This is a genomic window from Streptomyces sp. CA-179760 (genome assembly GCF_050937045.1).
In the GTDB taxonomy this organism is placed as follows: Bacteria; Actinomycetota; Actinomycetes; order Streptomycetales; family Streptomycetaceae; genus Streptomyces.
The window spans coordinates 1,596,813-1,653,002 of the sequence record NZ_JBNJLZ010000001.1 but is presented as its reverse complement, the minus strand read 5'-3'; the positions used below and the strand labels follow the sequence as shown (position 1 = coordinate 1,653,002).

Sequence of the window (56,190 nt, the reverse complement as noted above, 5' to 3'; positions counted from 1 at the left end):
GTCGCGGCAGTCCAGGTCTTGTCGGGCGTGAGCGGGTCCGGCCCATGGCACGATCGCGGCGATGGCGAACAGTGTGCCCAGGGCGCTGGTGCGACGGCGCATGGAGCGCCTCCCTTCCGGCCACGAGTGGCTCGGGCTTCGACGCTAGGGTCCGAGGGCCGCGGCGGCGCGGGGCGGTAGGCCGATCGGGTGTTCGGAGGCGTGCCGTCGGCGCGAGCGGAGCGGGTAATGGATCACACACACGCCGTGGCCGTTGACACCGCGTGCCAGGGCTTCTAGCGTCACACCCACTGAAGGTACTAAGCGGTCGCTCACCTGAGGAGAAGCAGTCATGTCCACCACTGAGCAGCGGGTCGCCGTAGTCACCGGCGCCGCGCGCGGTATCGGTGCCGCCACCGCCGTACGGCTGGCCGCCGAGGGTCGCGCGGTCGCCGTGATCGACCTCGACGAGGCCGCCTGCAAGGACACCGTCGAGAAGATCACCGCGGCGGGCGGCAAGGCCATCGCGGTCGGCGCCGACGTCTCCGACGAGGCGCAGGTCGAGGCCGCGATCGCCCGGGTCGCCGAGGAGCTCGGCGCGCCGACGATCCTGGTCAACAACGCGGGCGTGCTGCGCGACAACCTGCTGTTCAAGATGAGCGTCTCCGAGTGGGACACCGTCATGAACGTGCACCTGCGCGGCGCCTTCCTGATGTCCAAGGCTTGTCAGAAGCACATGGTGGACGCGGGGTTCGGCCGGATCGTCAACCTCTCGTCGTCCTCGGCGCTGGGCAACCGCGGCCAGGTGAACTACTCCGCGGCCAAGGCGGGTCTGCAGGGCTTCACCAAGACCCTCGCCAAGGAGCTCGGCAAGTTCGGTGTGACCGCCAACGCCGTCGCCCCCGGCTTCATCGCGACCGAGATGACCAAGGCCACCGCCGACCGCGTCGGCATGGGCTTCGAGGACTTCAAGGCCGCCGCCGCCACCCAGATCCCGGTCGCCCGGGTGGGTGAGCCGGAGGACATCGCCAACGCCATCGCCTTCTTCACGGGCGAGGCGGCCGGATTCGTATCCGGCCAGGTGCTGTACGTGGCCGGCGGACCGCTCGACTAGAGGACGACAGACATGACTTCCGTGGAAATCTCCGGCAAGGTCGCCCTCGTCACGGGCGGCAGCCGCGGCATCGGCTACGGCGTCGCCGAGGCGCTCGTCGCGCGCGGCGACCGTGTGTGCGTCACCGGCCGCAACGAGGACTCCCTCAAGGAGGCCGTCGAGCAGCTCGGCGCCGACCGCGCGATCTACGTCGCGGGCAAGGCGCACGACGAGGCCCACCAGGCCGTCGCCGTCGAGCGCACGATGGAGGCCTTCGGCCGCGTCGACTTCCTGGTCAACAACGCCGGTACGAACCCGGTGTTCGGGCCGATCGCCGACCTCGACCTGAACGTGGCGCGCAAGGTCTTCGAGACCAACGTGGTCTCCGCGCTCGGCTTCGCCCAGAAGACCTGGCACGCCTGGCAGAAGGACAACGGCGGCGCCATCGTCAACATCGCCTCGGTCGCCGGCCTCTCGCCCTCGCCGTTCATCGGCGCGTACGGCATCAGCAAGGCGGCGATGATCAACCTGACGGTGCAGCTCGCGCACGAGTACGCGCCCAAGGTGCGGGTCAACGCGATCGCCCCGGCCGTCGTGAAGACCAAGTTCGCCCAGGCCCTGTACGAGGGCCGGGAGGAGGAGGCCGCCGCGGCCTACCCGCTCGGCAGGCTCGGCGTGCCCTCCGACATCGGCGGCGCGGCCGCGTTCCTCACCTCCGGGCAGTCCGACTGGGTCACCGGCCAGACGCTCGTCGTGGACGGCGGCATCTTCCTCAACGCCGGCACGGGCTGACGCACGCGCGTACGCGGCTCGGCACGGGCGCTCCTGGATGATCAGGGGCGCCCGTTCCGACGTAAAGCCCTTGCAAAGGGCGATGACAACGTCGTCAAAGGTTTATCGATCAAGGAGTCATGTACCGGGGAGGGTCAGCCGGCCGGGCACTGCGGTATGGTCTGCCGACCCTTGGTATGGCAGATCGAGGAGCGTGCGCGTGTTCAACCGGAACCGATGCCTGCGGCAGGTGGCGGCCATCGCGTCCATATCGTCCCTTCTCGCCGGGTGTGGCGTGTTGTCGTCCGACACCCCGGAGGACGAGGGGCCGATCGTCGTGGGCACCACCAGCGCGCCCAGCACGCTCGATCCCGCGGCGTCGTGGGACAGCTCCTGGGAGCTGTTCCGCAACATCTACCAGACGCTGCTGAGCTACCCGACGGGCGCCAGCGAGCCCCAGCCGGACGCCGCCGAGCAGTGCGGCTTCAGCGATTCCTCGAACCAGGTGTACCGCTGCGAACTGCGCGAGGGCCTGAAGTTCTCCAACGGCGACGCGCTCGACGCGCAGGCGGTCAAGTACTCCTTCGACCGGATCCGCAAGATCAACGTCAACGGCGGCCCCGCCGGTCTGCTGGGCAGCCTCGAGCGGGTCCAGGCGCCGAACGAGCGTGAGGTGATCTTCCACCTCAACAAGCCCGACGCCACCTTCCCGTTCGTGCTCGCCACCCCCGCCATGTCGATCGTCTCCCCGCAGGCCTACCCGGAGAGCTCCCTGCGCGAGGAGAACGACGCCGTCGGATCCGGGCCGTACACGCTCGACTCCTACGACGACGGCAAGGAAGCCGTCCTCGTCCGCAACGACGGCTACAAGGGCTACGCGGAGCGCCGGAACGACGCGGTGACCATCCGCTACTTCCAGGACTCCGGCGCCATGGTCAAGGCCCTGCGAGGCGAGCAGATCGACGTGACCTACCGCGGTCTGGCCGCCGGCGACGTCGTCGACCTCCAGAGCAAGTCCTCCAATGAGGAGGAGATCCAGCTCGTCGAGGGCACCGGCACGGACATCAACTACCTGGTGTTCAACCCGAAGGACTCCTGGGCCAAGCGCAAGCCCGTGCGCCAGGCCATCGCGCAGGTCATCGACCGGGCGGCGATCGCCCACAAGGTCTACAAGGACACCGTCGACCCGCTGTACTCCATGGTCCCCAAGGGGCTCACGGGCCACACCACCGGCTTCTTCGACGACTACGGCGACCCCGACGTCGACAAGGCCCGCGAGATCCTCGGCGACGCGGGCATCAAGCAGCGGGTCCCGCTCACCCTCTGGTACACGAGCGACCGCTACGGCTCCGAGACCGCCGAGGAGTTCAAGGAGCTGAAGCGCCAGCTCGAGGACTCCGGCCTCTTCACGATCAATCTGAAGAGCCGCCCCTGGAAGACGTACGTCGAGGGCTACCAGAAGGGCGAGTACCCGGTGTTCGGGCGTGGCTGGTTCCCCGACTTCCCGGACGCCGAGAACTTCATCGCGCCGTTCGTCGGCGAGCAGAACGCCCTCGGCACGCCCTACCCGGCCCCCGAGATCACCGGCGACCTGCTGCCCCGCTCGCGCCGCGAGAGCGACCGCGCGAACGTGGAGAAGGAGTTCGAGGAGGCCCAGCGGATCCTGGTGGACGACGCGCGACTGCTGCCGCTGTGGCAGGGCAGGCAGTACGTGGCCGCCAGCCGGGACGTCTCGGGCGCGGAGCGGGCCCTTGATCCGTCGACGATCATGATGCTGTGGGAGCTGCACCGTAAGACCGCCTGGTAGGCGGGTCGGCACCGGGCTTCCCGGGCACGTTGTCAGTGGTCGCCTGTAGGTTCTGCGCCTGGAAGTGACCGCACATCGTGAGGACGTTGACGTGACCGACACCGCCATGCTGCCCCAGTCCTGGCGCGGGGTTCTGGGCGACGAACTGCAGCAGCCCTACTTCAAGGAGCTGACGGAGTTCGTCGAGGAGGAGCGGGCGAAGGGTCCCGTGCATCCGCCGCGCGAGGAGGTCTTCGCCGCGCTGGACGCCACGCCGTACGAGAAGGTGAAGGTCCTGATCCTCGGTCAGGACCCGTACCACGGCGAGGGCCAGGGGCACGGGCTGTGCTTCTCGGTCCGGCCCGGTGTGCGGATCCCGCCGTCCCTGCGGAACATCTACAAGGAGATGCACGAGGAGCTGGGCGCGCCGATCCCGGACAACGGCTATCTGATGCCGTGGGCCGAGCAGGGCGTCCTGCTGCTCAACGCGGTGCTCACGGTCCGGGGCGGCGAAGCCAACTCGCACAAGGGCCGGGGCTGGGAGAGGTTCACCGACGCCGTGATCCGCGCGGTCGCCGGGCGGCCCGACCCGGCGGTGTTCGTGCTGTGGGGGAACTACGCGCAGAAGAAGCTCCCGCTGATCGACGAGTCGCGGCATGTGGTGGTCAAGGGCGCGCACCCGTCGCCGCTGTCCGCGAAGAAGTTCTTCGGGTCGCGTCCGTTCACGCAGATCGACGCGGCGGTGGCGGCGCAGGGGCACGAGCCGATCGACTGGACGATTCCGAACCTGGGCTGAGGACGGGCGGCCGACGGCGGAGTCTTCCCTTCCGGAAGGCTCCGCGCGTACGGAGCGGCCTGAGCCGGATCGCCTCCCTCTCCGGTTAGCGTCGGACGATCAGCCGGCGAGTGCGCGGAGGGCGTGGCGATGGACCGACAGGAGCAGACGGCGCCGGACACCGTGCTGACGCGGATCGGGCAGCTCGTCATGCTGCACCACGCGGGAGACCGCGAGGAGGCCCGGCACCGGTTCCTGGACCTCTGGGCCCAGATCGGGGAGCACGGCGACCCCCTGCACCGCTGCACTCTCGCCCACTACCTGGCCGACACACAGGACGACCCCGGGGACGAACTGGCCTGGGACCTGCGCGCGTTGACGGCGGCGGAGGAGACCGACGGGGACGGGCTCCCCTCGGGCGCGGCGGTGCGTGCGTTCTACCCCTCCCTGCACCTGAATCTGGCCGACGACTACCTCAGGCTCGGCCGGCACGACGCTGCCCGCGCGCATCTGCACCGGGCCAGGGGAACGGCCGCCGCCCTTGCCGACGACAGCTACGGAGACGGCGTGTGGGCCGCCATCGAGCGGCTGGAGTCCCGACTGGGAGAAGGCGGCGGAGGCACGTGGACGCCGCCGCGCCAGCGGCCCTGAGGGAGTCGGTCAACGCCGGTACGTGTCGCGGCAGATCGTCGCCTCGGGGCTGTCCGGCCGCCACCCTCCGTAGCGCGTGCCCAGCGCGCACACGTCCGCGTTCTTCGGGACGTTCTTGTGGACGTCCTGCCGTACCGACTCCGAGATGTCGGGCAGGCCGCCCGGTGGCCGCTGTGGGCGGCCGCGCGGGGCCGGTGCCTGGCGTTCCGGGCGGGCGGGATGCGGGCGGGCGTCGCGTGTGCCGGACGGCGGCTGCCCCTGCTCCGGTGTGGCCGCCGGACGTGTGGCCGGCCGGGACGTGGACGCGGCCGGCGTCGGGCGGCGGGACCCTTCGATGAGTTCCAGGGCCTCCCGGGCCGGTGCCTGCACGACCTGCTCCTCCGGCCGGGGCGCAGATGGCCGGGACGGTGTCGCCGGCGGCCCGGGAACGGGAGGATCCTGGACCTTCACACAGCCGGAGAGGGCCGAGACCGCCACGGTCACCAGGAGCGTCGCTGTGGTCGTCGTTCGATGCACCCGCGTAACTCTGGTGCGTCCGGCGCCCGGTGGGACAGCGGACGGGCGGAGGATGCCCCGCACGGGTGATGTCCCGCCCCGTACGGAGGGCGCCGGTGGGTCGTGGGTGACGTCAGTCGCCGGTCGAGCCGTCGAGGCGCTCGCGGATCAGGTCGGCGTGGCCGTTGTGGCGCGCGTACTCCTCGATCATGTGGGTGTAGAGCCAGCGCAGATTGAACTGCTCGCCGGTGCGGCGGTGTTTGCCCTCGGAGAGGTCGTCCAGGGCGAAGCGGGCTGCGTTGCGCCGGGCGGTCTCGATCTCGGCCTGCCAGGTGGCATACGCCTCCTGGTACGTGTCCGCATCCGTCAGATGGAACTCGCCGTCCCGGTCCTCGTCGCTGAAGTAGATCGGCGGCGCGTCCTCGTTCGTCAGTACCTCGCGGAACCAGCCCCGCTCCACCTCCGCCATGTGCCGCACCAGCCCCATCAGGGACAGTTCGGAGGGCTCCACCGAGGCTGTCCTGAGCTGCTCGTCGCTCAGGCCCTCGCATTTCCAGGCGAGGGTCTGCCGGTGGTAGTCGAGCCAGCCTTCCAGCATGGTGCGTTCGGCGGCGTCGGTGGCGGGTTCGGTGCGCTCGGTGGTCATGTCCGCATCCTTTCCCAACTCGCCCGGACTGCCCAGGGGTTTTCAGCCGCCGAGCATCCCCGCGAGCAGCTCGCGCAGCCCAGCCCGCACCTCCTCCAGACTCGGCGTCCCAGAACCGAACGACCCCGCGACGCAGCTGAACATCAGCCCGTCCGCCCAGGCGATCAGTGACAGCGTGTGCCGGGCCGGGTCCGTCGAACCCATACCCGTGACCAGGGCGGTGAGCTGGTCCCTGAAGCGGGCGCCCGTCGCGTCGAAGTACGCCCGCAGCTCGGGGCGGCGGGTCGCCTCCAGGGCCAGTTCGTAGCGGGCGAGCGTGAGGGCCCGGTTGCTCGTCAGGGCGCGGTGCGTCGCCAGGGCCAGGGCGTTCGCCAGGGAGTCGGCCCCGGAGCGCGGGTCCGGCATCTCGTGCAGGACCAGCACCCGGGCCTCGCGGTCGGCCAGGCGCCGCACCGCCAGTTCGAGCAGGGCCTGCCGGCTCCGCGCGAGATTCGACGTGGAGCCCTGGGGGAGTCCGGCCGCCTCGTCGACCGCCCGGTGCGTGAGGCCCCGCATCCCGCGCTCGGCGAGCAGGACGAGGGCGGTGTCGGCGACGAGGTCGGCGCGGGAGGGGCCGGCGGTGCGTACGGACATGGGGCTCACGCTACCCGTTTCACTACAGCCGTAGTAAGGTCGAACGCGAACTACAGGTGTAGTTGACGCGGTTTCGAGGAGGAGCCATGGCACAGTCGAGACGGGCGGTCGTGATCGGCGGCGGTATCGGAGGTCTGACCGCGGCGGCCGCCCTGCACCGGCGCGGCTGGCGTGTCACGGTGCTGGAGCGCGCCCGCTCGCTGGAGCCGGTCGGCGCCGCCATCTCCCTCGCTCCCAACTCCCTGCGCGCCCTTGACGTCATCGGCCTCGGTGACGAGATCCGCGGCCTCGCCGCCTGGGCGGGGGACGGCGGAGTGCGCACACCGTCCGGGCGGTGGCTCTCGCGCTCCTCCGCCGACGCCGCCGCCGAGCGCTTCGGCGGCCCGCTCGTGCTGCTGCACCGCGCCACCCTCGTCGAGCGACTGGCAGCACAGCTCCCGCCGGACGCCGTGCGCACGGACGCCGCCGCGACCCTCGCCGACAGCGGCGACACCGACCGGCCCGCCCGGGTCACCACCGCTGACGGCGAGCTGGAGGCCGACCTGGTGGTGGGCGCCGACGGAGTCCGGTCCGCCGTACGCCGGGCGCTCTTTCCCGGCCACCCGGGGACCGTGTACTCGGGGTTCACCACCTGGCGGGTCGTGATCTCCCTCCCCGGTGCCGAGTTCGCCTCGCACGAGACATGGGGGAGGGGCCGCATCTGGGGCACGCACCCACTCAAGGACGGGCGCGTCTACGCCTACGCCGCCGCCGTGACACCCGCCGGCGGACACGCGGCCGACGACGAGAGGACCGAGCTGCTGCGCCGCTTCGGCGACTGGCACGACCCGATCCCCGCCGTGCTCGCCGCCGCCCGCCCCGAGGACGTCCTGCGCCACGACGTCCACCACATCGCCGAACCCCTGCCCGCCTACCATCACGGCCGGGTCGCCCTCGTCGGCGACGCCGCGCACGCCATGCCCCCGACGCTCGGCCAGGGCGGCAATCAGGCCATCGAGGACGCGGTCGTCCTCGCCCACCACTGCGACGGCCTCCCCGCCTACACCGCGGCCCGGCTGCCCCGTACGACCGCCGTCGCACGGAAGGCCGTGAAGGTGGCCCGTCTCAACCTCATGACCAGCCGCGCCGGGACCGCCGTACGCGACACGGCCGTGGCCGCGCTGTCGAAGGCCGGGCCCGCCCTGTTCCTGCGCGGCTTCGACGGCATCGCCGACTGGCGGCCCCCACAGCCGCCGTATGCTTCCGAGCAGGCCCCGGCAGGCAACCGTTAGAGGAGAACCCCCGTGAAGGTCGGCTGCATCGGACTCGGCGACATCGCGCAGAAGGCCTACCTCCCGGTCCTCGCTTTCCGGCCCGGGGTCGAACTGCACCTGCAGACCCGTACGCCCGCCACGCTCGACCGGGTCGCCGAGGGTCTCCACGTCCCGCGGGAGCGGCGGCACACCACCCTCGACTCCTTCCTGGACCAAGGCCTCGACGCCGCCTTCGTGCACGCCCCGACGCTCGTGCACCCGGAGATCGTGACGCGGCTGCTGGAAGCGGGCGTACCGACGTACGTCGACAAGCCGCTCGCCTACGAACTCGACGACTCCGCGCGGCTGGTGGCGCTCGCCGAGGAGCGGGACGTGAGCCTCGCCGTCGGCTTCAACCGGCGCTACGCCCCCGGCTACGCGCAGTGCGCCGACCATCCGCGCGAGCTGATCGTGATGCAGAAGAACCGGATCGGGCTGCCGGAGGAGCCGCGCGCGATGATCCTCGACGACTTCATCCACGTCGTCGACACCCTGCGGTTCCTGGCGCCCGGCGAGGTCGACGACGTGACCGTGCGAGCCCGCGTCCGGGACGGTCTGCTGCACCACCTGGTGCTCCAGCTCGCCGGGGACGGCTTCACGGCGCTGGGCGTGATGAACCGGCTCAGCGGTTCGGCCGAGGAGATCCTCGAGGTGTCCGGGCAGGACACCAAGCGGCAGGTGATCAACCTCGCCGAGGTGGTCGACCACAAGGGGCAGCCGACCGTCCGGCGGCGCGGGGACTGGGTGCCGGTGGCCCGGCAACGCGGGATCGAGCAGGCGGTGCTGGCGTTCCTGGACGCGGTCCGTGCGGGGAAGGTGCTCAGCGCCCGGGACGCGCTGGAGACTCATGAGCTGTGCGAGCGGGTCGTACGCGCGGTTCAGGAGCGGACCGCCTGAGTCGCAGGGCCCGTGCTCCCTCGCCGGCGGCCCAGGCCGCGAGGATCAGCATCGCCGCGTGCACCGTCCAGTCGCCGAGGCGGACGTAGGGCGTCGTGCCGTGGGCGAGGGGGCCTGGTAGACCCGCGCCGCGGAGGCGTCCGTCCCCAGCCACGGTCCGATCCGCTGTCCGCTTGGGCCGTAGACGGCCGAAACACCCGTCAGCGTCGCGTGGATCATCGGACGGCCGGTCTCGGCGGCCCGCAGCGCGGCCAGTGAGGCGTGCTGTTCGGGCGCCCAGCTCTGCTGGAACGTGGACGTCGACGACTGGCCGACCAGCACGTCGGCGCCTTCCCGGGTGAGATGGCGGGTCATGTCGGGGAAGGCGGTCTCGAAGCACACCATCGGGCCGGCGCGCAGTCCGTTCCCCACGTTCATCACGACCGGCTGGGAGCCGCGCCTGCGGTCCTCGCCCGCCGCCTTGCCGACGGAGGTGGCCCAGCCGAGCAGGGAGCGGGCCGGGACGTACTCGCCGAACGGCACGAGCCGCATCTTGTCGTAGCGCTCACCGGTCAGGCCGTCCGGACCGACCAGGATCGAGCTCTTGTAGATGCCGGGCTTGTCGGAGCGCTGGGCGTCCACGTTGACCAGGATGCCGGCGTCCGTCGCGCGGGACAGCGCCGCGAGCCGCCGGGCGAGGTCGGGCCGGTCCCCGAGGTCGAAGCCGACGCTGCTCTCGCCCCAGACGATGAGGTCGAGGTCCTGCCCGGCGAGCCGGCGGGTGAGCTGTTCCTCCCGGTCGAAGCGGTGGTCCGCGCTCTTGCCGCCGTCGATGACACCCGGCTGGACCACGGCGATCCTGACCTGGCCGTCGACGTCCGGGCGGGGCGAGAATGCCCAGGCCGCGGAGGTGGCGGCGGCCGTCGCGACGAGACCGGCCACGGCGGGCACCCGGGCCCGGCGCACCGCCAGCAGGACGGCGACGGCGACGTTGACGGCGACGACCAGGAAGCTCAGCAGCCATACGCCGCCGACCGAGGCGAGCCGCAGCGCCGGTTCGACCTGCCACTGGCTGGAGCCGAGCATGCCCCAGGGGCCGCCGAGGCCCTGCCAGGAGCGGATCAGCTCGATGGCGAGCCAGCCGGACGGCAGGACGAGGAGCGCGGCCGCGATCCGCCGCCGCGAGGTGGCGCCTGCCAGCAGCCGGTGCACCAGCCAGCCCCACAGGGCCCACAGGGCGCCGAGCAGCGCGGCGAGGACGAACGTGAAGACGTGCAGGAAGGGCAGCAGCCAGTGGTGCATGGCCAGCATGAGGCCGAAGCCGCCGCACCAGCCGTCGTACGCCGCACGCTTGCCGGTGGGCGCGGTGCGCAGCAGCAGGAGCCAGGGGACGAGGGCGACGTAAGCGCACCACCACAGGGACGGGGCGGGGTAGGCGAGTACGGGAAGGGCGCCCGCGATCACGGCGGCGGCCGAGCGCCACCAGGGGCGGGCGAGCCAGTGGCCGAGCGTCTTCATAGGCGCCTCCTACCCCGCGGGTGCCTCCAGTGTGCGCCCTGCGGACGATCTAGGACAGCGGACGCCGCGTCAGTTGATCACAGGTGTCTTCTGCCGCTCGGGAAGGCGCCGCCACTTCTCCTGGACGACCACCGCGCTCAGCCTCCAGCCGTCGTCCGTGCGCAGCAGTGCGAAGGCGTACCGGCCGCCGCACACGAAGTCGGGTGCCGGGCCCCCGGTGGCCATGGGGTTGACGTAGTCGGCCTGGACCTGGGCCGTGTCGCCGGTGTCCTGTTCCCAGATTCCGAAGCGCACCCGCCGGTTGACGATCAGGTGCTGCCGCATGGTGAACAGCCGCGTGCTCTCGGCGAGCCAGGATGCGACCGCCGCGGCCTCTCCCTCGATGCCGCCGGCCGAGCGGTAGTCCGCCCGCCCGTCCGGGGCGAACAGGCCCCGGTACGCATTCCAGTCGCCGTCGTCGACCGCCACCGCGTAGTCGGTGATCAGTTCGTCGACGGCCAGCCGGTCCCTCACGGTAGCGAGCTCCACGCGCTGCGTCATCGGCTCAGTGTTGGGCATGCCGGGTGTGGAGCCAAGGGGTGCGACGAAAAAGGGCAGTTGACTGGGGGGGCCGGGGGTGCTCAGGCCGCCTCGACGACCTCGCCGCGGATCGCGGCCGCCCACTCGACGACCAGGAACTCGTACTCCGCGCGCTCCTCGGCGGACAGCTTGCCGCCCGTGCGCCGCCACAGCGCACGGATCTCCTCGTTGACCTCGGCGGCGGACCGCACGGAACCAGGGGTCGAGAAATCGGGGGACATGCGGACAAGCCTAGGGGCACCCACTGACAGCCCGCTACCGGACGGCTACGGGATCCCTATGCGGTTGGTCACGAGACGCGGCTCACAGGCCGTCGGGTCAGCCCGCCGACTCGGCCGCGTGCGGGCTCAGCTCACCCATCGACACCAGGACGATGATGAGGATGCCGAGGGCGATGCGGTAGTAGACGAACGGCATGAAGCTCTTGGTGGTGATGAACTTCATGAACCAGGCGATCACCGCGTATCCGACCACGAAGGCGATGATCGTCGCGAAGATCGTCGGCCCCCACGACACATGGCCGCCCTCCGTCGCGTCCTTGAGCTCGAACACACCCGAGGCGAGCACCGCGGGGATGGCGAGCAGGAAGGAGTAGCGGGCCGCGGCCTCGCGTGTGTAGCCCATGAACAGGCCGCCGCTGATGGTGGCGCCGGAGCGGGAGACGCCCGGGATCAGTGCCATGGCCTGGCAGGCGCCGTAGATCAGTCCGTCCCGGACTCCCAGGTCCTCCAGGGCCTTGCGCTGCTTGGGCGCGCGGTGGCGGCCGCTCTTCTCGTCCCGGGCGGCGAGCCGGTCGGCGACGCCCAGGACGATGCCCATGCCGATCAGCATCGTCGCGGTGAGCCGCAGATCGCGGAACGGGCCCTCGATCTGGTCCTTCAGTGTCACGCCGAGCAGGCCGATCGGGATCGAGCCGACGATGACGAGCCAGCCCATCCGGGCATCGGGGTCACTGCGCAGCGCCTTGTCGGTCAGTGAGCGCGTCCACGCGGACAGGATCCGCCCGATGTCCTTGCGGAAGTAGATCAGCACGGCGGCCTCGGTACCGATCTGGGTGATCGCCGTGAAGGCCGCACCCGGGTCCTTCCAGCCCGAGAAGGCCGCCGTCAGTCGCAGATGCGCGCTGGAGGAGACGGGGAGGAACTCGGTCAGCCCCTGGACGAGTCCGAGGATGAGTGATTCGAACCAAGACATGAGGTAGCGGAATCCAAGTGCCGGTGTGGGACGGACGACGGGCACGGCGGGTCGCCGTATGAAATGACCGTGGGATCAAGTGTGCCGAGGGGGAAGCGTAGCGTCCCCGGATGAACCCCTGGGCCACAGGGGTTTGGAAGGCGGCCCCGAGTGGTCCTGAGCGGGCCGGATCAGGCCGCCGTCGGGCCGGTCACCGTCCAGCCGGGCGCCTGGGGGCGGGCCGTGAGGTCCTCGTGGCGCACCTCGTCCCCGCAGGCCCGGCAGGTGACGGCCGGGGCGAGGGCCCGGCCGCAGGAGTGCTCGAGGACCATCGGGCGGTCGCCGTCCGTCCGTAGATGGCGGTCGCCCCACGCCATGAGGGTCATCAGCACCGGCTCCAGCTCCAGTCCCGCCTGCGAGGGCCGGTACTCGAAGCGCTGCGGGCGCTCGCTGTAGGGCTGCTTGGTCAGGATCCCGGCGTCGACGAGCCGGCGCAGCCGCGTGGCGAGGATGTCGCGCGGTGCTCCGATGTTGCGCACCAGCTGATCGAAGCGGCCGTTGCCGAGGCACACCTCCCGCAGCACGAGCAGGGAGTACTTCTCGCCCACGAGCGCGAGGGTGTCGGCGATGGAACAGGGGCGCGGGTCTTTGCTGGCGGCCATGGACCTCAGTCTAGGAGAGGGTTGGATTTTCCAACTCACCAGGCTACGGTGAGTTCGGATTTCCTACTCACCGGTAGTACCTGGTTGTTCCCGGCAGTCCCTGGCAGTCATGGAGGCCCGCCATGCGTGACGCAGTCATCGTCGAAGCCGTACGCACCCCGATCGGCAAGGGCAAGGAGAACGGCGCCCTCGCGCACGTCCACCCCGTGGAACTGCTCGCCCACACCCTGCGCAGCCTCGTCGAGCGGTCCGGCGTCGACCCGGCGCTGATCGACGACGTCATCGGCGGCACCGTCGACCAGGTCGGCGAGCAGGCCATGAACACCACCCGCTACGCCGTCCTCTCGGCGGGCTTCCCGGAGTCGGTGCCCGCGACCACCGTGGACCGCCAGTGCGGCTCCTCGCAGCAGGCCGTGCACTTCGCGGCGCAGGGCGTGCTCTCGGGCGCGTACGACCTCGTCGTGGCCTGCGGGGTCGAGTCGATGAGCCGGGTGCCGATGTGGTCGAACGTGCCCGCGGGCAAGGATCCCTTCGGCCCCGGTGTCGCCGAGCGCTACCCCGAGGGGCTCGTCCCGCAGGGCATCAGCGCCGAGCTGATCGCCGCCAAGTGGTCGATCAGCCGCGAGCAGATGGACACCTTCGCGGTCTCCTCGCACCGGAGGGCCGCCGCGGCCCGGGAATGCGGGCTCTTCGAGGCCGAGATCGCGCCGCTGGAGGGTGTCAGGCACGACGAGTGCGTACGGCCCGGCAGCACCACCGAGATCCTCGCCGGCCTCAAGCCCGCCTACTACGACCCGGGTTTCGCCGCGCGCTTCCCGCAGATCGAGTGGAACGTCACGGCGGGCAACGCCAGCCCGGTCAACGACGGCGCCTCGGCGGCGCTCATCACGTCGAGCGAGACGGCGGCCCGGCTCGGCCTGCGCCCGCTCGCCCGGCTGCACAGCCTCGCCGTCACCGGCTCCGACCCTTTGCTGATGCTGACCGGTGTCGTACCGGCGACCGAGAAGGTGCTGCGCAAAGCGTCACTGACCCTCGACGACATCGACCTGTTCGAGGTCAACGAGGCGTTCTCCAGTGTCGTACTGGCCTGGCAGCAGGAGACCGGCGCCGACCTCGCCCGGGTCAATGTGCACGGTGGCGCCATCGCTCTCGGCCATCCCCTCGGCGCGAGCGGGACCCGGCTGACGACGACGCTCGTGCACGCGATGCGGGAACGGGGCGCCCGGTACGCGCTCCAGACGATGTGCGAGGCGGGCGGGCTCGCCAACGCCATGGTGCTCGAACGGGTGTGACCGGACCGGGGCCGTGCCCCGGTCAGGCGTAACGGTTCGTCAGAGGCGGCGCAGCTGGTGCCGCTTGCGCCACGCCAGCACCACGCCCACCAGCGCGGGCACGGCGATGCACGCCAGGGCGATCAGGAAGGCGGGGGACGTCGGAGTGGAGGCACGGGCACCGGCGACGGCGTAGGCCGCGGTGTTCGGGATCGAGCCGAGACCCGTCGCCAGCAGGAACGGCAGCAGGCCCATACGGGAGAAGGAGGCGCAGTAGTTCGCGGCCCAGAACGGCACACCGGGGAACAGTCGCAGCGCCAGCATCGAGCGGAAGCCGTGCCGGCTGAGCTGGCCGTCCACGGCCTTCAGCCAGCGCCCGCGCAGCAACGGCCGCAGGGCGTCCTGGCCCAGCGCCCGGCCCAGGCAGAAGGCGATGCCGGCACCCAGCACCGTGCCCGCCAGAGCCGTGCCGGTGCCCAGCTGCGAACCGAACAGCGCGCCCGCCGCGAGGTTCAGCAGCGGCCTCGGCACGAACGCGACGGTGCACACGCCGTACGCCACCGCGAACACCACCGCCGCCGCGGCTCCGCCGAGCTGCGGCGGCCAGCCCTCCGTCAGCAGCCGCTGCGGCTCGAACAGCAGCACCGCGCAGGCGCCCCCGGCGAGCAGGGTGACGAGCAGGGACAGCCGTGACCACGGGGAGAGCAGCACTCTCGTGCAGCGAGCGGCGAAACGGGTCGGTGCGACGGGCGAGGCGGTCGTTGCCGGGGAAGCGGCGACGGCGAGCTCCGCGGTGCTGGCCCGGGGAGAGGCCGTGGCGGTGCCCCCAGAGCGGGTGGTGGCATCGAGCATCCGGCGACACTAACCGACATATGTGTGTGATCGCCGTATGGTTCGTCTCACCAGCGTCACGGGCAGTTGAACGCCTCCTTGCGCGCGGCCCCCGAAAACCATTCGACGTGCGGTTAAGGGTCGGCAATGATCGGCGTCATGTTCCGGCAGGCCTTCACCCTCGCAGCATCCGTGGTCACGGATGCCCCGAAGGCTGCCGTCGTAGCTCTCACAGCCGTTGCAGACGGCGCCCGAAGCTGACCCTCTCCGGTTCGTCCGGTCGGACCCCGCAAGGGGAGGGTCGGGCAGGTCCTCGGGGTCCCACTTCATGACTAGACGCTTCGAGGTACAGCCATGCCCAAGACGGCCTACGTCCGTACGAAACCACATCTCAACATCGGCACGATGGGTCATGTCGACCACGGCAAGACCACCCTGACCGCCGCCATCACCAAGGTCCTCGCCGACCGCGGCAGCGGCGCGTTCGTGCCGTTCGACCGGATCGACCGGGCGCCCGAGGAGGCGGCGCGCGGCATCACCATCAACATCGCGCACGTGGAGTACGAGACCGACACACGGCACTACGCGCACGTGGACATGCCGGGCCATGCCGACTACGTCAAGAACATGGTCACCGGCGCCGCGCAGCTGGACGGGGCGATCCTCGTCGTCTCCGCGCTCGACGGGATCATGCCGCAGACCGCCGAACACGTGCTGCTCGCCCGGCAGGTGGGCGTCGACCACATCGTCGTCGCCCTCAACAAGGCCGACGCGGGCGACGAGGAGCTGACCGACCTGGTCGAGCTCGAGGTACGCGACCTGCTCACCGCGCACGGCTACGGCGGTGACTCCGTACCCGTCGTACGGGTCTCGGGCCTGAAGGCGCTGCAGGGGGACCCGCGCTGGACGGCGTCCGTCGAGGCGCTGCTCGACGCGGTCGACACGTATGTGCCGATGCCGGAGCGGTATCTGGACGCGCCGTTCCTGCTGTCCGTGGAGAACGTGCTGACCATCACCGGGCGGGGGACCGTCGTGACCGGTGCGGTGGAGCGGGGCACGGTGCGGGTCGGGGACCGGGTCGAGGTGCTCGGGGCCTCCGTCGAGACGGTGGTCACGGGTCTTGAGACCTTCGGCAGGCCGATGGAGGAGGCGCAGGCCGGGGACAGCGTGGCGTTGCTGCTGCGGGGGGTGGCGCGGGATGTCGTCCGGCGGGGGCATGTGGTCGCCGCGCCGGGGAGTGTCGTGCCCAGTCGTCGGTTCACCGCGCAGGTGTATGTGCTGTCCGCGCGTGAGGGGGGTCGTACGACAGCGGTGTCGACCGGGTACCGGCCGCAGTTCTACATCCGTACGGCGGATGTGGTGGGGGATGTGGACCTCGGTGAGGTCGGCGTGGCCCGGCCCGGGGAGACGGTCGTCATGACGGTGGAGCTGGGGCGGGACGTGCCGTTGGAGCCCGGGCTCGGGTTTGCCATTCGTGAGGGTGGCAGGACTGTCGGGGCGGGGACCGTGACCGTGGTGGGTTGAGGTGGTGGGGGACTGCGGGGCCGGTTGTGGCTGGTCGCGCCCACGCGGCGGAGCCGCATATCAAGACAGCCCCGCGCCCCTGAAGGGCCGGTTGCCCAACGGCACAATGGAGGGGTGAACGAAGCCATCGCCGTCGCCCGGTCCGTCGATCACGGATTCGCCAAGCTCATGCCCGACGTCGATCGGGAAAGGGCCTGGTTGCTGACCGTCGACGGGGCGCCTCAGTCGTATGTCGATCTGGACGATCCGGCGCATCTGGAGTTCGAGTACACGCGGCGGCTCGGGCATGTGCTGGATGTCGTGGCGGAGCCGGGGCGGGTGCTGGACGTGGTGCATCTCGGAGGTGGGGCGCTCACGCTGCCCCGGTATGTGGCCGCGACCCGGCCGGGATCACGGCAGGACGTCGTCGAGGCGGACAGCGGGCTGCTGGACCTGGTGGCCGAGCAGCTGCCGTTGCCGGAGGGCGCCCGGGTCGCGTCGCACGCGGCGGACGCGCGGGAGTGGCTGGAGAAGGCCGCTGCGGACTCGGCCGATGTGATCGTCGCCGATGTGTTCGGCGGTTCGCGGGTGCCGGCGCACCTCACGTCCGTTCCCTATGTCCGCGAGGCCGCGCGGGTGCTGCGGGACGGCGGGGTCTATCTCGCCAATCTTCCCGACGCGGCGCCGTTCGCCTTTCTGCGGTCCCAGCTCGCGACCTTGGCGACGGCGTTCGGGGAACTCGTGCTGATCGCCGAGCCGGGGGTGCTGCGGGGGCGGCGGTTCGGGAACGCGGTGCTCGTGGCGGGACTCCACGAGATCGACCTGACCGCTCTGGCGAGGCGTACGGCCGCCGACGCCTTTCCGGCCCGGGTCGAACACGGCGCTTCTCTGCGGCGGTTCATCGGGGGCGCGCCGGCGGTGCGGGACGAGGATGCCGTGCCCTCACCCGAGCCCCCCGACGGGGCGTTCGGTATCGGCTGACGCGCGCTCCGTGCCGCTCTGGGCCACCGAGGTGGTCCGGCGTCGCAGGTCGCGTACGTCCGGTACGCACAGCGCGCCCGCCGTGACCAGGACGACCAGGCCCGCGCAGCCCCACAGCGCCGTCGAACGGCCGAACGCCTCCTCCGCCGGGCCCGCCCCGGCCGTGGCGAGCGGTGACAGCGCGACGGACCCGAACCAGTCGTACGCCGAGACGCGGGAGAGCTTGTCCTCGGGATCTCCTGGTGCAGGGCCGTCATCCAGGAGACGCCGAACACCTCCACGGTCGCGCCCGCGACGAACATCACCACGAACAGGACCCCGATGGGGACCGGGACGGCGAGTGCGGCCGCGGGCAGGGCCAGGGGAACACGCACAGGGTGCCCGCGAGGAGCAGGCGGCGGGGTTTCCAGCGGGTCATCAGCAGGGCGCCGGCGACCGTCCCCGCCCCGAACGCGGCCAGGGCGAGGCCCCAGGGGCCCGCGCCGCCGAGGTGGTCGCGGGCGACGAGCGGGCCGTACACCGCCTCGGCGGCGGCGACCACGGCGTTGGCGATCGAGAACTGGAGGACGATCGCCCACAGCCACGGCCGGCCGGCGAACTCCCGCCAGCCCTCCCGCAGATCGGCGAGCATCCCGCCGCCCGGCGCCCGCGGCGCGATGTGGCCGACGTCGAGGAAGGCGCGGAGCGCCCCGGCGAGCGCGAAGGCCGCCGCGTCCGCCGCGAGCACCCAGCCGGGCCCGATCGCGGCGACCATGGCCCCGCCGAGCGCGGCGCCGCCCAGGGCCGCGCCCTGCATCGCCATCCGGAACACCGCGAACGCGCGGCCCGCCTGCTCGCCGTCGACCGAGGACATCAGCATGCCCTCGGCGGCCGGACCGAAGAAGGCCTGGCCGGTCCCGCCCAGGGCGGCGAGCAGCATCATCTGCCAGAGCAGGGGCTCCCCGGCCAGCACGAGGGCGGCGAAGGCGGCCTGCGAAAGGCAGTTCAGGGCGTTGGCCGCGACCATCACATGGTGGCGGGGCAGCCGGTCCGCGACAGCGCCGCCGATCAGCAGGAACAGCACCAGCGGGAGCGTCCGCGCAGCCGCGACCAGGCCGACGTCACCGCTGTCACCGCCCGTTTCGAGAACGGCGAACGCCGCCGCGACCAGGGCGCCGTGGCTGCCCAGATTGGTGACGACCGCGGCGGCGGTCAGCAGGGAGTAGTTGCGGCCCGCCCAGGCGGGGCGACGCTCGGTGGTCAGCACCCCGTGACTATCGCCGGGGCCGGGCGCCTTGCCAAACGGATTATCGCGCCTCGCCGGTCACGCCCCCTGGGGGCCCTCCTTGGTGAGCCGCACGGTGCCGAGGATCTTCTGGACGGTCGCCTCGGACAGCTCGCCCTTGACGCCCTTGGCGCCGTACAGGTTCCAGGTGACGAAGTCGCCCGCGCCGTTCTTGAAGGCGAAGGTGATCGCCTTGCCGTCGCTGTCGCACTTGCCGTTCTGCGGGGTGTTCTCCGAGTGCGCCGTGGCGACGCTGCCCTTGATGCCCGACTTGGTGGTGTACGGCTTGGGCTTGGTGAACTTCACGCTCTTCTTGTCCGGCTGGGTGTAGCCGCCGAAGATCCACCACGGCACGCGGGTCTCGGCCGCCTCGTCCGTGGTCTTCGCGCCGTCCTCACCGCGGGTGCCGACGGTGGCCAGGGCGGTGTCGTCCTCGCGGCCGTCCTTGTCGTCGTCGCTCGTGCACCACTTGGACTTCAGATAGGCGGGGGCGGTGACGCTGGTGCGGTCCATCTCACCGTCCTTCTTCTCCCACTCGAAGCCCACGCTGGTACCAGGAGTCTCGATCTCCCAGTCGGCGGGGACGTCGAACTCGGTGCCGAAGCGCGTGTTGATGACGACCTTCCAGCCGGGGATGGTCGCCTTCTCCTCCTCGCCGCCGCGCGGGTTGCTCCCGGAAGCGGAGGCGCTCGGCTCGGTGGAGGACTCCTTGGAGGCGGCCGGGGTCGGCTTCTTGTCGGTCTTCCCGTCAGCCGTGTCGTCCTTGTCGCCGCCCAGCACCAGGAAGCCGGTGACGCCGGCCGCCACGACCACCGCCGTGGCCGCGATGATCGCGACCAGCTTCGTCCGGTTGCCGCCGCCGCCACCGCCCGGCGGCGGCTGGGGCGCGCCGGCCGGCGCCGGGGCGCCCCATTGCGGCTGCTGCCCGTAGGCGGCCGGCTGTTGCTGATAGCCAGGCTGCTGGTACGGATTCGGCTGCTGGTACCCCGGCTGCTGGTACGGGTTGTTCGCTTGCGGGTTCTGCTCGCCCCCGGGCGGCTGCTGTCCTGGCCACATGGGCAGTCACCCTAGCCGCGCTCCGGACACGATTCGGTCACCGCCTGTGGACGGAGCCGTAGCAACACGGTGACGACACGGCACGAACCGGCGCGTGGCGGACCGATGCGGCGGTCGTCACACGGCCTGGTCAGGGCCTGGCCAGGCGTCTCTACTCGTGAGTAACATGCGGGTATGAGCGCAGACCAGATGTCCATCGGCGAGATGCTCGCCGCCACGGTGCCCATGGCACGGACCCTGAACCTCGAGTTCCTCGAGACCACGTCGGAGCGGGCGGTGGTCTCCCTGCCGGACCAGAGCGACTACCACAACCACGTGGGCGGGCCGCACGCCGGCGCGATGTTCACGCTCGGCGAGTCCGCGAGCGGGGCGATCGTGCTGGCCGCGTTCGGGGACCAGCTCTCGCGTGCCGTGCCGCTCGCCGTCAGCGCCGAGATCGCCTACAAGAAGCTGGCGATGGGCGCGGTCACGGCGACCGCGACCCTCGGACGCCCGGCCGCCGAGGTCGTCGCCGAACTGGACGCGGGCGGGCGTCCCGAGTTTCCGGTGGCCATCGCCATCCAGCGGGCCGATGGTGCCGTGACCGGTGAGATGAAGGTCGTCTGGACGCTGCGTCCCAACGGCTGAGCGCACTGTCGCGCGACTGAGGCCCCGGCCGAGGGTGAACCCCGGGCTGGGGCCCTCGCGTTGCCTCAGGCCGCGATGTGCCGCCGCGCGGGGACGTCGGGTGCGCGCCGTCCAGCTCCGCGACGAACCCCTTGAGCCATGCCACGAACTCCGGCCCCAGGTCGGGCCGGTCGCAGGCCAGCCGGACCACCGTGCGCAGGTAGTCCGCCTTGTCCCCGGTGTCGTAGCGCAGGCCCTTGAACACGACTCCGTGCACCGTGCCGCCCGCGGCCAGCTCCTGGAGGGCGTCGGTCAGCTGGATCTCGCCGCCCCGGCCCGGCGGGGTGCGCTCCAGGGCGCCGAAGACGGCCGGGTCGAGGACGTAGCGCCCGATGACGGCATAGCGGCTCGGTGCGTCCTGCCGGGCCGGCTTCTCCACCAGGCCGGTGACACGGACGACGTCCTCCTCGCCGGTCGGTTCGACGGTGGCGCAGCCGTAGAGGTGGATCTGCTCCGGCGGAACCTCCAGCAGGGCGACCACGCTGCCGAGGCGGCGGTCGCGGACGTCGAGCATCCGGCTGAGCAGCGTCTCGCGCGGGTCGATCAGGTCGTCGCCGAGGAGAACCGCGAAGGGCTGGTCGCCGACATGGCGGCGGGCGCACAGTACGGCGTGGCCGAGGCCGAGCGGGTCGCCCTGCCGGATGTGGTGGATGCTCGCCAGCCGGCCCGGGTCGCGCACCGCGTCCAGCCGTACGGTGTCGCCCTTGGCGGCTAGGTGTGCTGTCCCGGGACGTTGGTGACAGGCGACACGCCTTGAGTGGTCCTTGAACGAGGCGAGGGCCTCCGGGTTCGGTGTGGATTGCGACATCAACAACCGGCTCCCAGGAGGCCCTCGTTGTTCCACCGTAATGCCCCACTGACCGCGACCGGCAGGCTGCGTCTGGCCCGGTGTGTCATCGACGACGGATGGCCGCTCCGGCGGGCCGCGGAACGCTTCCAGGTCAGCCACACCACCGCAGCGCGTTGGGCAGACCGCTACCGCAAGCACGGGCCCGCCGCGATGCAGGACCGCTCCAGCCGCCCGCACCACCAGCCCCGCCGCACCCCGGCCGCCATCGAGGAACGGGTGGTGCGCCTGCGGCGCGAGCATCGCATCGGACCGGTGCGGCTGGCCGCCCGATGCGGCACCGCCGCCTCCACCGCCCACCGCATCCTCGTCCGGCACGGCCTGCCCCCGCTCGCTGCCTGCGACCGGGCCACCGGCGAACCCGTCCGCCGCTATGAGCGCGCCCGGCCCGGCGAACTGGTCCACATCGACGTCAAGAAACTCGGCCGCATCCCCGACGGCGGCGGTCACAAGGTCCTGGGCCGCGCAGCCGGCCGGGCCAACCAGGACCGCCGCAACGGCACCGGATACGCCTGCCTGCACACCGCCCTGGACGACCACTCCCGCCTGGCCTACACCGAAGACCTGCCCGACGAGAAAGCCGCCACCTGCGCCGGCTTTCTGCGCCGGGCCACCGCCTGGTTCGCCGGCCAGGGCGTCGCCGTTGAACGCGTGCTGACCGACAACGCCTGGGCCTACACCAAGAACACCTGGCGCGACACCTGCCACGACCTGGGCATCGGCCCCCGCTGGACCCGCCCCTGGCGGCCCCAGACCAACGGCAAGGTCGAACGCTTCCACCGCACCCTGCTCGACGAGTGGGCCTATCAGCGGCCCTACACCTCAAACGCCGAACGACAGGCAGCGTTTCCTGACTGGCTGGACTGGTACAACTACCACCGACCCCACACCGGAATCAGCGGCCAAACCCCAGCCAGCCGCGTCACCAACCTCTCCGAACAGCACAGCTAGGGCCTGCTCCAGTTCGAAGGCGTGGTCGAAGTGGTCCTCGATGGCCCGCTTGTGCCGGCCGGTGACCATCAGGACGTCGTCGAGTCCCGCCGCTGCCGCCTCCTCGACGACGTACTGGATGGCCGGCTTGTCGACGACCGGCAGCATCTCCTTGGGCGTCGCCTTCGTGGCGGGCAGGAAGCGGGTGCCGAGGCCGGCGGCCGGGACCACTGCCTTGCGGACGGTGCGGGCGGTTCGGGCGGGGGTGACCGGGGTGGAAGCGTGGGGGTCGATCATGCGGCCCATGCTGTCCCGCGGAGATGAGAGCGCGCCGAGAGCCGCATGGGAGTGGGCTGTGGAGTTGGAGATTTCGTGGACCAATCACCTTTGCGTGCACACAACTTGAGGTCTTGGGTGGTGCGGATTTCGAATGCCGGTGCGGATACCGCCGGTAACATATCTGAATTCGCGGCGTTTTGAACTTGGGTCATCCGAACTCCTTGTTACCTGTGAGTCGCATGTGCGAAAGTGAGCCGCCTCACACCCAAGTCCGCAGCTCACGCGGCTAGGTATGCACCAATCACGCACCTGCTTTCCGACGGACGCCGCAATTCGCATGCCGTCCTGCGGCTGGAAGGAAATGGTTCAGTGCAATCCCCGTACCCCCCACGCCCGCCGTACCCGCCGCGACCCGGAGCGGGGCCCGCGGAGTCCGACCGCGATCTCCTCGCCCGGGTCGGCGAACCCGGTGAAGGCCCGCGCGCCGTCGCGCTGTTGCTCTCGCGGCACTGGCGGTCCGTGTACGAGTACGCCGTGATCTGTCTGGCTTCCTCGGCGGATTCGGCGTCCATGGCGGCCGCGGCCGCTTTCCGCCGGGAACTCGCCGGGCCGGGCGTCGGTGCGCTGCGCCCGCGCCTGCTCGCGGCCGTGCGGGACACGGTCGGGGAGTGGGCCGCCGACGACGGCATCTCCGTCGTGCTGCCGGAACTCCGCAAACCCGTCGGTGCCCGGGGTCTGCGCGCCGCCCGGTCCACGACAGCCGAAAGGCGGCGCCTCGCGGAACGCGCGTTCAGGACCCTTCCCGGGGCTTCCCAATGCCTGCTCTGGCACACGGAGGTCGAGGCCGAGCCCCTATCCGTACCGGCCGGTCTGCTGGGGGTGGACCCCCGTATCGCGTCGGCCGCTCTGGAACAGGCCCGCGAGCAATTCCGGGCGGGCTGCGTACGGGCGCACCGGGAACTCGCGCCGACGCGGGAATGCCGGTACTACAACCGCTTGCTGGACGTTCCGATGCGCCGCGGCGGGGCTCTGCTGCCGGATGTGCAACGCCATCTCATGGCCTGCCGCTACTGCCGGCACGCCGCCGAGCAACTCAGTCATTTCGAGGGCGGTCTGGAGGACCTGCTCGTCGAGACCGTGCTCGGCTGGGGCGCCCGCCGCTACCTCGAATCACGGCCGGGCCGCGACGGAGGTCCGCGCGCCCTTCCGGCGCATCCGGCCGGTGGCCGGCACCGCCTGCGGGCCCACGCCCTGCCGGCGGACGGCCGGCTCGGGACTCCGAGGAAACACACGAAGGCGCTGGCCGCCGCGGTCGGGCTGACCTCCCTCGTGCTGCTCGCCACGCTGCTCGCCGCCCGGGGCTGGTCGGAAGAGGGCGGTACCGCCGATCCTCAGGCCACCTGGGGAGCGGTCAGCGGCCACTTCGTCGACCCGGGCGATGCGGGATCCCCGTCCACGGAGTCGTCCCCGGCCGCCGCCTCGTCGGCCGCCTCCGCCGGCAACCCCGCCGAAGTGGCCCGTGGGCGGTTGCGCAACCTCGACGCCGGACTGTGCCTCGACGTCCGGGGCGGTCGGCTCCGGGACGACGCCCGTATCGTGCTGACCGCCTGCTCCGACGGATCCCCGCAGTGGTCGTACCAGGACGACGGACTGCTGCGCAGCGCCGCCGACCCGACGCTCTGCCTCGACTCCGACACCGCCGAGAGGCCGGTCGGCCTGGCCGGGTGTCTCGTGCACGCCGGGGTCGTGCGCTACGACCTGACCGTGCGCGGCGAACTCCTGCCGCGCGGCGGCAAGGGACTGGCCGTCGCCCCCGGAAAGGGCCGGCATGTGATCGTCACCGGACGCGACGGATCCAAGGCGCAACGCTGGGCGCTGGAACCGGCGGTGGCCCGCGAGGAGGCGGGGGAGTCCCGGAAGAACCGGACCCAGGACTCCCGCGTCGTGCCACGGGAGAACGATCAGGAGAAGAAGGGGCCCTACCCGGACGCCCCCTCGGCGCACCCGCCCGAGTCCCCACTGGCCAAGTCCGAGCAGCAGCCCCCGCCGGACCGCTACGAGCCACGGATCGCCCAGGTGAACTGCTGCGACGAACCCGGCCCGGGCACGGGCCCCGACGGTACGTCGGCGCCCGGCCCCGACGTGCTGGGGCGGGCGACCGCCGGCGTGGCAAGGACCGTGCTGACCTTGCACGCCGCGACGCATCCGTAGATCCCGGGGCATCCGTTGGGGCGACCCGTCCCGTTGCCGTCGGCAGCCATGGGTCACCCGGCCGGGTGACCCCGGCCCCGATGCGCGTGGAGAGGTTCACCCGACCTGACCGGGTGTCCGGCGAAAGGCGAAGGCGGGACGGGCGCATAGTGCCTTCATGACCGACTCCGTCTCCCGTTTCCCCCGGCGGTCCGCCCTTCGTCTGCTCGGTGGAGCGGTTGCGGTGGTCGCGGCGGCCACCGGCGGTTTCAGCCCGGCTTCCCCTGCTCACGCGCGGGGCGGACGCGGCCAGGGCACCGGCGCCCGGGTCGAGGACCTGCTCGCCCGGCTCACCCTCGACGAGAAGATCTCCCTGCTGCACGGCGCCACCGACCCGCGCCCGCTCGGCCAGGCGGGCTACGTCCCCGGAGTGGCACGGCTCGGCATCCCCTCGCTGCGTCTCGCCGACGGCCCGGCCGGTGTCCGCGTCACCCGGCACGCCACCGCTCTGCCCGCCCCCGTCCTGCTGGCCTCCGCCTTCGACCCCGAGCTGGCCAGGCGCTACGGCCAGGTCATCGGCCGGGAGGGCCGCGCCCTCGGCCAGGACGTGCTGCTGTCCCCGATGGTCAACCTCATCCGCACCCCGTACGCCGGCCGCAACTTCGAGACCTTCAGCGAGGACCCGCTGCTCTCCGCGCACCTGGTCGCCGCCGAGATCGAGGGCATCCAGGGCGAGGGGCTCATCGCGACCGTCAAGCACTTCGCGCTCAACAACCAGGAGCGCGACCGCACCTCCGTCGATGTGCGCGTCGACGAACGGACCCTGCACGAGACCGAGCTGCGCGGTTTCGAAGCGGCCGTCACGGCCGGCACGGGCGCGGTGATGGGCGCTTACAACAAGGTCAACGGCACCTTCGCCTGCGAGAACGAGGAGTTGCTCACCGGCGTCCTGCGCGAGCGCTGGGACTTCACCGGCTGGGTGATGACGGACTGGTCCGCCGCGCACAGCACCCGCGAGGCCGTCATGGCGGGCCTCGACATGGAGATGCCCGACGGCACCCACTTCGGTAAGCCGCTCATCTCGGCCGTGCGCGACGGCGGCGTGCCCGAACGGTACGTCGACCGGGCCGTACGCCGCGTCCTGACCGTCATGGACCGCTTCGGGCTGCTCGGCGGCACCGTCCCGCAACGCCCGGAGCGCGACGCGAAGGCCGGCGCGGCCGTCGCGCGCGAGGTCGCCGAGGCGGGCGCCACCCTGCTGCGCAACGCACCTGGCACCCTGCCCCTGACCGGCGGCGGGAGCGTGGCGGTGATCGGGCCGACCGGCGCCCGGCCCCTGGTCAGCGGCGGCGGCAGCGCCCACGTCGTGCCCGAGCACGCCGACAGCCCTCTCGACGCCATCCGCTCGCGCGCCGCGCGGGTGACCTGGGCACTCGGCGAGGACGCCTTCGGCAAGCCACTCCCGGCGAGCGCGCTCGACCCCGCCTTCGACTCCGAGGCGCAGCGCGTCGACGCCGGCCGGACCTGGACGTACGACGGCACCCTCACGGTGGCCGACGCCGAGGCCGGCGACGACTGGACGTTCGTCCTCCACTACTCCGGCACGCCCCCGCTCCGCCCGAAGGTCCTCCTCGACGGCGAGGAACTCTTCCCTCTGGTGCCCGGCTGGGACGAGTACTTCATGGGCGGCCTGCTCACCCACGCGGCCGACGGGCTGTCCGTGCGCCGCAACACCTTGAAGCCGGCCAGGGGTCCGCACCGGCTGTCGGTCACCGCACAGGGCGGAGACACCGGCCAGGTGTTCCGGCTGCGCCGCATCACCTCCGCGACCCGCGCCCAGGACGTCGCGGAGGCCGTACGGGCCGCCCGCTCCGCCCGGGACGTCGTGCTGTTCGCCTACGAGGACGCCATCGAGGGCCAGGACCGTACGACCATCGCCCTCCCCGGCAACCAGGAACGGCTCATCGAGGCCGTGACGGCGGCCAACCCGCGCACCACCGTCGTCCTCAACACCTCGTCCGCCACCTCGATGCCGTGGCTGGAGCGCACCGGGGCCGTGCTCCAGATGTACTACCCGGGCCAGGAGGGGGCGGCCGCCACCGCCGCCGTCCTGTTCGGGGAGCGCGATCCCGGCGGCCGCCTCACCCAGAGCTTCCCCGCCGACGACGACCACCACCCCGTCGCGGGGGACCCCCGCCGCTACCCCGGCGTGGACGGCGCCGAGGAGTACACGGAGGGCATCCACGTCGGTCATCGCTGGTACGACGCCGAGGACGTGGCGCCGCTGTTCCCCTTCGGCCACGGACTGTCGTACACGACCTTCGGCTACGAGGACCCGGACGCGCGCTGGACGTCCGGCGGCCTGGACGTCGCCTTCACCGTCCGCAACACCGGCCCGCGTGACGGCGTGGCCGTGCCGCAGGTGTACGCAGGACCGGCCCCGGACCTCCGGCTCGACCAGCCGGTCCGCGTCCTGGCCGGGTACCGCAGGCTCTCTCTGCGGGCGGGGGAACAGCGGCGCGTGACCGTACGCGTCGAGCCGCGCACCCTGTCCTCCTGGGACCCGAAGGTCCACGGCTGGGTGCTCGGCACCGGCCCGCGCACCCTGTGGATCGGGGCGTCGTCCCGGGACGCGCGGCTGCGGACGAGCGTACGGGTGGGCGGCTGAAGCCCGGCGGGTACCGAGCGGCCCGCACCGCATGGCCGACGGGCGCCGGGCATCGATCCGGAACAGACTGGTACTCCTCCTGAGGCCGTCGCAGAACCCCCAGGGAGTCACTCATGCCCGAGGCCCCGCGCCAGGACAGCAGGACCGCACCGACCGACGAGGAGCTGCGCAGGCTGGACGCCCACTGGCGCGCCGCCAACTACCTGGCGGCCGGTCAGATCTATCTGCTGGCGAACCCCCTGCTGACCGAGCCGCTGCGGCCCGAGCACATCAAGCCCCGGCTGCTGGGGCACTGGGGCACCTCACCCGGGCTCAACCTCGTCCACACCCACCTCAACCGCGTGATCAAGAACCGCGATCTGGACGCGCTGTGCGTCTGGGGGCCGGGCCACGGCGGGCCCTCGGTACTGGCCAACTCCTGGCTGGAGGGCAGCTACACCGAGAAGTACCCGGACGCGACGCGGGACGCGCCGGGCATGGAGCTGCTGATGAGGCAGTTCTCGTTCCCCGGCGGCGTGCCCAGCCATGTCGCCCCGGAGGTCCCCGGCTCGATCCACGAGGGCGGCGAACTCGGCTACTCCCTCGCCCACGCCTACGGCGCCGCCCTCGACAACCCGGGCCTGCTGGTCGCCTGCGTCATCGGCGACGGCGAGGCGGAGACGGGCCCGCTGGCCGGCTCCTGGCACGCCAACAAGTTCCTCGACCCCGTCCACGACGGCGCCGTCCTGCCGATCCTGCACCTCAACGGCTACAAGATCGCCAACCCGACCGTGCTGTCCCGCCTCCCGCAGACGGAGCTCGACGCGCTGCTGCGCGGCTACGGCCACGAGCCGATCCACGTCGTCGGCGACGACCCGGCCGCCGTCCACCGCGCGATGGCCCACGCCCTGGACACCGCGCTCGACCGCATCGCCGACGCCCAGCGCGCCGCCCGCGAGGAGGGCGTGGCCGAACGCCCCCTATGGCCGGTGATCGTGCTGCGCACCCCGAAGGGCTGGACCGGCCCGGCCGAGGTCGACGGCGAGCCGGTCGAGGGCACCTGGCGCTCCCACCAGGTGCCGCTGTCCGGTGTCCGCGGCAATCCGGAACACCTGCGGCAACTGGAGGCCTGGCTGCGCTCGTACCGGCCCGAGGAACTGTTCGACGCCGAGGGCCGCCCGCTCGCGGACGTTCTCGACTGCGTCCCCGAGGGCACCAGGCAGCTCGGCGCCACCCCGCACGCCAACGGCGGACTGCTGCTCCGCGACCTGCCGGTCCCGTCCCTGGACGAGTTCGCCGTCCCGGTCGACAAACCGGGCACGACGACGCACGAGCCCACCCGGGTCCTGGGCGACCTCCTCGCCCGGGTCATGCGGGACACCGCCGACCGCCGTGACTTCCGCCTGGTCGGGCCGGACGAGACCGCCTCCAACCGGCTCCAGGCCGTCTTCGAGGCCAGCGGCAAGACCTGGCAGGCCGGGACGCTGCCCGTCGACGAGGACCTGGACCGGCACGGCCGGGTCATGGAGGTCCTCTCCGAGCACCTCTGCCAGGGCTGGCTGGAGGGCTATCTGCTCACCGGCCGGCATGGGCTGTTCTCCTGCTACGAGGCGTTCGTGCACATCGTCGACTCGATGGTCAACCAGCACATCAAGTGGCTGCGCACCTCCCGGCGACTGCCCTGGCGGGCCCCCATCGCCTCCCTCAACTACCTGCTGACCTCGCATGTGTGGCGCCAGGACCATAACGGCTTCTCCCACCAGGACCCCGGCTTCGTCGACCACATCCTCAACAAGAGCCCCGAGGTCGTCCGGGTCTACCTCCCGCCGGACGCCAACACCCTGCTGTCCGTCGCGGACCACGCCCTGCGCAGCCGCGACTACGTCAACGTCGTCGTGGCCGGCAAGCAGCCCTGTTTCGACTGGCTGTCGATGGACGAGGCCCGGGTGCACTGCGCCCGCGGCGCCGGAGCCTGGGAGTGGGCGGGCACCGAGGACGGCTCCCGGGAACCCGACGTCGTGCTGGCGTGCGCCGGTGACGTGCCCACCCAGGAGGTCCTGGCCGCCGCGCACCTGCTCCGCCGGTACCTGCCCGGCCTGGCGGTGCGCGTGGTGAACGTCGTCGACCTGGCCCGGCTGCTGCCCCGCGAGGAGCATCCGCACGGCATGGGCGACTTCGAGTACGACGGCCTGTTCACCACCGACAAGCCGGTGATCTTCGCCTACCACGGCTACCCGTGGCTGATCCACCGCCTCGCCTACCGCCGCACCGGCCACCAGCATCTGCACGTGCGCGGCTACAAGGAGTCCGGCACCACTACCACGCCCTTCGACATGGTCGTCCGCAACGACCTCGACCGCTTCCGCCTGGTGATGGACGTCATCGACCGCGTCCCGGGCCTCGCGGTGCGCGCCACGGCCGTACGCCAGCGGATGGCCGACGCCCGCACCCGCCACCACGCCTGGATCCGCGAGTACGGCACCGACCTGCCCGAAGTCGCCGAGTGGACGTGGAACGCCTGAGCCGCGGAGCACGTCCTGCAACCCGGTAGGCTTCCCGTGCCCGCAGGGAAGCTCAGGGAAAGGAACCGGCGTTGCACGTCCAGGAGTGGCTCGAAACCGTACCCGCTGTCGCCGTCTACGCGCTGGTGGGAGTGGTCATCGGCCTGGAAAGCCTGGGCATCCCGCTGCCGGGCGAGATCATTCTGGTCTCCTCCGCGCTGCTCGCCTCCCAGCACGGTGACATCGACCCCGTCGTCCTCGGCGCCTGTGCCACGGCCGGCGCGATCATCGGCGACTCCATCGGCTACGCCATCGGCCGCAAGGGCGGTCGCCCCCTGCTGGCCTGGCTGGGCAACAAGTTCCCCAAGCACTTCAGCGAGGGCCATATCGCCACCGCCGAGCGCTCCTTCGAGAAGTGGGGCATGTGGGCGGTCTTCTTCGGCCGCTTCGTCGCCCTCCTGCGCATCTTCGCGGGCCCCCTGGCCGGTGTGCTCCGCATGCCCTACTGGAAGTTCCTCATCGCCAACGTCCTCGGCGGCATCGTCTGGGCGGGCGGCACGACGGCGGTCATCTACTACGTCGGCATCGTCGCCGAGTCCTGGCTGAAGCGCTTCTCGTGGCTGGGCCTGGTGGCGGCGGTCCTGGTCGGTGTCACGTCCATGCTGGTGATCAAGCGCAAGGCGAAGAAGGCCCAGCCTGTAGCGGCCGCCGCCGAGTAGCAGGGCGTCCTTCTCATTCCTACGCGTGCACCTCGCGATGCGCCTTCGCCAGCTCGGCGTACATCGTGCCGTTGAGGGTGACCCCCTGCCGCTCTTCCTCGCTCAGCTCCCGCCGGACCTTCGCGGGAACGCCCGCCACCAGTGACCCGGGCGGCACGACCATCCCCTGCGGCACCAGCGCCTGCGCGGCGACCAGGGACCCGGCCCCGATGACGGCCCCGTTCAGCACGGTCGCCCCCATGCCGATCAGACAGTCGTCCTCGACGGTCGCCCCGTGCACCACGGCGTTGTGCCCGATGGACACCCGCTCACCCACCGTCACGGGAAACCCCGGGTCGGCGTGGAGCGTGCAGTTGTCCTGCACGTTGCTGCTGGCGCCGACCGAGATCGACTCGACGTCACCCCGCACCACGGCTCCGTACCAGACGCTCGCCCCCGCACCCAGCGTCACGCCCCCGATCACCGAAGCCGTCGGGGCCACGAACGCCTCCGGATCGATCTGCGGCTCCCGGCCGCCGATCCCCGTGATCATCGCCCGCTGCGCCATGTCCGCCTCCAGAAACGTCGTAGACAACGCGCAAACCGTACGACACCCGGTGGGGCGAAGATCACAGGCCTCCGACGCCACGGGGTGAGCTACCGCTGAGTACCGTGACCTCGTGCCGAAGCGCAAGAACACGTTCTCATCCTGGCGGCGGGGCCTCGCGCAGCGCGCCGTCCACGCGGGCTGGGCCTGGGTGCAGCGCACCGGCTCCGTCACGGCCGAGCACCCCGGGCGCCACCACTTCGGTGCGATGGGAACAGGCACCAGGCTCGCCTTCCCGCTCGGCACCGTCTTCGGCGAACCCTGGATCCACCTCGGCTCCCACTGCATCATCGGCGAGCAGGTCACCCTCACGGCGGGCCTGATGCCCGACCTCGATCTCGGACCCGACCCGATCCTGCGCCTCGGCGACGGCGTCGTCCTGGGCCGCGGCAGCCATGTCATCGCGGACACGACGGTCACCATCGGCAGCGACTGCTACTTCGGCCCGTACGTGTACGTCACATCCACGAACCACTCCTACGACGACCCGCACGAGCCCATCGGCAAGCAGTGGCCGCGGATGGAGCCGGTGGAGATCGGGCCGGGCTGCTGGATCGGCACGGGCGCGGTGATCCTGCCGGGCGCCCGGATCGGGCGGAACGTGGTGGTGGCCGCGGGCGCGGTCGTCCGGGGCGCGGTGCCCGACCACGCCGTGGTGGCGGGCGCGCCGGCCCGCGTCGTACGGCGCTGGACCCCCGCCGACGGCTGGCAGCCGCCGCTGCGCACCCCGCCTCCGGTGCCGATACCGGAGGGCGTCACGCCCGATCAGCTGCGAGCGCTGTCGGACCTGGACGAGGAGACGGCGGCCCGGCTGGCCGAGCTCGACGAGGGGGCGGCGGCCGATCTCGCGAACCTGGAGCCGGGGTCCTGACCTCAGCCCGATGCCAGGAGGACCGTCCCCACCAGGGCAAGGCCCGCACCGGCGGCCTGCACCGCCCGCAGGCGTTCCTGGAGCAGCCCCGCGCGGCCACCGCCGTCACCACCGGGTAGAGGGAGGCCAGTACCGCGGCGACGGTGACCGGGCCGTGCTGTGCGGCGATCGAGTAGGTGCCGTTCGCGGCGACGTCCGCGAGGCCGACGAAGGCGAGCGCGGGCAGGGAACGCCAGGGAAAGCCGTCCGCCGGGAGGGCCGGCGATCCGCGCCGAACCGACACCAGCAGCGCGAGCCCTCCGGCGGTCACGTTTGTCACCCGCTGCACGAACAGCGCGAGGAAGAGCCCCGTGAGCGTGGTCGACGCCTCCGCGATCAGGGCCATCACCGCGCCGAAGCCGAACGCCGCGAGGAGGGTCAGAGCGATGGCCTGGCGCTGCACGGGCGCGCCGCGGAACTGGGGACCGCCGGCGAGACAGACACCGGCGACGGCGACCAGGATGCCGACGAACTGCAGCAGGCCGGGGCGCTCGCCCAGCATCAGGCCGACGCCGACCGGCACGGCCACGCCGATCGAACCCAGCGGTGAGACCACGCCCATCGGGCCCAGCGCGAGCGCCTTGTAGAAGGCGAGCATCGCCACCGGCCCGACGAGCCCGGCTGCCACGGCGAACCACAGTTGCGGCCCCGCCTCGCTCCAGCCGCCGGTCGCCACCACGACCGCGCCGAGCACGACCACAGCGATCGACTGCGAGACCACGACCACCGTCAGCGCGGGTGTGCGCCGGGTCAGCAGTCCGCCGCCGAAGTCGGCCAGTCCCCACAGCAAGCTGGTGGCCAGGGCGAAGAGTGCTGTCATGGTCCGGAAGCCTCGCAGTACAGTTCAGTGAACGATCAGGTCAACCACACCATAGTGCACTCAGATGTACTGTGGAATATAAAATATTGGACGGAATGTGTCGGACCTCGAGCTGCTGACCCAGTCCCTGGCGCGCAGCGTCAAGCACTGGCGCGCGGTGCGCGGCTTCACCCTGGACGTGCTCGCCGCCCGGGCAGGTGTCAGTCGCGGCATGCTCATCCAGATCGAGCAGGCCCGCACCAACCCCAGCCTCGGCACCGTCGTCAAGATCGGCGACGCGCTCGGCATCAGCATCACGACCCTGCTCGACTACGAGAAGGGCCCGAACGTCCACGTCGTCCCCGCCGAGCAGACCGTACGGCTGTGGCACACCGAGGCCGGCAGCTACAACCGGTTGCTCGCGGGCACCGAGGCGCCCGGCCCGCTGGAGATGTGGGACTGGAGGCTGATGCCCGGCGAGAGCAGCCCCTCGGACCCGCACCCCGCCGGCACGACCGAACTGCTCCATGTCACGGCAGGGGAGCTGACCCTCACCGCCGACGGTGTCGAGTACCGCGTGCCCGCCGGTTCGAGCGTTCACTTCGAGGCCAACGTCCCGCACACGTACGGCAACACCGGCGACGTGCCGATGCAGATGATCATGGCCGTCTCGGTGCCGCCCGTGTCCTGAGACGCCCGGCCCGAGGCCGTGCGCTGTTGTTAGCGTGCGGTCATGCGCGCACCCATCGGACACTTCGACGACGCCCGTCCGGCCCCCGTCTGCCTCGACGAACTCACCGGCCCGGTCGCGGACGCGGTACGCCACTGGCGGGGCAGTGTCCCCGCCGAGCAGATCCTCTACGTCGACACCGACCCCGAGTGGGCCGACACCGCCGTCTTCGTGGAGCACTACGGCCGGGACCTGCTGGAGCGGTCCGCGAACTGCGTGGTGGTGGCGGGCAAGCGCGCCGGCGAGACCACGCTCGCCGCGTGCGTCGTACCGTCCACCACCCGGGTCGATGTGAACGGCGTCGTGCGCCGTCAACTGGGCGCCCGCAAGGCCTCGTTCGCCGGTATGGACACGGCGACCGGCGAGACCGGCATGGAGTACGGCGGCATCACCCCGGTCGGACTGCCGGGCAACTGGCCCGTGCTGGTGGACGCGGCCGTCGTCGACCTGCCGTACGTGCTGGTCGGCAGCGGCCGGCGGCGCGGCAAGCTGCTGGTCCCGGGCAAGGCGTTCGCGGAACTGCCGGGTGCCGTGGTGCTGGAGGGGCTCGGGATCTCCTGAGCTACGCCGGCGTGTGGTGGGCCAGCGCGAGATGCGGGTCGGCCTCACCCGGGACCGGCTCCGGGTCGGCGTGGACCAGGGCGGCGGTGAGGCGGGGCACGGCGTGCAGCAGCGCGTGTTCGGCGTCGACCGCGATGCGGTGGGCCTCACGGACCGTCACGGCGCCGTCCACCACCACCGCGACCTCGGCGCGCAGCCGGTGCCCGATCCAGCGCAGCCGCAGTTCGCCCACCGCGCGCACCCCGGGGACCTCGGTCAGGGCGGCTTCGGCCCGGTCCACCAGGGCCGGGTCGACCGCGTCCATGACTCGCCGGAACACCTCACGCGCCGCGTCCCGCAGCACCAGCGCGATCGCCGCCGTGATAGCCAACCCCACGATCGGGTCCGCCAGGTGCCAGCCCAGGGCCGAGCCGCCGGCACCCAGCAGCACGGCCAGTGAGGTGAAGCCGTCGGTGCGGGCGTGCAGTCCGTCGGCGACCAGCGCGGCCGAGCCGATCGCGCGGCCCACCCGGATGCGGTAGCGGGCCACCCACTCGTTGCCCGCGAACCCGACGAGGGCCGCCACGGCGACCGCCGGAACCTGCTGGACCGGACGTGGGTCGAGGAGGCGGTCGATCGCCGTCCACCCCGCGAAGGCGGCGGACGCGGCGATCGTCAGCACGATCACGAGCCCCGCCAGGTCCTCGGCCCGGCCGTAGCCGTAGGTGAAGCGGCGGGTGGCCGCGCGCCGGCCCAGCACGAAGGCGATCCCGAGCGGTACGGCGGTCAGCGCGTCCGCGGTGTTGTGCACGGTGTCGCCGAGCAGCGCCACCGAGCCGGAGACGGCCACCACGAGCGCCTGGGCCAGAGCCGTCACACCGAGCACCGCGAGCGAGACCCACAGCGCCCGCATCCCACGAGCCGAGGACTCCAGGGCCGGGTCGACCTTGTCGGCCGTCTCGTGGGAGTGGGGGGTGAGGAGGTGGGACAGCCGGTGGCGCACGCCGTGCCGGTGGTGGTGAGGGTGGGAGTGCTCGTGCCGGTCGCTCACGTGGGTCCCTTCCGGTGCGCGGGAGTGGACGTGCACACGCCCACAGCGCCATTATGTGCGTATGAGCGCACGCATGCACCTGTCACCTGCGCACGATGCGCACCCGCGCAGCCCCGGCGAGGAACAGTTCGCGCTCGCCGCCGAACTCCTCGCCCTCCTGGGGGACCGGACCCGCCTCGCCCTGCTGCACGCACTGACCAGGTCGGAGGCCGACGTCACGACCCTCACGGAGGAGTGCGGGGCGGCCCGGCCCGCCGTCAGCCAGCACCTGGCGCGATTGCGCCTCGCGGGTCTGGTGAACACGCGCAAAGAGGGCCGCCGGGTGATCTACTCACTCCGTGACGGCCATCTGCGCCGGCTGGTGGACGAGGCGCTGAACGTGGCCGACCACCGTCTCAGCGACCGTCCCCCGCACGACTGAGTCAGTACCGCGCGGCTGTCCCCAGATACTGCTCGGCGAAGGCCGCGGCCGCCGTGGGTGAGGTGAACAGGCGGCGCAGCCGGGCGAGCGTGGTGCCCGCGCGGAACGGGTCGCCCGCCGCCGTGCCGTGGTACACCTCGGAAAGCCACTGCGAGAACTCCTGGTAGTCCCACACGCGCCGCAGGCACGCCTGCGCGTAACCGGCCAGAGGGCTCTCGTCACCCGTGGTCAGGCGGGCCACCAGGGCGTCGCCGAGCAGGAAGGCGTCGTGCAGGGCGAGGTTCATGCCCTTGGCCGCGATGGGGGCGACCAGATGGGCCGCGTCGCCCGCGAGGTGGAGCCGGCCGTGCACCATCGGCTCGACCACGTAGTCGTGCATGTCCAGCACGCGCTTCTCGATCAGCCGCCCCTCCGTCAGCGGCGGCACGCCGGCCGCCCCGAGCCGCTGCCGCAGCTCCGCCCAGACGCGCTCGTGCGGCCAGTTCTCCGGGTCGTCACCCGGCGGGCACTGGAGGTAATAGCGGGTCACCTCCGGGCTGCGGGGCATCTGCCCCGCGAAGCCGTTCTCGTGGCAGCCGAACAGCACGCAGTCGGCGGACGGCGGCGCCTCGGCGAGCAGCGCCAGCCAGCCGATGCCGTAGTCGTGCCGCGCGACCCGGACCCGATCCGGCGGCAGCGACGCCCTCGTCACTCCGCGCGCCCCGTCGCAGCCGGCCACGAAGTCGCAGTGCACGACCCGCTGTTCACCCGTGTCGGGGCAGGTGTACGACACGGACGGCCGGTCGGTGTCGAGGTCGTGCAGCTCCACGTCGCGGACCCCGAAGCGGATCTCCCCGCCGCGCACGTCGGCGTACTCGCGCACCAGGTCCGTCACCAGCAACGGCTGCGGGTAGACGAAGTGGTGACTGCCCGTCATCTCGCCGTAGTGGAACCGGTACCGCTCTCCGTCGAAGCGGAACTCGCACGCGGTGTGCAGCTCCGCGCGGTCCAGCAGCCTCCGGGCGAGGCCCCGTTTCTCCAGTCCCCGTACTGCCCACTCCTCGATGATCCCGGCCCTGGGCCGCTGTTCGATGAACTCCCGGGTCTCGGTCTCCAGCACCAGACAGTCCACGGAGGCGGCCCGCAGGATGTTGCCGATGGTCAGCCCGGCGGGACCGGCGCCCACGACGACGACCGGGAAACGGCGGGGGGAATCTGAGTCCGCGGGCGGGGAGGCGTGGGTCATGCGCTCATTATGGGAGCGGGGGCGTCGGACGTGAACGTCACCCGACCCGCGGGATCTCGATCGCGGGACAGCGGTCCATCACCATCTCCAGGCCCGCGGCCCGGGTGCGGTCGTGCGCCGGCTCGTCGACGACGCCGAGCTGGAACCACACCGCCCCCGCGCCCTTGGCGACCGCCTCGTCCGCGACCGCACCGGCGAGGTCGCTGTTCACGAACACGTCCACGACGTCCACGTCGAAGGGGATGTCCGCCAGACTCGCGTACCCCTGCTCGCCGTGCACGGTCTCCGCCTTGGGGTGCACGGGCACGACGCGTTTGCCGTACCGCTGGAGCACCGCGGCGACGCCGTACGCCGCGCGCTGCCGGTTCGACGACAGGCCGACCACGGCCCAGGTGTCGCCGAGCTCGGTGAGGATCCTGCGGACCGTTGCGTCGTCGCCGTACACCGGCGGCCTCCTCGGGAGTCGTGGAAGAGCTGCTGTCCGGCCAACGACGCGGGGCGCGGGGTGATTCCCCGATGGCCACCGTGATAGCTTGCCGAGGCCAGTCGAACCCATGTACGTGGGTCAGGGAATCCGGTGCGAATCCGGAACTGACGCGCAGCGGTGAGGGGGACGGGCGGGGCCGCGGCCACTGAACGGCTCGATGTCGTACGGGAAGGCGCCCCGCACCGGGTGAACCCGAGTCCGAAGACCTGCTGGCAGCCCCCGCGGCCGGCCGGCGGTGGGGGAGCACCGTACGACCGGGCTCCGCGATCGGGCCCTCGACGTCTGAGGACTGGTTTCCTTGCCCCTCGCCCGACCTGCCCGCGCCGCCGTCCTGCTCGCGGCCGGCTCCCTGCTCATGACCGGCTGCGGGGGCTCGAAGCCCACCACCACGAAAGCCGTCGTCACGCTCGACAACGGTGGCCGGAAGGTCCGAGTCGACAAGGCGCCCCGGCACGCCGTCTCCCTCAACCAGGGCACCACCGAGATCCTGCTCTCCCTCGGCCTCGCCGACCGAATGGCGGGCACGGCCACCTGGACCGACCCCGTGATGAAGGGGCTGGAGAAGGCCAACGCGAAGGTGCCGCGCATCGCCGAGAACAACCCCTCCTTCGAGCGCGTCCTTGACTCCGAGCCCGACTTCGTCGCCGCGTCCTTCGTCTCCACCCTCGGCAAGGGCGGCGTCGCCACCCGCGACCAGTTCGAGAAGCTCGGCGTGCCCACGTACGTCTCCCCGTCCGACTGCGCCGGCAAGGACAACTCGGGCGGCGGTGACGGCAAGCGCGACAAGGCGCTGGGCATCGACGCCGTCTACGGCGAGGTGCGGGACCTCGCCACCGTGTTCGGAGTGAAGGACCGCGGCGACAAGCTCGTGGCCTCCCTCCAGCAGCGGATGAAGAAGGCCGCGCGGGGCGTCGACGCCTCCGGCGTCTCACTGTTGTACTGGTTCGCCAACTCCGAGTCGCCCTACCTGGCCGGCTGCTGCGGAGCGCCCGGCATCATGACCCGCGCCCTCGGCGCGAAGAACGTCTTCGACGACACCCACGAGGAGTGGCCCCAGGTCAACTGGGAGACGGTCGCCGACCGTAACCCCGACGTCCTCGTCATCGGTGACCTGACCCGCGACTCGGAGACCGCCGAGTCGGCGAAGCGTAAGATCGCCTTCCTGGAGTCCAACCCGGTCACCAAGAACATGGACGCGGTCAAGCACAAGCGGTATGTGCTGCTCAGTGGGCAGGCCATGAACCCGACCATCCGCACGGTCGAGGGTGTGGAGAAGGTCGCGGCCGGACTGCGTGAGTTCGGGCTCGTGAAGTGACCCTCCGCGGACCGGCCCTCGGCCTTGGGGGTGCCTTGCTGCTGGTGGTCTCCGTGGCCCTGGCGATCACCATCGGACCGGCCGACCTCCGGGTCGGGGACGTGTGGTCCGTCGTCGCGTCCCACCTCGGGATCGGAAGCTCAGACCTGACGCCGATCCGGGACGGGATCGTCTGGCAGCTGCGGCTGCCGCGCACCCTGCTCGCGGCCGTGTGCGGGGCGGGACTCGCCGTGTGCGGGGCGGTGATGCAGTCGCTGCTGCGCAACCCGCTCGCCGATCCGTTCGTGCTCGGGGTGTCCTCGGGCGCCTCCACCGGCGCGGTCGTCATCGTCGTGCTGGGCGTGGGCGGCGGTGCCGTCTCGGTGTCCGCGGGCGCGTTCCTCGGCGCCCTGGTCTCCTTCGCCCTGGTCCTGCTGCTCAGTCACACCCTCGGCGACACGACCGACCGGGTCGTCCTCGCGGGCGTCGCCGCCATGCAGCTCTTCTCCGCGCTCACCTCCTTCGTGGTGCTGACCGCCGCCGACGCCGAGACGACCCGGGGCGTGCTGTTCTGGCTCCTGGGCTCACTCGGCGGGGCCGGCTGGACCGACGTATGGCTGTGCTTCGCCGTCCTGGCCGTGGCGCTGGTGGTGTGCCTGTCATACGCCCGTACCCTCGACGCCTTCTCCTTCGGGCAGGACGCGGCGGCCGCGCTCGGGGTGTCCGTGGCCCGCACCCGCCTGGTGCTGCTGTGCGTCACGGCCCTGCTCACGGCCGCCCTGGTCAGCTCCGCCGGGGCGATCGGCTTCGTCGGGCTGGTCCTGCCGCACGCCGCCCGGGCGCTGACCGGACCCGGGCACGCCCGGCTGCTGCCGGTCACCGCCCTCGCCGGCGCGGTGTTCCTGGTCTGGGTCGACACCCTGGCCCGGACGGTCCTGGATCCGCAGGAGGTGCCGGTGGGGGTCGTGACATCGCTGATCGGGGTGCCGGCGTTCGTGGCGGTGCTCTACCGGACGCGGAGGGTGCGGTGACCGGGACACAGACCGGTGAGACGGAAACGCCGGTGAGAGCCGGGCTCCGGGCCGACCGGGTCAGCCGCCGTACCGACGGACGCCTCATCCTCGACGGCGTCGCCCTCGCGCCCGAACCCGGCTCCACCGTCGGCGTCCTCGGCCCCAACGGCTCCGGCAAGTCCACGCTGCTGCGGCTGCTGGCCGGGCTGCTCACACCGACCGCCGGAGTCGTCACCCTCGACGGCACCCCGCTGGGCGACCTGCCCCGCCGCACCGTCGCCCGCCGCCTCGCCATGGTCGAGCAACAGGCCGACACACAGGTCGAGCTGACGGTTCTGGACGTCGTACGGCTGGGCCGGGTCCCGCACCGCCGGGCCTGGACACCCGCCTCGGCGGACGACGAGCGGGCGATCCACGCCGCCCTGGAGCGCACCGGCCTCGCGGCCCGGGCCGCCCAGCCCTGGCACACTCTCTCCGGCGGCGAACGCCAGCGGGTGCAGATCGCCCGCGCGCTCGCGCAGGAACCCCGGGAGCTCCTCCTGGACGAGCCCACCAACCACCTCGACGTCCATCACCAGCTGGACCTGCTCGCCCTGGTCACGGGTCTGCCGGTCACCACCGTCGTCGCGCTGCACGACCTCAATCTCGCGGCGATGTACTGCGACCGGGTCGTCGTCCTGCGCGGGGGGACGGTCGTGGCGGGCGGCGCTCCGGGGGACGTCCTGACCGAGGAGCTCATCGCGGAGGTGTACGGGGTGCGGGCCGCCGTCAGCCGTGAAGGGCCCGAGCAGCGGCCTCACGTGCGCTTTCTGGGCACGCTGGCCTGAGGCCCCTGGTCCGGGTGGCGGGGCTGCCATGGGTGGGGCAATTCTCGCCACGGTGACCGGAAAACGCCGAACCTGCCCGCGTGCGCCCCTCCACCCGCCTACGCTCGCCTCGTGCTGCGCATCATCGACGCCCGTACCGGCGAGCCGGTCGACGCCGCCCCGGCTCGCCGGGGCCTGACCCGTGTCGAAGTGCACGCGCCCGGCTCCGACACCACGAACCTGCGGGTGCTGCTCGTCGCCGACCTGCTCGTCCGGGCCCTGGAGCTCGGCGGCACACCGGTGTGGGCGCTGCTGACCGGGGGACGGCGACAGGCCGAGCTGCGGGCGGAGGCCACCGCCCTCGGCATCCGGCCGTTCGAGGACAGCCCTGACGTGAGCGCCGGGCTGGGCGAGGCCCAGGTCGTCCATGTGGCCGTCGAAGGCGGGGCGGCGACCGGTGGTGTGCGGATCGATGTCGCCCCCGCGCATCCCGAGGGTCCGGGCATGCCGGACGACACCCGCACCGGCTCCGGCGTCCTGCGTCTCGCCCTGCTCGCCCGGCACCACAGTGCCCCCGCCCGGCTGGAGGCGGCCGCGCTGGACGAGGCACGGGCCATCCTCGCCCGGTGGCGCGGCTCGGTCGCCCGTTGGGCCCGGCTCCCCTCGCGGCCCGTTCCCGACGAGGTGCGCGGGCGGTTGCGCGACGCCTGGGAGGATGATCTGGACGTGCCCCGGGTACTGGACGTCCTGCACCGAGTCGAGAGCGACCCGGAGCTGCCCGACGGCGCGCGCTTCGAGACGTACGCGTACGCCGACCGGCTCCTCGGTCTCGACCTCACCCGCGACCTGGGATCACCCTCATGATCGAGCGCGCCGGAACCGGCCCACTGCGCCGCCTGGTCGTCCTGCGGCACGCCAAGTCCGCCTGGCCCGTGGACGTCGCCGACCACGAACGCCACCTCGCCCCGCGCGGCCGCCGGGACGCCCCCGCGGCCGGGCGCGCCCTGGCCGAGGCCGACTGCCTGCCGGACCTCGCGCTGTGCTCCACGGCCGTACGCGCCCGCCGGACCTGGGACCTGGCCGCCGGCCAGTGGGGCACACCCCCGCCGGTCCGCCACGACCGGCGGCTGTACGCCGCGGGGCCCTCCGGCCTGCTCGCCGTCGTGCACGAGGTGCCCGCCGAGGTGGAGACACTGCTGCTGGTCGGGCACAACCCCGGCCTGGAGGAACTGGTCCTGGCACTCGCCGCCGACGGCCTCGACGACACCCTGGAGCGGGTTCGTACGAAGTTCCCCACCTCGGCGATCGCCGTCCTGTCCTGGCACGGCACGGCCTGGCGGTCCCTCACCCCCGGCACCGCCCTGCTCACGTCCGTGATCGTGCCCCGGGGCCGTAGGGAGAAGTAGCGGCGGACCGGTCCGGCCCGCTGACGGGCGCCCGCATAGGCTGGCCGGATGCAGGACGAATACCGCACGGTCGCCCGCGCGGGCGTGCACGAGACCGAGGTCAACCGCTCCCGCTTCCTGTGCGCCCTCGCCCCGGCTGCCACCGAGCAGGAGGCCCAGGACTTCATCGCCGCGGTCCGCAAGGAGCACGCCGGCGCCAACCACAACTGCTGGGCCTACGTCATCGGCGCCGACGCCTCGGTCCAGAAGGCGAGCGACGACGGCGAACCCGGCGGCACCGCCGGTGTCCCCATGCTCCAGATGCTGCTGCGCCGCGACATGCGGTACGTCGTCGCCGTCGTCACCCGCTACTTCGGCGGGGTCAAGCTCGGCGCCGGCGGTCTCATCAGGGCGTACGGCGGAGCGGTCGGCGAGGCCCTGGACACCCTCGGCACCCGCACCCGCCGCAGGTTCCGCCTGGCCACCGTCACCGTCGACCACCAGCGGGCGGGCAAACTGGAGAACGACCTGCGCACCACGGGCCGCGAGGTACGGGACGTGCGCTACGGCGAGGCGGTCACGATGGAGATCGCCCTCCCGGACGCGGATGTGGAGGCCTTCCGGGCATGGCTCGCCGACACGACCGCCGGTACGGCCGGGTTCGAACCGGGCGGAGAGGCGTACGGCGACGCCTGACGCGCGGTCAGCCGCCTGCCCGGCGGCCGAGCGCGACGGCCCGCGGAGCGCCGTCGGGGCCGTCGCGCACAGGAACGCGCCCCGCCGCCCCGGCCGGACGGCAGAGGGACGGAGCGGTGAACGCCGGGTCGCCTGCCGCGGGCGGAGGCTACCGGTCCGTTCGGTGGACGCGGCCGGCGTCGCTGTCGCGCGCGTCGGCGCCCGCGAGTTCTCCCGGGTGCGCGGCGGGGCGGTCGTCCCGGAACCGGACACCCTCGGCGTCCGCACCCGCCGCGGTTCGCGCGGTGGCGGGGACGCGGCCAAGCCGCACGGCGAGCAGCGCGGTGCCGACGGCGAGTGCCGCGAGGACGTACGCGGTGAGGCCGAAGGCCTCCGCGAAGTCGGCCGGGCCGGTGTCCGGGCCCGGCGCTTGGGGGCTGGAACCCAGGAAGCCGCGGTACAGGGCCCCGATGACCGCTACACCGAAGGCCATGCCCGCCTGGGTGACGGTGTTCAGCACACCCGATCCGGCGCCGGCGTCGTCCGGGTGGACCCGGGAGAGGACGGTGTCCACCAGGGGCGCGACGACCAGGCCCTGCCCGAATCCGGAGACCCCCGTCACCGCGGCGAGCCCGATCGCCTGGCTGGTGCCGTCCAGGCCCGTGACGGCGGGCACGGCCACGAGCGAGACCGCCATGACGAGCCCGCCCGCCACCGAGACCCCGATACCGAACCGGGCGGCGAGCCTGCGGCAGGCCGCCGAGGCGGCGATGAAGCCGAGGCCGAGCGGCACGAAGACCATGCTCGCGGCCAGCGGCGTCAGCTTCAGGCCCGACTGGAGGTGGTAGGTGAGGACCAGGAACAGCCCGGCGTTGCCGGAGAAGAACAGCAGCACGGTGCCCATGCTCAGCGGGAAGCCCCTGGCCCGCAGCAGCCGACTCGACAGCAGCGGGTCGTTGCCCCGGTCCTCCGTCCGGCGTTCCCAGCGCAGAAAGGCCACGGTGCCGGCCGCGCCGAGAGCGAAACAGCCGTACGTCCACCAGGGCCAGCCGTGCTCACCGCCGAGGACCAGCGGGATGAGCACGAGCGGCAGCAGCACGGCGGTGAAGACGGCGCCGACGATGTCGAGCCGCGGCAGATCGGCGCTGCGGCTCTCGGTGACGGCGGGCACGGCCGCGCACAGGATCGCCGCGCCGATCGGCACGTTGATCAGGAAGATCATGCGCCAGCCCAGACCGGCCACGTCGAGGTCGAGCAGCAGACCGCCGCCGACGAGGCCGGCGATGACGCCCGCGCCGATGGAGGCGCCGTAGGCCCCGACCGCCCGGGCCCGGTCGCGCTCGTGCACGAAGACGGCGCGGATGAGGGAGAGTACCTGCGGTGTCATCACGGCGGCCGACAGGCCCTGCAGGACCCGGGCCGCGATCAGCGTGGCCGGGCCGGGCGCGAGCGCGCACAGCAGGGAGGTCAGGGTGAAGGCGGCCACCCCGTACTGGAAGGCGTGCTTGCGGCCGATCCGGTCGCCGAGCCGGCCCCCGGTCACCATGCCCGCCGCGTAGGCGATCACGTAACCGTCGATGACGAACTGGAGTTGGCCGAACCCGGCGTTCAGGTCCGCCTGGATCCCCGGAGCCGCGACGTTCACGATGAACATGTCGATCTGGCTCATGAACATCGCGAGCAGGACCACCGTGAGTCCCGCCCAGTCCCGCCCGGTGGCCCGGGGAGGGCCGGTCGAGGTGCCGGCCCCGGCCTCCGCTCCGGCGTTCGGACCAGCTTTCCGTGTCTCTGTGCGCATATCACCACTCGGTTTCGGCAGTGCGCCGCAGGGCGCTTGTTTAGTGCTAAATTCAGATCTAAATGTAGCAGGCGGGTGTGGAGGGTGAGCTCATGAAGGCATCAGAGGAAAGCGGCCGTCCGGCGGCGGGGGAGGACTCGGCGGACGCCATCGCGGCCGCCTGGAGTCGCGAGCGGCCCCAGACCCCGGTGGGCTCCATCGGCGTGGTCACGAGGATCTGGCAGCTCGCCAAGCACTTCGGTGACGACCGCCGGCGGGTGCTCGCCGAGGCGGGGGTCGACCCGGCCACCCTGGACCTGCTCAGCGTGCTGCGCCGCAGCGGGCCGCCCTACACCCTGAGCACCCGGGACCTCGCCGCGCACTCCCTGGTCACCGCGGGGCCATCTCCCAGCGGGTCGCGCGCGCCGAGCGCGACGCCCTGGTCACCCGTCGCCCCGCCCCGGGCCGCAGCCGCGCGGTCCTGGTCGAACTGACCCCGGCCGGACACGAGTTGGTGGAGCGCACCGTGGACCGGGTGCTCGCCCGCGAGGCGCAGCTCCTGGAACGCCTGGGCATTGAGCGGCGCGAAGCGCTCTCCGGGCTGCTGCGCGAACTGCTCGACGATGTGCAGGATCAACTCGATGTGCGGGGCGTTTCCCATGTGGGGCACGAGAGCGTGGAGAGCTGAGCCCGGCCGGGGCCGGCTCGGTGGCCGTCACAGTGCCGGGACCCAGATACCGATATGTCCGCCGAATCTCCACCGAAGGCAGTGGCGGGCCGAGGTTCGTGGTGGATCAGGTGCCCGCACGCGTTAGCGTGGTGGGTCTGACAGCGAACCGTGCCGGTTCGCGCTGGTTGCCGAGGGCGGCAGGGGGAGACATGCGGGTCGGAGCGGTGTCTTGAGGCTGCTGCACACATCCGACTGGCACCTCGGCCGGTCGTTCCACCGGGTGAACATGCTCGACGCCCAGGCCGAGTTCATCGGCCATCTCGTCGCGACCGTGCGGGAGCGCTCCGTGGACGCGGTGGTCGTGTCGGGGGACGTCTACGACCGGGCGGTTCCGCCGCTCGCCGCGGTCGAGCTGTTCGACGACGCCCTGCACCGGCTCGCCGACCTCGGCGTGCCGACCGTGATGATCTCCGGGAACCACGACTCGGCCCGCCGTCTGGGGGTCGGCGCGGGCCTGATCGGGCGGGCCGGCGTCCATCTGCGGACCGAGGCGGCGGTGGCCGGTACCCCGGTGGTGCTGGCCGACGCCCACGGGGAGGTCGCCTTCTATGGCCTGCCGTATCTCGAACCGGCCCTGGTCAAGGACGAGTTCGGCGTGGAGAAGGCCGGACACGAGGCCGTGCTCGCCGCCGCCATGGACCGGGTCCGCGCCGATCTCGCCACCCGCGCGCCCGGCACCCGCTCCGTCGTCCTCGCGCACGCCTTCGTCACCGGCGGAGAGCCCAGCGACAGCGAACGGGACATCACCGTCGGCGGCGTCGCCGCCGTGCCCGCCGGCGTGTTCGACGGCGTCGACTACGTGGCGCTCGGGCATCTGCACGGCTGCCAGACCCTCACCGAGCGCGTCCGCTACTCCGGTTCCCCGCTGCCCTACTCCTTCTCCGAGGCCGGGCACCGCAAGAGCATGTGGCTCGTCGACCTGGACGCCGACGGGTCGGTCGAAGCCGAGCGCGTCGACTGCCCCGTGCCGCGCCCCCTCGCCCGGATCCGGGGCACGCTGGACGACCTGCTCGCCGACCCGGGGCAGACACGGCACGAGGAGTCGTGGGTCGAGGCGACGCTCACCGACCCGGTCCGCCCGGCCGACCCGATGGCCCGGCTCGCCGAGCGCTTCCCGCACACGCTCAGCCTCGTCTTCGACCCCGACCGCACCGAGGCCGACCCCGACGTGTCCTACGCCCGGCGCCTCGCCGGCCGCAGCGAGCAGCAGATCGCGGAGGACTTCGTCGCCCATGTGCGCGGCGCCGGACCCGACACGCACGAACAGGGCGTGCTGCGGGACGCGTTCGACGCGGTCCGCGCCGACGAGACCGTACGGGAGGTGGCCCGGTGAGGCTGCACCGCCTGACGGTCACCGCCTTCGGACCCTTCGGAGGCACCCAGGCCGTCGACTTCGACGAGCTGTCGACGGCCGGCCTGTTCCTGCTGCACGGACCGACCGGCGCAGGCAAGACGTCCGTCCTCGACGCCGTGTGCTACGCCCTGTACGGCTCGGTGCCGGGCGCCCGGCAGGGCGGCGGACAGGGCGCGACCCTGCGCAGCGACCACGCCGCACCCGCGACCCGCACCGAGGTCGCCCTCGAACTCACCGTCGCCGGACGCCGGTTGGAGGTCACCCGGCAGCCGCCCTGGGAGCGCCCCAAGAAACGCGGGACCGGCACGACACTCGACAAGGCCCAGACCTGGCTCCGCGAGTACGACGCGACAGCCGCGGCCTGGAAGGACCTCAGCCGCTCTCACCAGGAGATCGGCGAGGAGGTCACCCAGCTGCTCGGCATGAGCCGGGAGCAGTTCTGCCAGGTCGTGCTGTTGCCGCAGGGCGACTTCGCCCGGTTCCTGCGTGCCGACGCCGAGGCCCGGGGCAAACTGCTCGGCCGCCTGTTCGACACCCGTCGCTTCGCCGACGTCGAGAAGCGCCTCGCCGAGCGGCGCCGGGCCACCGAGGCCCAGGTGCGGGACGGGGACGCCGACCTGCTGGCCGACGCCCACCGGATGCAGCAGGCCGCGGGCGACGCCATGGAGCTGCCGGACCTGGGTCCCGGCGAACCCGGGCTGGCCGAGGCCGTGCTGGGCGCCGCCGCCGTCGCCCGCGGCACCGCACGCGAACAGCTCACCGTCGCCGAGTGCACGCTCCACGCCGCCGAGTCCGCGCAGGCCGCCGCCGGCCGCGCCCTGGACGACGTACGCGAACTCGCCCGGCTGCAGAAGCGGTTCGCGGACGCTCGGGAACGGACAGCGCGGCTGGAGGAGGGCGCCGAGGCCTACCGGGAGGCGCAGGCGCGGATGGAGCGCTCCCGCAAGGCCGAGAAGGTCGCGCCCGCCCTGGACCTGCGGGAGTCCGCCGACGCCGAACACCGGCGGGCCGCCGACGCAGAGGCACGCGCGCGTGCCCTGCTGCCCGGGAGCTTCGCCGACGCGGGCGCGGCCGGACTCGCCACGGCCGCGCGCCGGGCCGCCGAGGAACTGGGCGGGCTGGACTCGGCCCGCCGCGCCGAGCGACGGCTGGCCCAGCTCCTCGACGAACGAGCCGGCCTGGACCGCCAGGAGCGCGCCGACGCCGACGTCCTGCGGGAGGCGGAGGACTGGCTCGACGGCTGGGAAGCGACCCGCACCGGTCTCGAGGACCGGGTGGAGTCCGCGCAGCGGGCCGCCTCCCTCGCCGAACAGCTCGCCGTACGGCGCGAGCCCGCGCGGCAGCGGCTGGCGGCGGCCCGGCGGCGGGACCGGCTCACCCAGGACACCGACGAGGCCGTCGCCCGGGCCCGGGACGCACGGGAGCGGATGCTGCGGGCCAAGCAGCACTGGCTCGACCTCAAGGAACAGCGCCTGACCGGCATCGCCGCCGAACTGGCCGCGCACCTCACCGACGGCGAGCCCTGCGCCGTCTGTGGTGCCACCGAACACCCCGCCCCCGCCCGTAAGGACGCCGGGCACGTCGACCGCGAGGCCGAGGAAGACGCCCTGACCGCCTACCAGCGGGCCGACGAACAGCGCACCGCGGAGGAACGGCGGCTGGGCGACGTACGGGAGGCGCTGGCGGCGGCCACCGCCGAGGCCGGTGACACACCCACCGGGCAACTCTCCGATGAGGCTCAGGAGTTGGAGGAGCAGTACGAGCAGGCCCGCCGTGGCGCCGCCGAACTGCACTCCGCGCGGGAGCGACTGCGCCAGGCCGGACAGGAACAGGAACGGCGTGTCGCCGCCCGGCAGGAGGCCGCCGTGCGGACCGCCGCCCGGGTCGGACACCGGGAGCGGCTGGACCGGGAACGAGCCGGACTGGAGGAGGAACTGGAGCGGGCGAGGGGCACCCTGGACAGCGTCGCCGCCCGAGCCGCGCAGTTGGAGCGGCGGACCGCGCTGCTCACGGACGCCGCCGACACCGCCCGCGCCGCCGAGGACACCGCCCAGCGGCTCAAGGACGCCGACGCCCGGCTCGCCGACGCCGCCTTCCGCGCCGGCTTCGAGACCCCGCAGGCCGCGGCCGACGCCCTCCTCGACGACGCCGTCCACCGAGAGCTGCAACGGCGGCTGGACGCCTGGCAGACCGAGGAGGCCGCCGCCCGGGCCGTCCTCGCCGAGGCCGACACCGCGGCAGCCGCCCGGCAGCGCCCCGCCGACCCGGAGAGCGCGGAGCGGGCCGCCTCCGCCGCGGTCCGGCGGACCCGCGACGCCGCCTCCGCCCATGACGCCGCCGCCCGGCGCTGCGCCGAACTCGACCGGCTGTCCGCCCGGGCGACCACATCGGTACGCCGACTGGCGCCGCTGCGCGAGGAGTACGACCGGGTCGCCCGCATGGCAGGTCTCACCGCCGGCACCTCGGCCGACAACGAACGCCGGATGCGCCTGGAGTCGTACGTCCTCGCGGCCCGGCTGGAACAGGTCGCCGCCGCCGCGACCGTACGGCTGCGGCGCATGTCGTCCGGCCGCTACACCCTCGTCCACTCCGACGACCGCACCGGGCGCGGGCGCAGCGGGCTCGGACTGCATGTCGTCGACGCGTGGACCGGCCGTGAGCGGGACACGGCGACTCTGTCGGGCGGCGAGACGTTCTTCGCCTCGCTCGCCCTCGCCCTGGGCCTCGCGGACGTCGTCACGGACGAGGCGGGCGGCGTGCGGCTGGACACCCTCTTCATCGACGAGGGCTTCGGCAGCCTCGACGACCAGACCCTCGACGAGGTCCTCGACGTCCTCGACTCCCTGCGCGAACGCGACCGCAGCGTCGGCATCGTCAGCCATGTGGCCGACCTGCGACGGCGGATCCACGCACAGCTGGAGGTCGTGAAGGGCCGGTCCGGATCGGTGCTGCGGCAGCGCGGGACTTAGAGGGAATTGTGGGGAGGCCCTAACCCCGGCCCGGCGGCGAGGGTTCGCATTGTAGGTTCTTGGCTCATGGTGCGATACGCGGAGCCGGGCACGGTGGAGTGGGTGGAGTCGGGCGGCGGACCGCTGATAGCGGTGCCCGAGACGGTTCTGCCGTTCTGGGCGGGTGCGGACGGCGAGGAGACGGCGTCCGACTACGACCGGGCCTGTGAGGTGGACGGACACGTCGGGCTGCTGCCGGTCGGTGACTGCACGGCCCTGGTGCTGGGCGACGAGCCGGCCTCGACCGCCTATCTGCCCGACCAGGGCGTCTTCGTGCGGTGGTGTGCGGGCGATTCCGAGGGTGAGCTGCTGGCGAGCGTGCCCGGCGCTGTCGCGACGGCGCAGTGGGAGCCGGAGGTCAGCTGGGACGTGCCCGGGCCGGTGCTTCTGTTCGACGCGGCATGGCCTGGAGGCGAGCCGGCGGGGAGCGACCGTGTGCGGGTCGTTCTGGAGCCGGGGAAGTATGCGGTTCGGGCGGCTCGGGTGCAGCCGGGGCCTGAGACGTGGCTGGGGCTGGTGCAGCTTCGGTTGGTGGCGCCCAGGTAGCCGTGGGTAGTGGCCGTTCGGCGTGTGCGGGTTGTCTGTGGTTGATCGCGCCCGCGCGGCGGAGCCGCATGTCAGCACAGCCCCGCGCCCCCGAGCAGGGCGATATTCGCGTGCGTCGTCCGAGTGGCCCGGCCACGATGATCGTATGCCTCGACTTCCTCACCCCAGCCCCGAAGAACTGCGCCGCGACCCCCTGCCCCTGCGTGGCCGTACGGCCCTTGTGACCGGGGCCAGTCGGCGCGCCGGCATCGGGCATGCCGTGGCGCGTCGGCTCGCCGCCTATGGGGCGAGTGTCTGTCTGCATCACCATGTGCCGCACGATGCGGACATGCCCTGGGGCGCCGACCGGCCCGAGGACGTCCTGGAATCCGTGCGCGGCGCACTCGGTGACCCCGAGGCACGGGTCGTCGCCGGGCCCGGTGACCTCGCCGACCCGGCCATGCCCGGCGAACTCGTCGCCCGGGCCGCCGAGGCGCTCGGCGGGCGGCTCGACATCCTCGTCGCCAACCACGCGCAGAGCGGATCCGACGGCTCTCTGGACGAGATCGACGCGGCGATGCTCGACCGGCACTGGGCGGTCGACACCCGCTCGGTTCTGCTGCTCGTCCAGGCACACGCCCGGCTGCGGCCACCGGCTCCCGGGGGCCGCGTCGTGATGATGACGTCAGGCCAGGACATCGCGAGCGGTATGCCCGGCGAGATCGCCTACGCCCTCCAGAAGGGCGCCCTCGCCTCGATCACCCGCTCCCTGGCGACGACGCTCGCCGAGCGCGCGATCACGGTGAACACCGTCAACCCCGGTCCCGTCGACACCGGTTACCTGACCGGTGAGGCGTACGAGGCAGTCGAGGCGTGCTTCCCCGCCGGGCGGTGGGGCATGCCCGACGACCCGGCCCGCCTCATCGCGTGGCTCGCCACGGACGAGGCGGAGTGGGTCACCGGTCAGGTCATCGACTCCGAGGGCGGCTTCCGCCGCTGACGGCGCCTACAGCCGCGACAGTTCGTCCACCAGGTCGTCCAGGCCCAGCGAGCCCTGGGAGAGGGCCGCCATGTGCCACGCCTTCGGGTCGAAGGCGTGGCCGTGCCGGGCGCGGGCGTTCTCACGGCCCAGCAGCCAGGCCCGTTCGCCGAGCTTGTAGCCGATGGCCTGGCCCGGCATGGACAGGTACCGGGTCAGCTCGCTCTCCACGAAGTCCGCGGGGCGGCTGCTGTGCGAGCCGAAGAACTCCTGTGCCAGAGCGGGCGTCCAGCGCTCCCCGGGGTGGAAGGGGGAGTTGTCCGGGATGGTCAGCTCCAGGTGCATGCCGATGTCGATGATGACGCGCACGGCCCGCATCATCTGCGCGTCCAGGTACCCCAGCCGGCGCTCCGGGTCGGTCAGGAAGCCCAGTTCGTCCATCAGCCGCTCCGCGTACAGCGCCCAGCCCTCGGCGTTGGCGCTCACCATGCCGACACCGGCCTGGTAGCGGGAGAGGTCCTGCGCCACGTGCTTCCACTGGGCCAGCTGGAGGTGGTGGCCGGGCACGCCCTCGTGGTACCAGGTCGACACCAGGTCGTAGACCGGGAAACGCGTCTTGCCCATGGTCGGCAGCCAGGTGCATCCCGGGCGTGAGAAGTCGTCCGAGGGCTCCGTGTAGTACGGGGCCGCGGCGCTGCCCGGAGGGGCGATGCGCGACTCCACCCGGCGGACACGCTCGGCCAGGTCGAAGTGGGTGCCGTCGAGTGCCTCGATCGCCTCGTCCATCAGGGACTGGAGCCACTGCCGCACCTCGTCGACGCCCTCGATGTGCGTGCCGTCCTCGTCCAGGTGAGCCAGCGCCACCCACGGCGTGGCCGCGCCCGGCAGGATCTTCTCGGCCTCCGCCTTCATCTCGCCGAGGAGGCGGTGGTACTCGGACCAGCCGTAGGCGTACGCCTCGTCCAGGTCGAGGTCCGTGCCGTTGAAGTAGCGCACCCAGCGCGCGTACCGCTCCCGGCCCACCACGTCCGGCGCGCCCTCGATCGCCGGTGCGTACACGTCCCGCATCCAGTCGCGCAGCCGCAGGACGGCCTCGGTGGCCGAGCGCGCGGCGGTGTCCAGCTCGGACCGCAGGGACTCCGGGCCCGCCGCCGCGAACTGTTCGAACCAGCCCTGCCCCTTGCCGTCCGCGTCGGCCCACTCGCCGAGCTGATCCACGAACGTGGCCGTGGCGCGGGGCCCGCCGTACAGCTTCCGCTCCAGGCCGAGCGCCAGGGACTCCTGGTATCCCTCCAGCGCGGCCGGCACCGCGCGCAGCCGCTCCGCGATCGCCGTCCAGTCCTCCTCCGTCTGCGCCGGCGTCACGGTGAACACCTGTCGCACCGCATGGGCGACGGAGCTCAGGTTGCTGACGGAACGCAGGCTCTCCTCGGCGTCGTGCACAGCGAGTTCGGCGCCCAGCCGCTCGCGCAGCAGACGACCGCAGCGGCGTTCGCTCTCACTGTCCGCGCCGGGCAGCCGCTCGGCCTCGTCCAGCCGGGCCAGCGTCCGGCGCGCCAGCTCCGCGGACGCCTCCTGGCCCGCGGGCGACGTGTCGGGCAGCCTGCTCGAACTCTCCTTCACGCCGAGAAAGGTGCCGGTGATGGGGTCGAGGGCGACGAGCTCGTCGACGTAGGCGTCGGCGACCTCACGGGGCAGCGGGCTCTTGATCTCAGACATGCCGCCATCCTCGTACGACGACAAGCGCACGTCATCCCGATTGAGCCGAGGGCGAAGGCGGCAGCAGCGGTCCGCACTCCCACTGCTGGAAGATCAGCCGGGTCTCCACACGCGCCACCTCCCGCCGCGAGGTGAACTCGTCCAGCACGAGCCGTTGCAGGTCGGTCATGTCGGCGACCGCGACATGGACGAGGTAGTCGTCCGGGCCGGTCAGGTGGAACACGGTCCGCGACTCCGGCAGTGCGCGGATCCGCTCCACGAACGGCCCCACCAATTCCCGCCGGTGCGGCCTGACCTGCACCGACAGCAGCGCCTCCAGGCCCCGCCCCAGCTTGGCCGGATCGAGCTCCAGCCGGTGCCCGAGGATCACGCCGGAGCGGCGCAGCCGGGTCACCCGGTCCAGACACGTCGACGGCGCCACGCCGACCTGCGCGGCGAGATCCCGGTACGTCGCCCGGGCGTCGTTCTGCAAGAGCCGCAGAAGGTGGAGATCCACCGGGTCCAGTACGACAGATTCGGCCATCGACCGAACGTAACACGGCATTCCTCCATACAGAACCGGTCAGTGTTCACCCTCCCTTCCATGGACATGGGCATGAACACGGGTACCGCATCGAGAGCTCTCGCCACCGAGGCCGTGCACGCCGGCCGGGACGACCTCGCCCGGCAGGGGCTGCACGCCCCGCCGATCGACCTGTCCACCACCTACCCGTCGTACGACAGCCGAGGTGAGGCGGCCCGGATCGACGCGTTCGCCGCCACGGGCTCGGAGCCGGACGGCCCGCCCGTCTACGGGCGGCTGGGCAATCCGACCGTCGCCCGCTTCGAGACCGCGCTGGCCCGTCTGGAGGGCACCGAGGCCGCGGTCGCGTTCGCCAGCGGCATGGCCGCGCTGAGCGCCGTCCTGCTCGTCCGCGCCTCGATGGGGCTGCGGCACGTGGTGGCCGTACGCCCCCTCTACGGATGCAGCGACCATCTGCTGACCGCCGGGCTGCTGGGGTCGGAGGTGACCTGGACCGACCCGGCCGGAATCGCCGACGCGCTGCGCCCGGACACCGGGCTGGTCCTGGTGGAGTCCCCGGCCAACCCCACGCTCGCCGAGGTGGACCTGCGGGCCGTCGCACACGCCTGCGGTTCGGTGCCGCTGCTCGTGGACAACACCTTCGCCACGCCGGTGCTCCAGCGCCCCGCCGAGCAGGGTGCCCGGCTGGTGCTGCACAGCGCCACCAAGTACCTCGGCGGGCACGGGGACGTGCTGGCGGGCGTGATCGCCTGCGACGAGGAGTTCGCGGGCAGGCTGCGCCAGGTGCGGTTCGCCACGGGCGGCGTGCTGCACCCGCTGGCGGGCTATCTGTTGCTGCGCGGACTGTCCACCCTCCCCGTACGGGTCCGGGCCGCCTCCGCCAACGCCGCCGAACTCGTCCGCCGCCTCGCCGCCGACCCGCGGACAGCCCGAGTGCACTACCCGCGCATCGGCGGCGCGATGGTCTCCTTCGAGGTGTACGGCGATCCTCACGAGGTCATCGCCGGCGTCCGCCTGATCACCCCCGCCGTCAGCCTCGGCAGCGTCGACACCCTCATCCAGCACCCGGCGTCCATCAGCCACCGCATCGTGGACGCGGACGACCGACGCGACGCCGGGGTGAGCGACCGGCTGTTGAGGATGTCGGTGGGCCTGGAGGACGTGGAGGACCTCTGGGCGGACCTGGACAGGTCCCTCCTAGGGGCGCGGGGAACTGCGCGATCAGCCACAGCGCACCCGCACCCGCCGACGGACGAAAGCCCCTACGGCGCTGAGGCACTCCCCAACTCACCCGCAGGCGACGCAACCCGCTCACCCAGCCGCGCCGTGATCACCAGCGTCCCCTCCTCGACCTGATAGTCGAGAGGAAGCCCCAGCCCCCGCATCGCCGCGACCATGCCCGTGTTGGACGCCTGCGTCACGGCATACACACTCCCGCAACCGGCGTCCACCGCCATGGCCACCAGCCTGCGCAGCAACTCGGCACCCACACCCCGCCGCTGCCAAGCGTCCTCGACGATCAGCGCGACCTCCGTCTCGTCCCCGTCCCACAGCAGGTGCCCGAGCCCGACCACCCGCCCCGACGCGGTCTGCACCGCGAGCGTACGGCCGAAGCGGGGGCTGAGCAGGTGGTTCAGATACCGGTCGGCATCGCCGACCGGACCGTGGTAGCGAAGCCTCAGCGTGCGGTCCGAGCACCGTTCGTGCATCGCCCGGGCCGGCTCCAGATCACGGGTGTCGGCCCGGCGCACGGTGATGTCGGCGCCCTCGGCGAGGGTGAGCACGTCCCGGCCGTGCGGGACGCGTGGGCCCAGCCGGGTGTCCAGTTCCACCAGGGCCCTGGCCCGGGCGAACTCGGTCGGGGTGAACGGCAGGTGCGGCCGCTCCACCGTGATCACTCCGCCTTCCGGGGCGCGCAGGCGCAGCACGGTGCCGTCGAGGGCTCCCTCGACCGGTACGCCGGGCGCCCGGTCGCCGCCGGCGGGTGCGGGCTGGGAGCGGATCGTGCAGCGGCCCAGCAACTGGCGCAGGGCCAGCGGCAGTTCCGCGGCGTCCAGGGCGGTGCGGGCGGCGAGTCCCAGGACCCGGGTCGGCGCGTCCACCAGGTCGTGGGCGTCGGCCCGTTCGATCCAGGTGTCGGTGCCGCCGGCGGTCCGGACGGCCGTGGCGATCCCGGACGCCGGCAGCTCGCCCGGGGCCCGCAGCAGGAACTCGTCCACCGTGCCGTCCGCCAGCGGGTGGGTCTGCAGGCTCAGGATGTCCACGCGCTGCCCGGAGAGGGCCGTGCACAGCGCGGCCAGCGACCCCGGCTCGTCCCGCACCGTGGTCCGCATCCGCCACAGCGTGCTCGCCCCCGGCACCGGCTCCGGTGCCGGGGACTCGGTATGGTCCGGCGGCGGCGCGTTTTCGTGGCGTCGTGTCCGCCAGGCCCGGAACGCCGTGGTGAACCGCCGCATCGTGGTGTCGGGGCGGCAGTTGTTGTTCGAGTGCGTCGCTTCAGTCACTTTTCGCGTCATGCACCCACTGTGACGGAACGGTGTTGCGTGATCGCGAACTCTTTGTGTCTGGCGGGTAAAGGGGGCAGTCTGCCCCCTTTGTCGACGCTTCAAACGTTGCGCTCCGTACTTGCCGGACCCACCGGAACCTACTGGCCGACCCGGCCCGGCTGGAGCACCCGCGTGAACAGCACGGTGCCGTCCTGCTCGCGCAGACGGACCGTCAGTTCGCCGCTGCCGCCGTCGATGTCGACCTCGCCGAAGAACTGGTAGCCGTCGGCGGGCGAGACGTTGGCGGTCGTCGGAGCCTTGAGGAACACGCGGTCCGGACCGAAGGTGGCGTCGAGCGTGTTCGCCGGGAAGGCACCGGCGTTGAGCGGACCCGACACGAACTCCCAGAAGGGCTCGAAGTCGGTGAAGGCGGCCTTCGACGGCTGGTAGTGCTGCGCCGAGGTGTAGTGCACGTCGGCCGTCAGCCACACCGTGCCCGTGATCCGCCGGTGCTTGATGAACCGCAGCAGCTCGGCGATCTGCAGCTCGCGGC

At 72.4% G+C, this 56,190-nt stretch carries 50 protein-coding genes, 6 pseudogenes and 1 riboswitch (2 of these 57 running past the window's edge); of the genes and pseudogenes, 32 read left to right on the top strand and 24 right to left on the bottom strand.

What is annotated here, in order from left to right:
• Window positions 1-102, bottom strand: partial view of an excalibur calcium-binding protein gene (locus ACQEV8_RS07260; protein WP_432958318.1) — the 5' portion only. 321 nt of this gene lie to the left of the window's left edge; only the first 102 of its 423 coding nucleotides appear in the window; it begins with the start codon at window positions 100-102; its stop codon lies off the left edge, out of view.
• A 229-nt stretch (window positions 103-331) separates the two neighbouring features.
• On the opposite strand from ACQEV8_RS07260, the gene fabG reads away from it, so the two are divergent.
• The 5 genes from fabG to ACQEV8_RS07235 all read left to right on the top strand — a co-directional run bounded on the left by fabG (window position 332) and on the right by ACQEV8_RS07235 (window position 5,055).
• The gene (gene fabG / locus ACQEV8_RS07255) at window positions 332-1,093 is read left to right on the top strand and encodes a 3-oxoacyl-ACP reductase FabG (RefSeq protein WP_432958317.1); all 762 of its coding nucleotides are present in this window, start codon (window positions 332-334) and stop codon (window positions 1,091-1,093) included.
• A 12-nt stretch (window positions 1,094-1,105) separates the two neighbouring features.
• Window positions 1,106-1,864 (top strand): SDR family oxidoreductase, encoded by a 759-nt coding sequence (locus ACQEV8_RS07250; protein ID WP_432958315.1) that lies wholly within the window; start codon window positions 1,106-1,108, stop codon window positions 1,862-1,864.
• 199 nt (window positions 1,865-2,063) lie between these two features.
• A complete protein-coding gene (locus ACQEV8_RS07245) occupies window positions 2,064-3,650 on the top strand; it encodes an ABC transporter substrate-binding protein (RefSeq protein WP_432958313.1) in 1,587 nt (528 codons plus the stop codon).
• A gap of 91 nt (window positions 3,651-3,741) precedes the next feature.
• A complete protein-coding gene (gene ung, locus ACQEV8_RS07240; protein WP_432958311.1) occupies window positions 3,742-4,425 on the top strand; it encodes a uracil-DNA glycosylase in 684 nt (227 codons plus the stop codon).
• Between the two features lie 129 nt (window positions 4,426-4,554).
• Complete coding sequence (locus ACQEV8_RS07235; protein ID WP_432958309.1) at window positions 4,555-5,055, top strand: hypothetical protein; 501 nt, start codon at window positions 4,555-4,557, stop codon at window positions 5,053-5,055.
• A 9-nt stretch (window positions 5,056-5,064) separates the two neighbouring features.
• On the opposite strand, the gene ACQEV8_RS07230 is transcribed toward ACQEV8_RS07235, so the two are convergent.
• The 3 genes from ACQEV8_RS07230 to ACQEV8_RS07220 all read right to left on the bottom strand — a co-directional run bounded on the left by ACQEV8_RS07230 (window position 5,065) and on the right by ACQEV8_RS07220 (window position 6,829).
• Window positions 5,065-5,571 (bottom strand): hypothetical protein, encoded by a 507-nt coding sequence (locus ACQEV8_RS07230; RefSeq protein ID WP_432958308.1) that lies wholly within the window; start codon window positions 5,569-5,571, stop codon window positions 5,065-5,067.
• 112 nt (window positions 5,572-5,683) lie between these two features.
• A complete protein-coding gene (locus ACQEV8_RS07225) occupies window positions 5,684-6,196 on the bottom strand; it encodes a DinB family protein (RefSeq protein WP_432958306.1) in 513 nt (170 codons plus the stop codon).
• A gap of 42 nt (window positions 6,197-6,238) precedes the next feature.
• Window positions 6,239-6,829: a TetR/AcrR family transcriptional regulator gene (locus tag ACQEV8_RS07220; protein WP_432958304.1), complete on the bottom strand. Its 591-nt coding sequence runs from the start codon at window positions 6,827-6,829 to the stop codon at window positions 6,239-6,241.
• An 86-nt stretch (window positions 6,830-6,915) separates the two neighbouring features.
• Between ACQEV8_RS07220 and ACQEV8_RS07215 the strand changes: the two genes are divergently transcribed.
• A complete protein-coding gene (locus ACQEV8_RS07215) occupies window positions 6,916-8,100 on the top strand; it encodes an FAD-dependent monooxygenase (RefSeq protein WP_432958303.1) in 1,185 nt (394 codons plus the stop codon).
• Window positions 8,101-8,112: 12 nt separating this feature from the next.
• Entirely contained in the window at window positions 8,113-9,018 is a 906-nt protein-coding gene (locus tag ACQEV8_RS07210) for a Gfo/Idh/MocA family protein (protein ID WP_432958301.1), read from the top strand.
• Here the strand turns inward: ACQEV8_RS07210 and lnt are convergent.
• The 5 genes and pseudogenes from lnt to ACQEV8_RS07185 all read right to left on the bottom strand — a co-directional run bounded on the left by lnt (window position 8,942) and on the right by ACQEV8_RS07185 (window position 12,929).
• Window positions 8,942-10,515: pseudogene (gene lnt, locus ACQEV8_RS07205) on the bottom strand (apolipoprotein N-acyltransferase). The gene ACQEV8_RS07210 and the pseudogene lnt overlap by 77 nt on opposite strands.
• Before the next feature lie 69 nt (window positions 10,516-10,584).
• Window positions 10,585-11,055 (bottom strand): nuclear transport factor 2 family protein, encoded by a 471-nt coding sequence (locus ACQEV8_RS07200; RefSeq protein WP_432958299.1) that lies wholly within the window; start codon window positions 11,053-11,055, stop codon window positions 10,585-10,587.
• An 80-nt stretch (window positions 11,056-11,135) separates the two neighbouring features.
• Window positions 11,136-11,315: a hypothetical protein gene (locus tag ACQEV8_RS07195; protein ID WP_184599516.1), complete on the bottom strand. Its 180-nt coding sequence runs from the start codon at window positions 11,313-11,315 to the stop codon at window positions 11,136-11,138.
• Window positions 11,316-11,412: 97 nt separating this feature from the next.
• On the bottom strand, window positions 11,413-12,288 hold the full coding sequence (locus ACQEV8_RS07190) for an undecaprenyl-diphosphate phosphatase (RefSeq protein WP_432958297.1): 876 nt from the start codon (window positions 12,286-12,288) through the stop codon (window positions 11,413-11,415).
• Window positions 12,289-12,458: 170 nt separating this feature from the next.
• Window positions 12,459-12,929, bottom strand: coding sequence for a winged helix-turn-helix transcriptional regulator (locus tag ACQEV8_RS07185; protein WP_432958295.1), 471 nt, complete (start codon window positions 12,927-12,929; stop codon window positions 12,459-12,461).
• Between the two features lie 122 nt (window positions 12,930-13,051).
• On the opposite strand from ACQEV8_RS07185, the gene ACQEV8_RS07180 reads away from it, so the two are divergent.
• Complete coding sequence (locus ACQEV8_RS07180) at window positions 13,052-14,221, top strand: thiolase family protein (protein WP_432958293.1); 1,170 nt, start codon at window positions 13,052-13,054, stop codon at window positions 14,219-14,221.
• A gap of 39 nt (window positions 14,222-14,260) precedes the next feature.
• Here the strand turns inward: ACQEV8_RS07180 and ACQEV8_RS07175 are convergent, their stop codons facing one another.
• A complete protein-coding gene (locus ACQEV8_RS07175; protein WP_432958291.1) occupies window positions 14,261-15,052 on the bottom strand; it encodes a TVP38/TMEM64 family protein in 792 nt (263 codons plus the stop codon).
• A gap of 333 nt (window positions 15,053-15,385) precedes the next feature.
• Here ACQEV8_RS07175 and tuf point away from each other — a divergent pair, with 333 nt between their 5' ends.
• Both tuf and ACQEV8_RS07165 read left to right on the top strand, forming a co-directional pair.
• Window positions 15,386-16,555, top strand: coding sequence for an elongation factor Tu (gene tuf / locus ACQEV8_RS07170; RefSeq protein ID WP_432958290.1), 1,170 nt, complete (start codon window positions 15,386-15,388; stop codon window positions 16,553-16,555).
• A 114-nt stretch (window positions 16,556-16,669) separates the two neighbouring features.
• Window positions 16,670-17,515, top strand: coding sequence for a spermidine synthase (locus tag ACQEV8_RS07165; RefSeq protein ID WP_432958288.1), 846 nt, complete (start codon window positions 16,670-16,672; stop codon window positions 17,513-17,515).
• Here ACQEV8_RS07165 and ACQEV8_RS07160 read toward each other — a convergent pair.
• Window positions 17,477-18,761, bottom strand: a pseudogene (locus ACQEV8_RS07160) (MFS transporter). The gene ACQEV8_RS07165 and the pseudogene ACQEV8_RS07160 sit on opposite strands and share 39 nt — an antisense overlap.
• A 57-nt stretch (window positions 18,762-18,818) precedes the next feature.
• Complete coding sequence (locus ACQEV8_RS07155) at window positions 18,819-19,835, bottom strand: hypothetical protein (RefSeq protein WP_432958287.1); 1,017 nt, start codon at window positions 19,833-19,835, stop codon at window positions 18,819-18,821.
• Between the two features lie 174 nt (window positions 19,836-20,009).
• On the opposite strand from ACQEV8_RS07155, the gene ACQEV8_RS07150 reads away from it, so the two are divergent.
• A complete protein-coding gene (locus ACQEV8_RS07150) occupies window positions 20,010-20,462 on the top strand; it encodes a DUF4442 domain-containing protein (RefSeq protein WP_432958285.1) in 453 nt (150 codons plus the stop codon).
• 106 nt (window positions 20,463-20,568) lie between these two features.
• Here ACQEV8_RS07150 and ACQEV8_RS07145 read toward each other — a convergent pair.
• Window positions 20,569-21,309: pseudogene (locus ACQEV8_RS07145) on the bottom strand (UTP--glucose-1-phosphate uridylyltransferase); the annotation flags it as partial.
• A 27-nt stretch (window positions 21,310-21,336) separates the two neighbouring features.
• On the opposite strand from ACQEV8_RS07145, the gene ACQEV8_RS07140 reads away from it, so the two are divergent.
• Window positions 21,337-22,299 carry an IS481 family transposase gene (locus tag ACQEV8_RS07140; RefSeq protein ID WP_432958283.1) on the top strand — a complete coding sequence of 321 codons (963 nt, stop codon included), beginning with the start codon at window positions 21,337-21,339 and terminating at the stop codon, window positions 22,297-22,299.
• On the opposite strand, the pseudogene ACQEV8_RS07135 reads toward ACQEV8_RS07140, so the two are convergent.
• A pseudogene (locus tag ACQEV8_RS07135) lies at window positions 22,294-22,575 on the bottom strand (sugar phosphate nucleotidyltransferase); the annotation flags it as partial. The gene ACQEV8_RS07140 and the pseudogene ACQEV8_RS07135 sit on opposite strands and share 6 nt — an antisense overlap.
• 351 nt (window positions 22,576-22,926) lie before the next feature.
• On the opposite strand from ACQEV8_RS07135, the gene ACQEV8_RS07130 reads away from it, so the two are divergent.
• From ACQEV8_RS07130 to ACQEV8_RS07115, 4 genes are all read left to right on the top strand, one after another.
• Window positions 22,927-24,768: a ricin-type beta-trefoil lectin domain protein gene (locus tag ACQEV8_RS07130; RefSeq protein WP_432958282.1), complete on the top strand. Its 1,842-nt coding sequence runs from the start codon at window positions 22,927-22,929 to the stop codon at window positions 24,766-24,768.
• Between the two features lie 157 nt (window positions 24,769-24,925).
• Window positions 24,926-27,415, top strand: coding sequence for a beta-glucosidase family protein (locus tag ACQEV8_RS07125; protein ID WP_432958281.1), 2,490 nt, complete (start codon window positions 24,926-24,928; stop codon window positions 27,413-27,415).
• A gap of 113 nt (window positions 27,416-27,528) precedes the next feature.
• Complete coding sequence (locus tag ACQEV8_RS07120) at window positions 27,529-29,916, top strand: phosphoketolase family protein (RefSeq protein ID WP_432958279.1); 2,388 nt, start codon at window positions 27,529-27,531, stop codon at window positions 29,914-29,916.
• A 71-nt stretch (window positions 29,917-29,987) separates the two neighbouring features.
• Window positions 29,988-30,614: a DedA family protein gene (locus tag ACQEV8_RS07115; RefSeq protein WP_382585684.1), complete on the top strand. Its 627-nt coding sequence runs from the start codon at window positions 29,988-29,990 to the stop codon at window positions 30,612-30,614.
• Between the two features lie 19 nt (window positions 30,615-30,633).
• Here the strand turns inward: ACQEV8_RS07115 and ACQEV8_RS07110 are convergent, their stop codons facing one another.
• On the bottom strand, window positions 30,634-31,161 hold the full coding sequence (locus ACQEV8_RS07110; protein ID WP_432972505.1) for a gamma carbonic anhydrase family protein: 528 nt from the start codon (window positions 31,159-31,161) through the stop codon (window positions 30,634-30,636).
• 112 nt (window positions 31,162-31,273) lie between these two features.
• On the opposite strand from ACQEV8_RS07110, the gene ACQEV8_RS07105 reads away from it, so the two are divergent.
• Entirely contained in the window at window positions 31,274-32,071 is a 798-nt protein-coding gene (locus ACQEV8_RS07105; RefSeq protein ID WP_432958277.1) for an acyltransferase, read from the top strand.
• A 2-nt stretch (window positions 32,072-32,073) separates the two neighbouring features.
• Here ACQEV8_RS07105 and ACQEV8_RS07100 read toward each other — a convergent pair.
• A pseudogene (locus ACQEV8_RS07100) lies at window positions 32,074-32,930 on the bottom strand (EamA family transporter).
• A 97-nt stretch (window positions 32,931-33,027) separates the two neighbouring features.
• Between ACQEV8_RS07100 and ACQEV8_RS07095 the strand changes: the two are divergent.
• On the top strand, window positions 33,028-33,600 hold the full coding sequence (locus tag ACQEV8_RS07095) for a helix-turn-helix domain-containing protein (RefSeq protein ID WP_432958276.1): 573 nt from the start codon (window positions 33,028-33,030) through the stop codon (window positions 33,598-33,600).
• A 42-nt stretch (window positions 33,601-33,642) separates the two neighbouring features.
• Complete coding sequence (locus tag ACQEV8_RS07090; RefSeq protein WP_432958274.1) at window positions 33,643-34,200, top strand: YbaK/EbsC family protein; 558 nt, start codon at window positions 33,643-33,645, stop codon at window positions 34,198-34,200.
• Between the two features lies 1 nt (window position 34,201).
• Here ACQEV8_RS07090 and ACQEV8_RS07085 read toward each other — a convergent pair whose 3' ends face one another.
• Window positions 34,202-35,230, bottom strand: coding sequence for a cation diffusion facilitator family transporter (locus tag ACQEV8_RS07085; RefSeq protein ID WP_432958272.1), 1,029 nt, complete (start codon window positions 35,228-35,230; stop codon window positions 34,202-34,204).
• Between the two features lie 61 nt (window positions 35,231-35,291).
• Between ACQEV8_RS07085 and ACQEV8_RS07080 the strand changes: the two genes are divergently transcribed.
• Window positions 35,292-35,651 carry an ArsR/SmtB family transcription factor gene (locus ACQEV8_RS07080; RefSeq protein ID WP_432958270.1) on the top strand — a complete coding sequence of 120 codons (360 nt, stop codon included), beginning with the start codon at window positions 35,292-35,294 and terminating at the stop codon, window positions 35,649-35,651.
• 1 nt (window position 35,652) lies between these two features.
• Here the strand turns inward: ACQEV8_RS07080 and ACQEV8_RS07075 are convergent, their stop codons facing one another.
• Window positions 35,653-36,876: a 4-hydroxybenzoate 3-monooxygenase gene (locus tag ACQEV8_RS07075; RefSeq protein ID WP_432958268.1), complete on the bottom strand. Its 1,224-nt coding sequence runs from the start codon at window positions 36,874-36,876 to the stop codon at window positions 35,653-35,655.
• A gap of 37 nt (window positions 36,877-36,913) precedes the next feature.
• Window positions 36,914-37,321, bottom strand: coding sequence for a CoA-binding protein (locus tag ACQEV8_RS07070; protein ID WP_432958267.1), 408 nt, complete (start codon window positions 37,319-37,321; stop codon window positions 36,914-36,916).
• 81 nt (window positions 37,322-37,402) lie between these two features.
• Window positions 37,403-37,591, top strand: a riboswitch (cobalamin riboswitch).
• A gap of 70 nt (window positions 37,592-37,661) precedes the next feature.
• On the opposite strand from ACQEV8_RS07070, the gene ACQEV8_RS07065 reads away from it, so the two are divergent.
• The 6 genes from ACQEV8_RS07065 to ACQEV8_RS07040 all read left to right on the top strand — a co-directional run bounded on the left by ACQEV8_RS07065 (window position 37,662) and on the right by ACQEV8_RS07040 (window position 42,557).
• Complete coding sequence (locus ACQEV8_RS07065) at window positions 37,662-38,678, top strand: ABC transporter substrate-binding protein (protein WP_432958265.1); 1,017 nt, start codon at window positions 37,662-37,664, stop codon at window positions 38,676-38,678.
• Window positions 38,675-39,688, top strand: coding sequence for a FecCD family ABC transporter permease (locus tag ACQEV8_RS07060; protein WP_432958264.1), 1,014 nt, complete (start codon window positions 38,675-38,677; stop codon window positions 39,686-39,688). The genes ACQEV8_RS07065 and ACQEV8_RS07060 overlap by 4 nt, the downstream gene beginning before the upstream one ends.
• Window positions 39,685-40,497: an ABC transporter ATP-binding protein gene (locus ACQEV8_RS07055; RefSeq protein WP_432958263.1), complete on the top strand. Its 813-nt coding sequence runs from the start codon at window positions 39,685-39,687 to the stop codon at window positions 40,495-40,497. The genes ACQEV8_RS07060 and ACQEV8_RS07055 overlap by 4 nt, the downstream gene beginning before the upstream one ends.
• 111 nt (window positions 40,498-40,608) lie before the next feature.
• Window positions 40,609-41,340, top strand: coding sequence for a hypothetical protein (locus ACQEV8_RS07050; protein ID WP_432958261.1), 732 nt, complete (start codon window positions 40,609-40,611; stop codon window positions 41,338-41,340).
• A complete protein-coding gene (locus tag ACQEV8_RS07045; protein WP_432958260.1) occupies window positions 41,337-41,882 on the top strand; it encodes a SixA phosphatase family protein in 546 nt (181 codons plus the stop codon). The genes ACQEV8_RS07050 and ACQEV8_RS07045 overlap by 4 nt, the downstream gene beginning before the upstream one ends.
• A 48-nt stretch (window positions 41,883-41,930) precedes the next feature.
• On the top strand, window positions 41,931-42,557 hold the full coding sequence (locus ACQEV8_RS07040; RefSeq protein ID WP_432958259.1) for a YigZ family protein: 627 nt from the start codon (window positions 41,931-41,933) through the stop codon (window positions 42,555-42,557).
• A gap of 148 nt (window positions 42,558-42,705) precedes the next feature.
• On the opposite strand, the gene ACQEV8_RS07035 is transcribed toward ACQEV8_RS07040, so the two are convergent.
• Window positions 42,706-44,334: an MFS transporter gene (locus tag ACQEV8_RS07035; protein WP_432958258.1), complete on the bottom strand. Its 1,629-nt coding sequence runs from the start codon at window positions 44,332-44,334 to the stop codon at window positions 42,706-42,708.
• Between the two features lie 92 nt (window positions 44,335-44,426).
• Between ACQEV8_RS07035 and ACQEV8_RS07030 the strand changes: the two are divergent.
• The 5 genes and pseudogenes from ACQEV8_RS07030 to ACQEV8_RS07010 all read left to right on the top strand — a co-directional run bounded on the left by ACQEV8_RS07030 (window position 44,427) and on the right by ACQEV8_RS07010 (window position 50,930).
• Window positions 44,427-45,001, top strand: a pseudogene (locus ACQEV8_RS07030) (MarR family winged helix-turn-helix transcriptional regulator).
• Window positions 45,002-45,212: 211 nt separating this feature from the next.
• Window positions 45,213-46,376, top strand: a complete 1,164-nt coding sequence (locus ACQEV8_RS07025) for an exonuclease SbcCD subunit D (RefSeq protein ID WP_432958256.1) — start codon at window positions 45,213-45,215, stop codon at window positions 46,374-46,376.
• On the top strand, window positions 46,373-49,366 hold the full coding sequence (locus tag ACQEV8_RS07020) for an AAA family ATPase (protein WP_432958254.1): 2,994 nt from the start codon (window positions 46,373-46,375) through the stop codon (window positions 49,364-49,366). The genes ACQEV8_RS07025 and ACQEV8_RS07020 overlap by 4 nt, the downstream gene beginning before the upstream one ends.
• A gap of 66 nt (window positions 49,367-49,432) precedes the next feature.
• Window positions 49,433-49,951, top strand: a complete 519-nt coding sequence (locus ACQEV8_RS07015) for an immunity 21 family protein (protein ID WP_432958252.1) — start codon at window positions 49,433-49,435, stop codon at window positions 49,949-49,951.
• A 145-nt stretch (window positions 49,952-50,096) separates the two neighbouring features.
• Window positions 50,097-50,930 (top strand): SDR family oxidoreductase, encoded by an 834-nt coding sequence (locus ACQEV8_RS07010; protein ID WP_432958251.1) that lies wholly within the window; start codon window positions 50,097-50,099, stop codon window positions 50,928-50,930.
• A gap of 6 nt (window positions 50,931-50,936) precedes the next feature.
• On the opposite strand, the gene ACQEV8_RS07005 is transcribed toward ACQEV8_RS07010, so the two are convergent.
• Window positions 50,937-52,628 (bottom strand): DUF885 domain-containing protein, encoded by a 1,692-nt coding sequence (locus ACQEV8_RS07005; RefSeq protein ID WP_432958250.1) that lies wholly within the window; start codon window positions 52,626-52,628, stop codon window positions 50,937-50,939.
• 31 nt (window positions 52,629-52,659) lie between these two features.
• A complete protein-coding gene (locus ACQEV8_RS07000) occupies window positions 52,660-53,151 on the bottom strand; it encodes an Lrp/AsnC family transcriptional regulator (RefSeq protein WP_356923810.1) in 492 nt (163 codons plus the stop codon).
• 66 nt (window positions 53,152-53,217) lie between these two features.
• Here ACQEV8_RS07000 and ACQEV8_RS06995 point away from each other — a divergent pair, with 66 nt between their 5' ends.
• A complete protein-coding gene (locus ACQEV8_RS06995) occupies window positions 53,218-54,507 on the top strand; it encodes a trans-sulfuration enzyme family protein (RefSeq protein WP_432972502.1) in 1,290 nt (429 codons plus the stop codon).
• Here the strand turns inward: ACQEV8_RS06995 and ACQEV8_RS06990 are convergent.
• Together ACQEV8_RS06990 and ACQEV8_RS06985 are read right to left on the bottom strand one after the other, a co-directional pair.
• Window positions 54,414-55,667 (bottom strand): GNAT family N-acetyltransferase, encoded by a 1,254-nt coding sequence (locus tag ACQEV8_RS06990; protein WP_432958248.1) that lies wholly within the window; start codon window positions 55,665-55,667, stop codon window positions 54,414-54,416. The two genes, ACQEV8_RS06995 and ACQEV8_RS06990, sit on opposite strands and share 94 nt — an antisense overlap.
• A gap of 128 nt (window positions 55,668-55,795) precedes the next feature.
• Window positions 55,796-56,190 carry the 3' end of an alkaline phosphatase D family protein gene (locus tag ACQEV8_RS06985; RefSeq protein ID WP_432958247.1) on the bottom strand. Its footprint extends 1,180 nt past the window's final position, so 395 of the gene's 1,575 nt are visible here — the last part of the coding sequence; the start codon falls outside the window, past its right edge — the gene reads right to left on this strand; the stop codon is at window positions 55,796-55,798.

Coding starts and splice junctions, on each gene's coding strand:
- fabG (WP_432958317.1), top strand. CDS start 332: ATGTCCACCACTGAGCAGCGGGTCGCCGTAGTCACCGGCGCCGCGCGC.
- ACQEV8_RS07250 (WP_432958315.1), top strand. CDS start 1,106: ATGACTTCCGTGGAAATCTCCGGCAAGGTCGCCCTCGTCACGGGCGGC.
- ACQEV8_RS07235 (WP_432958309.1), top strand. CDS start 4,555: ATGGACCGACAGGAGCAGACGGCGCCGGACACCGTGCTGACGCGGATC.
- ACQEV8_RS07225 (WP_432958306.1), bottom strand. CDS start 6,196: ATGACCACCGAGCGCACCGAACCCGCCACCGACGCCGCCGAACGCACC.
- ACQEV8_RS07220 (WP_432958304.1), bottom strand. CDS start 6,829: ATGTCCGTACGCACCGCCGGCCCCTCCCGCGCCGACCTCGTCGCCGAC.
- ACQEV8_RS07215 (WP_432958303.1), top strand. CDS start 6,916: ATGGCACAGTCGAGACGGGCGGTCGTGATCGGCGGCGGTATCGGAGGT.
- ACQEV8_RS07200 (WP_432958299.1), bottom strand. CDS start 11,055: ATGACGCAGCGCGTGGAGCTCGCTACCGTGAGGGACCGGCTGGCCGTC.
- ACQEV8_RS07195 (WP_184599516.1), bottom strand. CDS start 11,315: ATGTCCCCCGATTTCTCGACCCCTGGTTCCGTGCGGTCCGCCGCCGAG.
- ACQEV8_RS07190 (WP_432958297.1), bottom strand. CDS start 12,288: ATGTCTTGGTTCGAATCACTCATCCTCGGACTCGTCCAGGGGCTGACC.
- ACQEV8_RS07185 (WP_432958295.1), bottom strand. CDS start 12,929: ATGGCCGCCAGCAAAGACCCGCGCCCCTGTTCCATCGCCGACACCCTC.
- ACQEV8_RS07180 (WP_432958293.1), top strand. CDS start 13,052: ATGCGTGACGCAGTCATCGTCGAAGCCGTACGCACCCCGATCGGCAAG.
- ACQEV8_RS07175 (WP_432958291.1), bottom strand. CDS start 15,052: ATGCTCGATGCCACCACCCGCTCTGGGGGCACCGCCACGGCCTCTCCC.
- tuf (WP_432958290.1), top strand. CDS start 15,386: ATGCCCAAGACGGCCTACGTCCGTACGAAACCACATCTCAACATCGGC.
- ACQEV8_RS07155 (WP_432958287.1), bottom strand. CDS start 19,835: ATGTGGCCAGGACAGCAGCCGCCCGGGGGCGAGCAGAACCCGCAAGCG.
- ACQEV8_RS07150 (WP_432958285.1), top strand. CDS start 20,010: ATGAGCGCAGACCAGATGTCCATCGGCGAGATGCTCGCCGCCACGGTG.
- ACQEV8_RS07125 (WP_432958281.1), top strand. CDS start 24,926: ATGACCGACTCCGTCTCCCGTTTCCCCCGGCGGTCCGCCCTTCGTCTG.
- ACQEV8_RS07120 (WP_432958279.1), top strand. CDS start 27,529: ATGCCCGAGGCCCCGCGCCAGGACAGCAGGACCGCACCGACCGACGAG.
- ACQEV8_RS07110 (WP_432972505.1), bottom strand. CDS start 31,161: ATGGCGCAGCGGGCGATGATCACGGGGATCGGCGGCCGGGAGCCGCAG.
- ACQEV8_RS07090 (WP_432958274.1), top strand. CDS start 33,643: ATGCGCGCACCCATCGGACACTTCGACGACGCCCGTCCGGCCCCCGTC.
- ACQEV8_RS07080 (WP_432958270.1), top strand. CDS start 35,292: ATGAGCGCACGCATGCACCTGTCACCTGCGCACGATGCGCACCCGCGC.
- ACQEV8_RS07075 (WP_432958268.1), bottom strand. CDS start 36,876: ATGACCCACGCCTCCCCGCCCGCGGACTCAGATTCCCCCCGCCGTTTC.
- ACQEV8_RS07045 (WP_432958260.1), top strand. CDS start 41,337: ATGATCGAGCGCGCCGGAACCGGCCCACTGCGCCGCCTGGTCGTCCTG.
- ACQEV8_RS07040 (WP_432958259.1), top strand. CDS start 41,931: ATGCAGGACGAATACCGCACGGTCGCCCGCGCGGGCGTGCACGAGACC.
- ACQEV8_RS07035 (WP_432958258.1), bottom strand. CDS start 44,334: ATGCGCACAGAGACACGGAAAGCTGGTCCGAACGCCGGAGCGGAGGCC.
- ACQEV8_RS07015 (WP_432958252.1), top strand. CDS start 49,433: ATGGTGCGATACGCGGAGCCGGGCACGGTGGAGTGGGTGGAGTCGGGC.
- ACQEV8_RS07010 (WP_432958251.1), top strand. CDS start 50,097: ATGCCTCGACTTCCTCACCCCAGCCCCGAAGAACTGCGCCGCGACCCC.
- ACQEV8_RS07005 (WP_432958250.1), bottom strand. CDS start 52,628: ATGTCTGAGATCAAGAGCCCGCTGCCCCGTGAGGTCGCCGACGCCTAC.
- ACQEV8_RS07000 (WP_356923810.1), bottom strand. CDS start 53,151: ATGGCCGAATCTGTCGTACTGGACCCGGTGGATCTCCACCTTCTGCGG.
- ACQEV8_RS06995 (WP_432972502.1), top strand. CDS start 53,218: ATGGGCATGAACACGGGTACCGCATCGAGAGCTCTCGCCACCGAGGCC.
- ACQEV8_RS06990 (WP_432958248.1), bottom strand. CDS start 55,667: ATGACGCGAAAAGTGACTGAAGCGACGCACTCGAACAACAACTGCCGC.